The sequence below is a fragment of the Acinetobacter nematophilus genome (assembly GCF_026344175.1).
Lineage (GTDB): Bacteria > Pseudomonadota > Gammaproteobacteria > Pseudomonadales > Moraxellaceae > Acinetobacter > Acinetobacter nematophilus.
The window spans coordinates 1-57,671 of record NZ_JAPKMY010000014.1; the positions used below are offsets into that span (position 1 = coordinate 1).

Here is a 57,671-nt window from a genome sequence, read left to right on the forward strand (position 1 = left end):
ACCTTCTAAAACCTAACTTAATCAATTCAACCAAGTCATTGTTTTATCAGAAGTTTTAATCTTCATCACCGCCGATGGATGTGCATTCTACAGCATTCCCTATCCAACACAACCCCTTTTTTTAATCTTTCTGTTCGGATGGATGTTTTTTCCTCAAATCCACCCTTTTTTTGGCTTCTTTATCTATTTTTTAAGCATTTTCATCTATTTTTTTCATATTAAATCTATTTGGTTGCTGTGTTTTCCATACGAAAGCTAAAAAAACTCGGCTTATTTCTTGTTATCGCACTTTAAAAAGAAAAACCGCATCAAGTTGATGCGGTAAATCCTATACTTTGTGTGTTTTTATATTTGGCCGCCATTTCATCGGCAAGATGTTGCACAATTGCATCCACATTTTCAAAAGGATGAAAACAAGACTGTCGTACAATCACCGCAAAGTCACCGGCACTTAAACGGTCTAGCGCATTTAACTTCGCCTTGATCACGGATTCATTAACAACGAGCTTCAGTTGCGCACAGACACTTTCCAGTAAAGCCAAGCGTTGAGCATAATTTAAGAAATCAAAATGCATCTTAAAATCAAAACGGCGCATGGCTGCTTGATCCAATTGATCAAAGCGATTGGTTGTTGCAACCATAATGCCATTGAAGCTTTCCATCTGTACCAAAAACTCGTTGACTTGTGATACTTCCCAAGAACGTGTTGCTTGACGACGGTCTTGTAGCAAGGCATCGACTTCATCCAACAGCAAAACAGCCTGCATCTCTTCCGCTTCCTGAAAAGTTTTCGCAAGATTTTGTTCTGTTTCACCTACCCAGGCTGAAATTAAATCCGAGCCACGCTTAATCAGCAATGGTCGATTGATGCTTTCGGAAAGCCATCTTGCAAATGCCGTCTTGCCTGTTCCTGATGCACCATATAAGCATAAACGTCCAAAACCATGTTGCTGTATCCCTGTTGTGATTTCAGCAAGATTTGACTTACAGTTGATATAGGTCAAATCATAGAATTTCGGTAATGCATTGCAATCCTGCAACTTAATACGTTGATGTCCTTGCGCTCCCAGTGTATTGGAAATCAGTTTAGCCATACTTTCCTGTACCACTAAATTTTCATTTTCCACCTGTGCAGCTTTTGCAACACGATAACTTCGACGCAAAATTGCAGGCGATAGCTGTTCCACATTGGCGAAAGCTTGTTGATACATCATGTTGAGATCATTACCGCAATGCTGTTGTATAAAGCTACTCCGTTGCTGTTTAGGGGGCACTTTAATTTCTAGTACCATATCAAAACGACGTATAAACGCAGGATCAAGTTGTTCAGAGTTTGAAACCCAAATCGTGGGTGTGCGATTTTGTTCTAATATCCGATTGACCCAAGCCTTACGACTTTGTGCTGTGCTTTTCATGCCGACGCCATTTTCAGTGTCATTGAAAACATCTTCCACTTCATCAAACATCAATAAAGCAGATTGGCTGTCAAAAATGCATTGTGCTGCACGATAAGCACATAAACGCCCTGTCGCTGAAATCGCATCGCCATCTTCATCTTCACAAGAGATTTCAAAAAGTTGCACGCCCATTTCTTGTGCCAAAGTTTTACATAGCTGTGTTTTTCCTGTACCAGAACTCCCATACAGAAAAATATTCACACCCTGTTGTTTACTCAATTTCACTTGCTTTAGATATGCCATCAGCAAGGTCAATTCAGAGGCTAAATGCGGATAGTCCTGAAGCGTTAATTCAGCAACTTGGCTTTTATTAATGGTGCCAACAAAAAGATCCATCACATCATTGGTTTTAACCAATAATTTATCGGCCAATTGGTTAGAGACCAGATTCAATTTTCCACGTAAGTAATTGCGATAGTGCTGCTGCACACTGATCAAGCCACTACGATGTAAACGCCCTTGTACTGACAGCGCTTGACGGATCTCATCATAAGGCAAATCCAAAACGACGGCTAAAGCACGAATCGTTTTAGATGCAGTGAGTTCACCAATCGTATCGGCAATATCATCTAAAAGCTGCTCACTGTTGAGCATTACCACAAAACCTAAAATCGTACTTTCAACATCATTTAAATCCAGTAATTGCTGGATTAATTTCAGGTTATATTGCAGCTCATCACTAAATTGAAAAGCCTTCGATAAGTTTTGCTGCTGAGTGCTTTTATGCAATTGATTGAGTTCTTGATATGCTGCTTGCTCATTAAATTGATCTGCCAGTAATGTCTCTGAAAAACCCAGTTTTTTGGCAATCCATTGATGACTGAAACAATGATCAGAAATAAATTCTTTTGCACCGCCCAACTCTAGCAAAAATCGAAAAGCCCAAAGTTTTACAATCGGGGAAATTTCAGCAAAATCTGCGACCTCAACCTGTTGCTTGGTTTGCGCAAAAGGTTGATTGATATATTCGTTCATATATTCACTTTTTTCTTTTCATGTCCGGGTTTGGCTTTGTGCAATCTGCATTTTTATAAGCAAAGCGAACCCGAAGAACATGTATATTCTTTAAAATAAGGTATTCTTTTCGTTTAATTTAAACGATTAAAATGTATGGGGTCTATTGAAAGCCCAAAATGAGAAATACGTTAAACAGCATGATTGTTCTCCCGAATATTGAATTTAAATGTAGATTCAAATTACATTTCAAACGCATGTTTAAAATGTACTGGGTTTAATCAAGATATTATGGTTATCCTGCAACCAGTCAGTGGTTGGCTACAATCTTGTCAAATGGCAACGTTACAAGATCAAATAAAGTCAGTGAAAGAAAAAATTAATGTCATCATTGTGGTTATTTAAGCCATCATGGCTAAATTTTGGCTCATTTTAATGTTAAGCAGATATTTTTGCAATTATTTATTCACGCTTTTGTTCATCATTTGATTTTGGAGTAATCTATTTTTTACATGAGATGATTTAAAAATTTTCAATATTCATTTTCTATCTCCGCTTTATCAAGATACAACATATAAAAAATCCCGCCTAAGCAGGATTTTTTATTTTCTTTAAACTTACTTGGCTTTATCGATAAATAGCTGAGTACTGTATTCAGTGGTTGCTAATTTATTAATTTTCTTTTGACCCTCTTGACCAGCCAAAGCTTGGGCATATTTGAGGAAAGCTTCTGCATAATCCAAGCCAACATCTAAACGACGTTCCCCAGTAATGGTTTTTAAAGTCGTATAGTAATCTCCGCCATTGGCAAGAAAATCTATGGTGATTACTTTATAAGTTTTGTTCAGATCAAGATTTTCATATTGTCCAGATGCATTTCGCACCTGTATTTGGCTAAGACGTTGGCCTTTGTCTTTTGTAAAATCAACATTCCAACGTAAACCACCTGTATACGGATAACTTCCCGTATTATTCTGAGCAATCACACCATCTATTGCATCTTCCAATGTTGCTTTAACTTCAGCACCCGACAAATCTAAACGCAACAATGTATTTTTAAACGGCAAGACGTTGTAAATTTTACCCACGGTTACATCGCCTAAAGCCACATCTTCACGTACACCGCCGCCATTTTGGAATGAAATATCTGCACCAAAAAACGTTTTGCCTTGTTGTAAAAATGCTTCGGCAATAATTTGTTGAATATCCCCACCATGTTGATCCACATGGGTATTTTTATTACACACGTCTCCTAATGTTGAGCGATTTACATCCCGTTGTGTACCTGGTACACGGCGCGAGCACAAGTTATCTGTTGCCTGTCCTACAATTTTCTGAGCAAAGCTTTTCTTTTGCTCCTGATAAGGTTTTAAAACATCTAGCGTTTTTTGTAATGGTGTGACTACAGTAAACGGTGCATTGTCTGCTTTGAATTGAGCGAGTATTGCTTGTTTTTCAGTTTCAGTGACTGCTTTTGCATCTTTCGCTGTACGGGTAAAGTTATTACCAATTAAAACATGTGGTGTACCATTACAACTTTCCAGATTGCCATTCTTGTCGAACTTAACATTGAGATCCCCAACTATATAACTATATTGCCAAGCTTGAGCGACACAGACCAATTGACCATCTTTATTGCGTAGCTGAGTCGGATAAGCGCCTTCAGGCGTCATTCCATATTTTTTAAGACCGTCTGGACCCAGTAAAGTATGTGAGTCCCCACCAATAATCACATCAACATCTGTCAGTGATTTTGCCAATTGTTGATCGAGGTCATATCCCACATGGGTCTGTAGGATAATATTTTTGATACCTTGCGCCTTATATTGATTAATTTCTTTCTGTGCTGTTTCAATTTCATCAGCAAACAGTGTATCTGCATTCGGTTGAGAAGAGTTTTTGGTTTTCTTGGCCACGGTTAAACCAATGACCGCAAATTTAACACCCTCTTTTTCAAAGACCTGTGATTTCAAAATACGATTGGTCTTATACAAAGGAGACGATGCACCAAAACTCACATTGGCCGTCAGGACTCGGGTCTTTTCTTTACAAGTACCTTGATCAAGAAAACCTATAAATTTCTTTAAGCCATCATCTTTAGAGTCAAATTCATGATTTCCAGGAGTAAATGTATCAAAACAAACGGTATTCATTGCATCCGCATCTGCTTTACCGTCAGTGAGGTTATAGTACAAATCTCCTGTGATCGCATCCCCTGCATGGATTTTAAAAGCGTTTTTCTTTTCTGCTGCCAGTTGATTTATTAAGCTGGCGACACGTGCAAAACCACCGCTTGTAACACTAAATTCTTCTTCTCCAGTCCCCACGTTAGTTTTAAATTTAATGCTTTCTTCATCTAAATGTGAATGGTGATCATTAATATGTAGGATGTTTAACTCTAATGGTTTTGCTTCTACAGGTTGGTCAACATTTGAATGATCATTGTCATCATTACACGCCACCAGTAACGTAGAAAGCATACTCAGCAAAAATATTTGCTTTTTCTTATTAATCAACATGATATTTCCAACAAGCAATAAATTATTCTTGCCTAGTATGTTGATCATTTATTTAATTTTGATGAATAACTAAACATTTTTATTATAAAAAACCTACATTGAAATCTTGAATTTTCAAATGATTTAATAACTTTAATCACAAAATCCTGCATAAATCTCAATGTATCTTCTCAAGTTTTAAAACAGCTTTCTTATATTTATCGGGAAAACACTTATGTAAGCTTTTAAGTTTTATTGATTTTAAATTTACCAAGTTCAAATGCTAAAAAACCAATCAAATTTGATTGGTTTTTTAGAAAAATTGAAAAGATTAATCTGCTTGATAAAAAGGTCGATCACCCATCAATGTTGCCCGATTCATGACACGATGCTGTGGGCGGTAATCATCCACTGCATAGTGGAATGTACAACGGTTATCCCAAAATGCAACATCATTGGCTTGCCAAGACCAACGCACTACAAACTCAGGTTTTTGAATATGTTCAAATAACATTTTCAAAACTGCATCACTTTCTTTAGCTTCTAACTCATTGATTCGTGTGGTAAACCCTTCACTCACAAATAAGGCTTGACGACCTGTAACGGGATGGGTACGAATCACAGGATGACTGATGGGCGGATGCTTTTTCTTGGCAGCTTCCAACTTTTCCAACTCGACTGGATCACCCCCAAAGCGATCAATTGGAAATGAACGTGCTATATCATGTGTTGCGGTTAAACCCGATAGCATGTTTTGCATTGGTCGAGACAAGGCTTCAAAAGCTGCTGTACCACTTGACCAGAGTGTATCGCCACCCCATGCTGGAACTTTCTTCGCACTCAAAATTGCACCCATTGCAGGTTCTTCAAGGAAAGTGACATCGGTATGCCACAGTGCATTGTCACGCAAATCATTTAATTCAGTATCCAAAACCATAATTTCTGGTTGTTCTGGAATATTTGGATAAATGGGATGAATATGCAACTGGCCAAACTGTCGGGCAAAAGCAGCATGTTGCTGAGCCGTCATCGGCTGATTTCTAAAGAAAATAACCTGATGTTTTAACAAAGCTGTTTCAATCAATGTCTTTTCTTCAGGCGTCAAAGGTTGATTAAAATTAATCCCTTCAATCAAAGCACCAATGGTCGGATTCAATGGTGTAATTTTAAAAGTATTTGATACAACAGCGTTCATTTCTTCCTCGATCATCTCACGATGTTTTAAAGGCAATTCATCATTATTAAAACTTAAAAAATGCTATAACTAATTTGAGTGCGACTGCCGTTTTATCAATAGCGTCAAAATTCCCCAAAATTTAAGTCAAAGCATTTATTGCACTTGCTTATCCCACGGAACCAGTTTCTTTTGTAAACGACGCAATCCTATTTCCAAAGCAAAAGCAATCACAGCAATAATCAAAATCCCCACAATCACCACATCTGTTGCCAAAAGTTGTGATGACGATTGCACCATAAAACCTAAACCTTCAGAAGCACCGACCAACTCCGCAGCAACCAAGGTGGACCATCCCACACCCAGTCCGATACGAATACCAGTTAATATGCTGGGTAAAGCGCTCGGTAAAACCACGTGTTTAATTATTTGCAATGGTGTTGCACCCAAAGACTGTGCTGCACGAATTTTTGCTTGATCAACGGAGCGAACCCCTGTCGATGTTGCGATGACAATCGGTGCAAAAATCGCAAGATAAATCAGTAAAACTTTGGACAGTTCGCCAATCCCACACCAAATCACGATCAAAGGCAAATAAGCCAAAGGGGGAATGGGGCGATAAAACTCAATAATTGGATCGACAACACCACGTATCACTTTATTTCGACCGATCGCAATGCCTACAGGAATAGCCGTAATTACTGCCGCAATTAAAGCTGTACCGATACGGCCTAAACTTGCGCCAATATGACTCCATAAACTGATGCTCATGTAGCCGTTGGCAATCAAATCCTGTAAACGGTCCAATACTGCAACTGGTGATGGCAAAAATAAAGCATCAATCCAACCTAAGGCAGTGACTAACCACCAACTTGCAAGCAATGCAACAATTGTGATGCTACTGATCAAGGTAATATTCACTTCACGTGGAACACTACCTTTCTTGGGCTGAGGTTGAGTCGAGGTCATTAATTTAGGGTCTAATTGTGCTGTCATAATTACACCTTTTCCCCTTGAACGGGCGCACGTTGAACTGTACCCCTTGAGTCTTGATGATTTTGAATAAATACCCGGCTCAACACATGTTCTCGCGTTTCAATAAATTTTGGATCAGATTTGATGCTTCGTGCTGACTCACCGCCGGCATATCTTTTTGCAAAATCCAGCGTTAAACGCTCGACTATTCGTCCCGGATTGGGCGCCAAAATAATCAGATCTGTAGCAAGAAAAACAGCTTCTTCAATATCGTGGGTAATTAAGAAAGTTGGCTTTGCGGTACTTTTCCAGACATCCAACAATAGACACTGCATTTGTTCACGTATGAAAGCATCCAAAGCACCGAAGGGTTCATCCATCAATAAAATTTTAGGATCTGAGGCCAAAGCACGTGCTAAGCCTACCCTTTGTCGCTGACCACCTGAAAGCTCCCAAATATGCCGTTGCCCAAATCCTTCTAAATTAACCAGTTTAAGTAATTCTTGTGCACGTTTTTGGCGCGTTCGTTTATCAATACCCGCCAACTCCAAACCGAAAGCAATATTGTCCTCGACATTCTGCCAAGGGAGCAAAACATCATCTTGAAATACCACACCACGATCACGACTCGGTGCAAGGATGGCTTCACCATCAAGCTTGATACTTCCCATCTGTGGACGTGTAAAACCTGCAATCAGGTTCAATAAGGTGGTTTTACCACTTCCTGAGGCACCTAAAGCAACCATAAGCTGCTCTGAGCCCAATTGAAATGACACATCTTGCAGTACCGGTTGCTCAGCACCTGGGTACTGTGCTTGGACATGTTCTACAGTCAATACAGCCATGATGATTACTTCCGATTTCTATTTCGACGCGTTGATAAAACGTGTATTTATAAATTGTTGATAATTTGGTGAAACTTTCTTAACCAAGCCCTGTGCCTTCAAAAAGTTGACTGCATTGGCAATATTTTGTGTGGTTCGCCCACCTAAATACTGTGGGCTTAATTGCGCTTGGCGATCAGGATAGTCTGCGCCTGCTAGAAGCATGGGAACATCTTGTGCATCAACACCCGTGATTTTGGCAATTTTTTGTACTTCAGCTGAGCTTGCAGTCCAATGGCGCTTATTTCGGTTATAGGCATCATAATAATTCAGGGTCACCGAGGAGAATTTACTGAGTACTTCAGGGTGCTTCTGTGCAAAATCCTTGCGTGCCACCCAAACTTCAAAGGTAGGCGAGCCCCATTGTCCAACCTGCCCTGCATTGGTCATCACCTTGCCGGTTTTTTTAATATTGGCAAGTGCTGGAGACCAAACAAAAGCGGCATCAATATCTCCTCGACGCCATGCTGCATTAATTTCAGCAGGCTTTAGGTTCAACAACCGTATTTGATTGGTTTTAATATGCCAGTGTTGCAATGCACCCAACAAACTGTAATGCGAAGTGGAAGCAAATGGTGTCGCCACTTTTTTTCCGATTAAATCTTGCGGGCGATGGATACCTGAACCATTTCTGACCACCAAGGCTTCTGCACTTTTTAAATCTGTTGAAATCAAAAACACATCGATTGGCAAATTATTGGCAACAGCAGCACCTAAAGGGCTAGATCCAATCAATGCAATGTCTACTGAGCCTGAAGCTAATGCAGTTAAAACTTCAGCACCACTGTTAAATAAGCGCCAATCCAGTTTTTCCCCAATTACCTTGTCATATACGCCATCTGCCTGAGCAACTTTGGCAGGCTCTATATTGGTTTGATAGCCAATCACGATTGGACGTGCATTCACCCAACCACTAGAGCTGAACACAGCTAAAGATGAGCAAAGTAAAACAAGTTGCTGAAATTTCATGATCAAAATAGGCAGACAATTCAAGGAAAAAGAAGGAAAGCGAGTTCATGTTACGATTTTTGTATATTATTAAAAAATATGTTTTTTAGATTTGCTTATTCACTTTCTTCATTAAGAAGTTGATCCATTTTTATACTCATTGGTATCTCGATCAAAATTAAGCATATTTTATGAATCTAATTTCAACTATTAAAATACGATAAAAATCTCAATAAAAAAATTAAATGAATATTTAGTCACATTAATTAGCACATTCAAGGGTTTACTCATCGGAAATAGAGTAAAAACTCTATTATCATTCAAATAAAATTACTATATTGATTATAAATAAAGCACTTTTGAGTATAAGGATATAACATGAAAAAGGGATTTATTGCTTTTACAACACTCGCATTACTTGGATTATCAAGTATTTCTCAAGCAAAACAGGATGTTTGTGTATTTGATTTATTAGGAAAAGCGGGTGAATCCTATAAGATGATGGAAGAATGGGCACTCGCTGCAAAAGCATGGAATACCGATATCCAGCTGATTGCTTATCAAAATGAAGAACTGGCTGAACGAGATTTCCAAAGTGGTAAATGTGATGCAGTCTTCTTAACCGCAATGCGAGCGCGTCAATTTAATAAATTTGCGGGTTCTATTGATGCACTTGGTGGGGTCCCGAACAATGCTATTGCTTTAAAAGCGATTAATTTCGTTCTAGATAAAAGAAATACCCAAAGACTGAAATCAACAATCAATGGTGTGGAATATGAAGTGGGTGGTATCGCACAAATAGGACCAGCTTATATCTTTGTGAATGATAGATCGATAAATACCATTGAAAAAGGAAAAGGTAAAAAATTCGCTGTATTATCCTATGATAAAGCCCAGATTGCAGCAGTAAAACGTGTGGGTGCAATTCCTGTCTTGTCTGATATTTCAGATTTTATTCTTAAATTTAATCAAGGCAAAGTGGATATGGTTGGTGCACCTGCTTATGCCTTCAAACCTTTAGAACTTTCAAAAGGTTTGGGTTCAAATGGCGCGATGTTTAACTTTCCAGTACTCAATGTCACAGCCGATTTGATTTTCAATACCAGTAAATTTTCTCCAGGTTTCGGGAATCTATCCAGAGAATGGTTCCTTAAAAAAATGCCAAAACAATTTGAGATGGTCAAAAAACAAGAGGAAACGATTCCAAATAAATATCGTCTCAATTTAAGCAAAGAGGATAAAGAGCGCTATCAAAAACTACTTCGCGATACACGCTTAGAATTGACCAAACAAGGGGTTTATGACCCAACCATGATGTCTGTGCTTAAACGAGCACGTTGTACTGTAGATCGGACCAACTTTGAATGTTCACTCGCAGGTGAATAAATATTGATCCGATCTTGTTAAGTATCAAAATCAGGCGCTGGAGGCATCCAAAAGATCGCCTGATTTTTTTATTTCAGCAGTTATTGAGCTGAAGGTTGTTCACCCAAAGTTGGATCTTGGGTTGCTTGAGCAGGTTGTGATTGCTGAATTGTTGCATCGCCCTCTACGGCAGTGCCCTGTTGAGCAGGATCAACCGTTGACGTTTGTGCAGATTGCTGCTGATCTGCTGACGCCATTGGTGCTGATTGTGTAGTTTCAGGAGTTTGTGTGCTTTCATTTGAAGTACATGCTGTACTCATCACCGCAACACCTGCCAACAACATAAAAATGAGACCTGATTTTTTCATCACTAATTCCTTTATCATCACTCGATTAAAAAACGACAATACAGTCCGCATCGTCGTGCTGACTATGATTGCTATTTTTTCAACAAACTTCGTTGCAGCTTGGTAAGACTTTTAACGTGTTGCCGTATAAGTTCTGCAAAGTTTATTAAATCAATGATTTATTTTGAATCCGATTTATTTTTAAGTTAAGCCTTTCATTTATCTCATTTTTTATATATGAATCCTACTCGTAAGATAAAAAGCTTAAGTCAAGAAAAAATATTTTTACCGTAAAAGTCTCGCACTGGTTACATTGTTAATGCTTTTAAAAAACAAAAAAAAGCTTATCCAAGAAGATTGGATAAGCTATGAAAAACAGATTCAAATAATAAAAAGAAACTACAGCCATAGAATCTAAGGTGCATAATAAAGAAACTGAATAGTTTTCGCAAAGCCTTATTTTCAATAACTTTAATCGGTTTTATATATTAATTTATAATTTTTATCTATTCATTCAATTTTAATTTTTGAATTTAATGGTCATTTTTCACAATTTCAAAATAGAGAAAAAACAAAGGCTCAATTTTTTCTGTGTAAAAAAACTGTGTATTTGCTGAATATTCACACAATAAATTAAGATTTATATGTCGTTCAGTTAAGCTTTTGAGTTTTTTTGCTGAATTTTATTAAATAATATCCAATCTTGCTTGAATTTTATTAGCTCGCCCACATTTCATATTCATTGACGAATTAAACGACCATGGCAGTTCAAAAATGAACACAGTGCAAAACTGCTGCCGATAAGGACTGTACATGTTTAAGAACCCATTTAAACGGAGTAAATCAATGGCAACTGAGCAAAATCAAGAAGCCCAAGATCTTCAAAACGAGCAAGCAGAACAGCAAACTCAGACTGAAAATGAACAGGTTGAAGTTACCGTTGAAGCTTTACAAGCTCAAATCAGCAATTTAGAAGAGAGTTTAAAACTGGAAAAAGCCCGTACGGCAAATGCAGTATATGAAGCACAAAAAAGTGTCGAACGTATTCAGCGCGATGCTGAAAAACATAAAGAGACTGCTTTAGAAAAGTTCGCAAAAGAGTTATTGGACTCTGTCGACAATCTTGAACGTGCCATACAAGCAGGTGGTGATGAAGAAACACCTGTACTTGAAGGTGTAAAACTCACCTTAAAGTCTCTTTTGACCACTTTGGAAAAGTTTGGTGTGGTCGAAGCAGATACTCGCAATGGCTTTAATGCAGATTTACACCAAGCCGTAGGGATCGATCCAAATGCAGCTGCGAACCAAATTGGTACAGTATTGCAAAAAGGTTATACCTTAAATGGACGACTACTTCGCCCTGCAATGGTTATGGTAGGTCAATAAGCTGAATAAAACAGGGCTTTTTGAAAATATTTTCATGAATTTTCTCAAATAATGACTTGAAAATTTTTGAATGGCTCTCATATCGGATAACAAGAAAATCCTTTTAATGCTCCCTTTTCTAAAGGGGAAATAAAAGGGATTCAAAAGAATTTAGAGGAATAGATTTATGGCTAAAATTATTGGTATTGACTTAGGTACAACTAACTCATGCGTTGCTGTACTTGAAGGCGATAAAGTTAAAGTAATTGAAAATGCTGAAGGCGCGCGTACAACACCTTCTATCGTTGCATATAAAGATGGCGAAATTCTTGTGGGTCAATCTGCTAAACGTCAAGCAGTCACCAACCCTAAAAACACATTATTCGCGATCAAACGTTTGATTGGTCGTAAATACGAAGATCAAGCTGTACAAAAAGATATCGGGATTGCACCATTCAAAATCATCAAAGCAGACAATGGCGATGCTTGGGTAGAAGTGAATGATAAAAAACTTGCACCTCAACAAATCTCAGCAGAAATTTTGAAAAAAATGAAAAAAACTGCTGAAGATTATTTAGGTGAAACAGTAACTGAAGCAGTAATTACTGTCCCTGCTTACTTCAATGACGCTCAACGTCAAGCAACTAAAGATGCGGGTCGTATTGCAGGTCTAGAAGTTAAACGTATCATTAACGAACCAACTGCTGCTGCACTTGCGTTCGGTATGGATAAAAAAGAAGGCGACCGTAAAGTTGCAGTATATGACTTAGGTGGTGGTACATTTGACGTATCAATCATTGAAATCGCTGACTTAGATGGCGACCAACAAATTGAAGTATTGTCTACTAATGGTGATACATTCCTTGGTGGTGAAGACTTTGATAATGCATTGATCGACTATTTGGTTGAAGAGTTCAAAAAAGAACAAAATTTCAACTTGAAGCAAGATCCTCTTGCATTGCAACGTTTAAAAGAAGCCGCTGAAAAAGCCAAAATTGAGCTTTCTTCATCAAATTCTACTGAAATTAACTTGCCATACATCACTGCGGATGCAACAGGTCCTAAACACTTAGTGATGAATGTAACACGTGCGAAATTAGAAGGCCTAGTTGCTGACTTAGTTGCTCGTACGATTGAGCCTTGTAAAATTGCGCTTAAAGATGCAGGTCTTTCGACTTCTGATATCTCTGACGTGATTTTGGTTGGTGGTCAATCCCGTATGCCAATGGTTCAACAGAAAGTACAAGAGTTCTTCGGTAAAGAACCTCGTAAAGATGTGAACCCTGATGAAGCTGTTGCAATTGGTGCTGCAATTCAAGGTGCAGTATTGTCGGGTGACAAAACTGACGTACTTTTACTTGACGTAACACCATTAACACTGGGTATCGAAACCATGGGTGGCGTGTTAACTGCAATTATTGAGAAAAACACCACGATTCCTGCGAAGAAATCTCAAGTGTTCTCTACAGCAGCAGACAACCAACCCGCAGTAGACATTTCAGTGTACCAAGGTGAACGTAAAATGGCTCAACAAAACAAATTGTTGGGTAACTTCCAATTAGGCGACATCCCACCTGCTCCACGTGGTGTGCCACAAATTGAAGTATCGTTCGATATCAACGCTGATGGTATCTTAAAAGTATCTGCAAAAGATAAGAGCACTGGTAAAGAGCAATCGATCCAGATTAAAGCAAACTCAGGTTTGTCTGATGCTGAAATCGAAGCAATGATCAAAGATGCTGAAGCAAATGCTGAAGAAGATCGTAAGTTTGAAGAGCTTGCAAAAGCACGTAACGAAGCTGATGCTTTAGTTGCTTCTGCAAACAAAGCGGTTAAAGATCTTGGTGAGCAAGTCACTGCTGATGAAAAAACTGCAGTTGAAACAGCGGTTTCTGAATTAGAAGTCACTGCGAAAGAAAATGATGTTGATGCAATCAAAGCAAAAACTGAAGCTTTGCAAAACATCATTATGCCGATCACTCAGCGTGCTTATGAAGCAGCTCAAGGTCAAGGTGGAGCTCAAGGCTTTGACCCGAACCAGTTCGGTGGTGAAGCTGGTCAACAACAGCAAAAAGCTGATGATGGCGTAGTCGATGCTGAATTTACTGAAGTGAAAGATGACAAAAAATAATTTGTCACTTTAATCTAAAAAACCGCTCAAGGTCTTGAGCGGTTTTTTTATGATCCTACATTTACTTTTAAAGCATTGAGGTCTTTTTGCTAATCTCTGATATTTCAAAAAAAATCGGTTTATCCATCCATACCCTTCGTTACTATGAGCAAATTGGATTACTGAAAAATATTCGCCGTAATTCATCTGGACAACGTGTCTACACATCGCTTGATCTGGAATGGCTTGAATGGATCAAACGATTAAAATCAACAGGTATGCCTCTAGAAAAAATTCAAGATTTTGCCCAATTTCGCCTACAAGGAGAACACACATTAAAACAAAGACGGCAGCTTCTGATTGAGCATTCAGTTCAATTAAAACAAGAAATTCAAAGACTTCAACAAGAGCAAGATATTGTTGACTATAAAATTAAACTTTATGCAAAAAAAATGCTTGAGCTAGAGTGAACTCAAGCAATTAACATTTTTACTCCCCCATTTAAATCGGAGTAAATATATGTTTAGCTCAGGCTTTTACATCACCGCAGAATTAAAAATTATTGATAAAAATAAAATCTCAGAAACCTGTGAAGCTTTACAATCGTTATGCAGAATGACGCTTCAACAAGAATCAGGATGTACCATATTCCAACTGCATCAATGCCAACAAGAGCCAACACGTTTACTGCTCTGGGAACGCTTTGATTCAGAACAAGCGTATCACGCGCATTTTACACAGACTTATACGCAACAATACCTTGCACGAAATCTAACGGAAGTCGTGCAGCATTTCGTTAGCGATTGCGTGTTATAAAACCTCATCCATAGACAGGCTCATTGTGATTTTTTAAGATGATGAATTGCCAATTATCGCTAAATCTTTTATCTTAATAATCACAATAATAATGGATCAAACAATGAAAAACTCCCCTGCTGTTTCACCCACTGTTTATTATAGTTTGATCCTTGCCCAGTTTATTTTGCCCATTATCGCCGCAATCATAGACGTATACAGTACCGAAGCTGAGTTAGTACTGCTGGATAGAACACTGTATCAAGACCCACAGACTTGGGAGCTGGCTGTGTTGTCAATCGCGGGCCTTATTATACTGATCATTACCTTTGGCTTATGTTTGAAAAAAGAATGGGCAAGAAAAGCGTATCTCTACAGTTTTTTTCCAACATTTCTGCTTTATTTCATGCCTTATATGCACTGGATTTACATGACCAGTTATGCCGCGATTTTTAATGATCTTGCCTTTGTTTGTTCGGGGATCTTATTGATGATTCTAGTAACGCCTGCTTTATATCGACCCATTTTTGAACACGATTAGTTATGTATAAAATCCTCGGTATCAGCATTGCTTTATATATTTTTTTAGAAATTCTATGTCATGGTTTTGCACTTTTTGCGCGCAAGATTGTAAGCCATTCAGATACGCAAAAGCTAAACAGCCCTGTGCAACTACAATTTATTCAGCAGAGCTTTTATCGCACCATGCTACTGGTCAGCATTGTACTGATGAGCCATTTTTATACTGATATGACCTTTTTTGAGCAGAACGATTGGATTCGCTTGGCATTGAGTATCTTGATTATTTTAATGATTCTGTTGGTGTTTTGGTGGATAAATGCTTTTATTGTGCGGCAAATTGTTTTAAAACAACAATACACTGTCACCGCCGTGTTTAAACAGAAAATCAGCTATATCATGTTGCATCCCTTACAATTCAAATCCCTGTATATCACTGCTGACTATTTAAGAATTTCTGTTTGGATAAATCGATTTCTCAGTATTTTGGCTTTTATCCTGTTATTTATCGATATTCACCTCTTGTTTAGCCCATAAATAAAAAAGATTAACCCATTGAACCTTCCATAGGCGTGCCTAGACTGAGGGATATGATCGTAAACAGGCCTTTCATCAATAAAAATAATCCTGCAAATATACATAGCAACATGAAGATTCTTTGCTTTTTAGTCAGACTTTCACGTATCTGTATATTGTATAGACTATCAGATTGTTTCTTAATGGATAAATGATCAGTGATAGCCTGAGAAATTTTATCTTCAATTGGATTGAGTGACGAACCATTGAGCACTTCTAAACAGTAGTTTCCAACCTGCAATTCACAATAAAACATCAAATTTGAACCACGTGTAAAACCATTTTTATGTGGCCGCCCGATGCTGGAGGTTAATTTAACCATTTGTTGAGAATCAATATTCATAATTTCTGGATGAATGAATGCCATAGGCGCAAGTTTAAATAACGGCCCTTCTTGCCAAATTGCATAACCGCCATTCTTCACAACTTTAAAATTTTTAGATTGCTGCGTTAATGGCATCTCTATCAATAATCTTGCTTTGAACAGTTTCACCAAGCAATACATAACATTCATCCAGCAACAAATGCCCGCAATTAAAAAAATCCAGCCTAAAATCAACATTCCATTCATCAGTGTTTGCGATTGTGTAATTTTCAGATAGATTATCTATAACAAAAATTATTTTTTAATCAAGCATGCGTTTTTGGATTCTTATCAGCATCATTATATTTACGGCATATTTTGCGATTCAACGCATGATGTATCCGCAACTCAACCATAATTCAGTGATTGATCGTATTACACACCCTTTAGATACTCGTTTACGTTATCGTGTTGGCGAAGTTGATCCTCGCTTTCATCTGAGTAAAGCACAGATAAAAAATTTAGCACAAGAAGCTGCTGATATATGGCACTTGGGTACGATGCAGCGTTTATTTGTTTATGATGATCAGGCAAAGCTGACGATTAATTTGATTTATGATGAGCGCCAAGCTGAGTCCATTGCCAGAACTCAAGCCTTACGTATTTTAGAAAATACTCAACAATATTCTCAAACTGAAAAGCAAAAAATTCAGCAACTCCATCTTGAATTAAATCAAGTCAATCAACAACTAGACTTTCAAAAAAACAGTTATCAGCACAAAGTTGAACAATATAATCAACTGATCAATGCGCTTAATCAATCTCGGCAAAATTTAAATGCTTCTGCAAGGTTTGAATTAGACCAACAAAAAAATCAGCTGATTATTGAACAGCATCAATTGAAGCAACAATTAGACATTTATAATCAAAAAGTTGATAGCTTAAACCGTCAAATTGAACAGCTTAACTCATTGAATCATCAGTATAATCAATCCGTTGATCAATTTAATACACGTTTCCAGCCTCGCCAGTTCGATAAAGGCGTTTTTGATGGTAAAAGCATTAATATTTATGAATTTGAATCAGATGCCGATCTGACAGTAACGATTGCACATGAGCTGGGTCATACTTTAGGACTTGCACATAACAATGATCCTAAAGCACTGATGTATCCGATGATGAAAGAACAAGATTTGAAAAATTTTAGATTAACTCAGACGGATTTAGCCATGCTAAACTCAAGACAACGATAAACAATTTTTAATGATGAACTATCAGCATTTAAATCCATAATTTCCTTATGTATTTAAATTATTTTTTTCAAATTCATGTTATTGTGAAGTTATGACGCAATGAATTGAGGAGATGACTGTGAGCTATTATCATATTATGTTGGAAGTAAATGATCATATCAGCACGATTGAGCAAACTCGTGATATTGAAATTTATGATATTACTGAACTTCAGCCATATCTTCATTCCATTTTATTGCCTTACTTCAATGAGCAAATTATTGAACTGGAAGATGAAAATATTGAGTTTGCAGATATTTTGCATCTTGAAATCAAACAAACCTTACTTCCAATCCAGCATTTGATTGAAGAAGAACAGAAACAATTGCCCAGTGATACAGATGTGACCATAACAGCCCATGAAATCTTTAATGATCGAGATCTCACTCAGGACGTTACTGCGGTCATTTTAGATGTACTGGAAGCTGTGAAAATCGATCAATCTGCGATTGAATAAAACCAATCAATAAAAAGGTCTGCAATCGCAGACCTTTTTATTATATTCACTGTCCTGAATATTCCATATTTTACTGCATCATACTCTTTGCAGCCTCGTTTCTAAACGCTTTTAAGATCTGCTGTCCTGCTCGACCTGATGGGCTCAGGCCCAACTTGACCTGTTCTTGTTGAATGGCCTGGCGAGTTTTATCCCCAATCAAACCATCTGCATCTCCAATCGCATAGCCTTTCTTCAATAAATAGTTTTGAATTTCACGGCGTTCGGCACGAGATGTTCCAGCATCTTCTGTTGGCCAAGCTGTTTGGAAACCGCCTTTACCCTGTAAACGATCGGATAAATGGGCAATTGCAAGTGCATAACTTTCAGCAGCATTATAGGAGTAAATTGCATCAAAGTTCTTAAACACCAAGAATGCGGGCCCATTTGCACCCGCAGGCATCATTAGACCAGCCTGAGCGCCTTCCGATAAATTGCCTTGAATGATTGGAGTACCATCAACACGAGTAAAACCACGATTGACCCAAGAACTGAGTGATTTTTTATTGCGACGACTTTCCCCAGATACCGATACTCCCGCAGGAATTTTTACCTCAAAGCCCCAAGGCATGCCTGTTTGCCATCCACGTTTTTTCAAAAAATTGGCTGTTGAAGCTAAGGCATCAGAAGTACTTGAAACCAGATCACGGCGTCCATCACCATCAAAATCTACAGCCAACTCTTCATAGGTTGAAGGCATGAATTGAGTATGACCGAATGCACCGGCCCATGAACCTTTCAGTTGATCTTCGCGTAAATCTCCACGTTGTAAAATACGCATCGTGGCAAAGAACTCGCCTCTAAAATAGCTTTGTCGACGCCCTTCACAACTCAATGTTCCTAAGGCTTGCAATAATGGATATTTCCCAGAAATATCTCCAAAATTACTTTCTACACCCCAAACAGCTACGACTGTTTCTGCGGGAACGCCATAAGCAGCCGCAACACGATTAAGAACATCTTGATGCTGACTTAGCATTTGACGCCCTTTTTCAACACGTTCTTCATCGACTAAACCTGAAAGATAGTCCCAAATCGGGGTCGAAAACTCAGGTTGATAGTCTAATTTACTGATGACTGAATAATCAGGTGTTAAATTTTGTGTATAGCGATCATAGGTTGAACCACTAACACCAGAGCTCACGGCTTGTGAACGTAAATTTGCAATACAGCTTTGAAAATTAGAATTAGGCGTATAGTCGGTATTCTGAGTTGTTGTCACTGGTGAGCTAGACACCGTCTGACCATTCATAATTAATTCAGCATTGGCATGTGATGCCGCGATTAAAACAGATCCACAAATCAAAGTTAAATGGCGCATAATATCCACAAAAATAGTTTTAAATTTAAATTATCTGAATACCATAACAGCCTGTGAATAAAATGACAGATGTAAAAACGTAAATTTTGAATTCATTTTCCAATTTTAAATTCAAAACTACTGACATCGTGACTTTAAATTTAAATAAACTTATCCACACCAGATTATCACCATGCTTTTTAAATTCAAATAATTCTATTTTTTATCCACAATATATTTCTCAATTCTAGCCAAACAAGTTATCCACATGGTTTATTTTAAATTCAAATCCCCATAAACTTTAAATTTAAAGTTTTAAATTCAAAATTTTTTAACACCGTGTCTTCGACTTTTTCTGTGGATAAGTCCTGAATCATACAATTGCGTATAGAATAATAAATTGCTTTGAATTCAAAAAATATCCTTTTTTATAAGATTAAAAATGCTTTTTTAACTCACTTATTGTTTTATACACAGTTTTTCGATCTGAATTGAAATCAGAATATCCAACAAATAAAGCAATGTCGTCATACAAAACATCGCCAAACAAAAAAGCAGCCAATACTTTGACTGCTTTTTTATATACAGTACGGAACTTAGATGCTCATATCTTCAGTTAAAGACAGCGGGTTTGGTAGAATTTTTGCTAACTGACGGCATAGTGTCGTTAATTCAGCAGAATCATTTGGCATCAACGTGATATGTCCAATTTTACGACCTTCACGCTCAGACTTGTTATAAAGGTGCACATGAGCACCTTTCAGTGCCAAAACCTCTTCCAAGGGTGGATATCGACCTATGATATTGACCATCACCGTTGGACGTACAACTTCTGTTGAGCCTAATGGCAAACCTGCAACAGCTCGAATATGATTTTCAAATTGCGAGCATACTGCACCTTCAATCGACCAATGCCCAGAGTTGTGCACACGTGGTGCCATCTCATTGGCGTACAGGCCTTTTTCAGTGACAAAAAGCTCCAAGGTCAAAACACCCACATAATTCAAATGATTCAAAAGGCGAGTGATATAATCTTGTGCAACAGGTTGTAAATCTGAACTATTTGGCGCAGGGACGATCGAATGTGAAAGAATGCCATTGTGATGATGATTTTCAGCCAATGGCCATGTTTTTACATCTCCATCAATACCGCGTACTGCGATAATTGAAACTTCACGAGAGAAAGTGACAAAGCTTTCAGCAATTAAACAACCCGCTGGGCCAAGTTCCGTCCAAGCTTGGTTGATTTGATCTTCTGCGCGTAATACAAACTGTCCTTTGCCATCATAACCGCCTGTCGCCGTTTTCAAGACGATCGGAAGCCCTAATTCAGCAACTGCAAGTTTGAGGCTATCCAGAGAATCTACCGCTTTATACGGCGCAACGGGAATCTCTAACTCATCAAATAACGCTTTTTCTGAAAGACGATGTTGAGCAATGGCTAAAGCTTGACGTGGTGGATGCAAGTCTTTTTGTTTGGTCAATACATCCACATCGATCAAAGGCGTATTTTCAAACTCAAGACTAAATACCTCAGCACTTGCAATAAAGTCCTGCAAGCCATTTTTAGCTTTTGATGAAAAAACTTGCCCCAATACCGCAGATGGACAATCTGTATTGGCTTCAAGAAAAGTACATTGAATATTTAACGGTAGCGCGGCTTGCGCCATCATACGGCCGAGTTGACCACCACCAAAAATACCGATGGTTTTATTCATAACCTGTGTCCCGTTTTAAGCTTGACCCGGAATGTTTTTGCTAGCCACTTTATCAGTTTGTGCCGCACGAAAATCTGCAACATTTTTTGCAATTTCCGGGCGTGTTAAACCTAGAATCTGCGCTGCCATAATTGCGGCATTGGTTGCGCCAGCAGGACCAATCGCCAGCGTGCCTACGGCAATCCCTGCAGGCATTTGTACAATAGACAGCAATGAATCTACACCGTTTAAAATCGAAGATTTTACGGGCACACCCAATACCGGCAGATCTGTTTTGGCTGCACACATACCTGGTAAATGTGCAGCACCGCCTGCACCCGCAATAATCACTTGAATACCGCGTTCACGTGCTGTTTCAGCATATTCAAATAAGCGGTCTGGCGTACGGTGCGCAGAAACAACTTCGGCTTCAAAAGGAACACCAAGCTGTTTGAGCATATTGGCAGTGTTTTCGAGAGTTGCCCAATCTGATTGAGAACCCATGATAATTCCAACTAGAGGAGCGTCTTGTACAGCGGCCGCATTCATTGCATATATTCCGTAAACGAATGTAAGGAAGTTTAAATACTGGTGACCAGTCTTTAAATGAATATCAAGAAGCTCGCTATTATAGACTGATTTTTCATCTCACGAAAATTTAACAGACGTCGTAGGCAATATTTTTTTAATTTAACCATCCTCACAGCTTGGATTTAAGTGCAATATCGGACTTGACCTCCTAAACAGCGCAAAAATCAAATATGACAGTCCACTTGTCTGATCAAAAATAATGATGAATTCTTTGATCGAATCACCACTATTTTTGATTAGTGTTGGTTTAATTTTACTGACTTCTAAAGACAAAGAATACACATCCCAACAGACATAGTCCTGCCCAGAGATAGTCCAATTTAAAAGGCTGTTTAAATAAAAAAATCATAAATGGAACAAAAACGAGGAGTGTGACGACTTCTTGGGTAATTTTCATTTGTCCCAATGACCAACCATGTTGAGCCAAAAGACGAGTTGCAGGAATCATAAAACTGTATTCAAGTAATGCGATGACCCAGCCCAATAAGATGGCTTGCCATAAAGGTGCTTCATGGAGGAACTTTAAATGACCATACCATGCCAAGGTCATAAAACAATTGGAAATAATCAGCAATAAGAAGGGAAATGATAAAGCCATTTTCAGCTCAAAGTTTGTGTATGCGTCGATAGATTACACTGCATTTTTTAAAAATAAAAAACATCAATTTTTATACTGATGGTGAGTGTACCAGTAAACATTATTCGCATAGTGCCTATACTTTCTTCGAATGGGAGAAAACTTAAGTTCATTTTGAGCAGTTTTTAAAAATTTTAGTAATAATAGACGCTTATCTTCATCAACAATGTTTCTATAACTCGAATCATTGAAGTATATTTTTTTACCATTCGTCAGATAGAAATGAATGGATATTTTTGAATTAAATAATAAAGGTGATTGAGTTGAATAATCATAACTGTAAAAACCCAAAATTTCTTGCTTGTCATATCTGTGAGGCTTTTGTTGATTAAGCTGAACATACATGTACTGACTGTCAAACCAGATCGTGACATCTTTTGAAAACAAACGTAGGATGCCTACAGTGGTAGCAAAATAAAACAGAAATGTTAAGCTTACTGGGCCTAAGTAAAAACCATCACCCAGCACAGAATAATAAGCCACTGCATAAATCAACATCACAGGTAAGGCAATCAATAAACTACTGATCGAAGAATAGGGATAAACCTGATTTAAGATGAATTTTTTTGCTGTTCCTTTTCGAGATTTTGACATGTCTGACAACAATGAATTTTATTTTACGGTCTATATTCAACTGCAAATATGCAGGATTTTATCCTCAAAAGCTATCCTTTAAAATCGTAACAAGAAAAACTATCTTTTCGCTTTAACCCTTGCTATCGTTGCTTTCAAATCAAATGAATCGGCTACACCACAACTACAAAGTGATGGGTCTATAAAAGCACTGGAGTTAAAACGAATGCATCTGCATATTTTGGGTATTTGCGGCACCTTTATGGGCTCATTGGCGTTATTGGCACGTGATTTAGGTCATAAGGTTACGGGTTCAGATGCAAATGTTTATCCGCCGATGTCTACTCAGCTTGAAAATGCAGGAATCACCTTAATGCAAGGCTATGACCGTAGCCATTTACAGCCACACCCCGATCTTGTGATTGTAGGAAATGCCATGAAACGCGGTATTGATGCTGTCGAATATATGCTGAATGAAGGTTTGGCATATATTTCAGGACCACAATTCCTTGCTGACCATGTATTACAGGGTAAACACGTGCTAGGCGTTGCAGGTACACATGGTAAAACCACAACCACAACCATGTTGGCATGGGTACTGGATCAAGCAGGATTAAATCCAGGCTTTTTAATTGGTGGTGTGCCTTTGGGTTTTAGTGAAAGTGCACGTTTAGGTGGTGGAAAATACTTCTGCGTCGAAGCCGATGAATACGATTCCGCGTTCTTCGATAAACGCTCTAAATTCGTACACTACCATCCCAAAACTGCGGTTTTAAATAATCTTGAATTTGACCATGCCGATATTTTCGATGATCTGGCTGCAATTCAAAAACAATTCCATCATTTAGTAAGAACCATTCCAAGTGAAGGACGTATTATTGCACCGATCACTGAAACCAATATTGACGATGTTTTGCAAATGGGTTGCTGGACACCTGTGGTGCGAACATCCTTGGACGCCAACGACAGTGCTGAAGTCTATGCTGAACAACTCTCTGCAGATGGTTCACATTTTAAAGTCCTTCAACATGGCGTGGTCAAAGGCGAAGTTAAATGGAATATGACAGGACAGCATAGTGTTGCCAATGCCTTAGCCACCATAGCGGCTGCGGAGCATGTAGGTGTAGACATTGCAACAGCTTGTGAAGCCCTGTCAAATTTTGGTGGAGTGAAACGACGAATGGAATTGCTCGATACTGTAAACGGTATTGAGGTATACGATGATTTTGCCCATCACCCAACAGCCATTGATACGACCTTAGAAGGTGCACGCAAACGCTTAGGCGAGCGTAAACTATGGGCAGTGATTGAACCACGTTCCAATACCATGCGTATGGGCAGCCATAAAGATGGTTTGGCACATTCTGCACGTTTGGCAGATGAAGTTATTTGGTACCAACCAGAGGGCTTGGATTGGGATTTACAGCCTGTGATTGACGCAGCCACAAATCAAGCGGTTGTGGCGCGTACATTGGATGAGATTATCAATACCATTTGCACTGAAGCAGGTGAGGGTGATGCCGTAGTGATCATGTCAAACGGTGGTTTTGGTGGATTACATCAAAAATTAATTGCTGCGTTAAAAGCAAAATAAGCCTTCTTGAAATGAAAAAACCACACAATGTGGTTTTTTTCAGTTAATCTGTGATTGCTGTTTTCTGTAAAGATTTAAAATCTTTAAGTTTGACCCATCCTTCAACCAAATCATCTTCGATATGTTGATTTGGATCATTAAATACTACATACACCCATTTTTGTTTTGCTTGATCTATGTAGACTGAATATGCTGTGACATGATCATTTTGAATAACAAAAGTATCGTCCATTTTACAGAGCTTTTTAGGCGCTGAATGAAAATAAATACGATGTTTCGATTGAGCCACTAATTGCCAACGTGAGTTGATCTCTTGCTCTTTTTGATAAGCGCGTAAGTTTAATTCAAAACAGCTTGCTGCATACGTGAATATAGGGCTGATCAATAATGATAAAACAATCAGAATTTTTTTTAACATATTGAAATATCTAACTCAATTTTTACAGCCCAATCAAGTCAGGCATTTAATCCATCTATGCTTTCACGTCTGCAAAGCTTTTTTCACGTTTAAACATCACATCAACATAAGAACACGTTGGCACAATTTTTAGTTGTTTTTCTCGCGCAAATTCAACCAAAGTATCTAATAATTGGCGTGCCATACCCTGACCACGTAGGGAATCATCAACCCAAGTGTGGTTGGCAATAATTTGCTGCTCGCCACTCCAAACGTAGCTGATTTCAGCAATACGTTGTCCTTGTGAATTATCTAAGAAAAACTCACCCTTATGTTGATTATCGATATGTTGGAATTGCATCTATTATTTCTCGTTGATGATTTATGACACAATTCCACTTTAACAAAGCCAACTTAAGATTTCAAAACATCATGTATCGATTGATCTTTATCAAATACAGATTTTGAAAAAGGGCACAGAGGGATAATTTTCAAATTTTTTGAACGTGCCATATCCACCACTTGATCCAATAACTTACGTCCCACACTTTGACCACGCAACTCATCTTCTACAAGTGTGTGATCAATAATCAACATATTTTCACCTGCCCATGTATAGGCCATTTCAGCCAAATGGTGACCATCTTCACCAATATAAAACTCGCCTTTTTTTCCATCATCTTTGTGTCTAATTTCTAACATTTTATTGACTCTTTATATACATACAAACTTAAAAGCACATTCAAAATGCCATAAGTTTATGGGGTTTATTGTTAAGTTTTGTCCGACAATCCTAATTTTTATGTATCAAAACTTAAGCTTAACTTTATGCAAAAATCAGCCTAAAATTTAGTGCTAATCTTTGAAAATATGATCATGTCCAGTTCTTCTCCCCAAACGCCTACACCCCAATCTGCCCCCAGTGAAACGCAGCAATGGGTCAGTGTAATCAGTCTTGCCTTTGCTGCTTTCATTTTTAATACCACAGAATTTGTACCTGTAGCTTTACTCAGCGATATTGGTAAAAGTTTTAGTATGCAGGCAACGGATGTCGGCATCATGATTACCCTATATGCATGGGTAGTCGCGCCAATTTCTTTACCTATTATGTTACTCACCAAAAATATCGAAAGACGTTTTTTGCTGATTGGCTTATTTATGGTTTTCGTTGCCAGCCATGCTTTGTCTTATTTTGCATGGAGTTTTGATGTACTGCTTGCCAGCCGAATTGGTATCGCATTTTCGCATGCGCTATTTTGGTCGATCACTGCCTCGCTAGCCGTTCGTGTCGCACCCAAAGGTAAGGAGTTTCAAGCTTTAGGTCTATTGGCAACAGGTACAGCATTGGCGATGGTCTTAGGTATTCCTTTTGGTAGAATGGTGGGGGAATCTTATGGTTGGCGTAATACTTTTGGCTTGATCGCCATTGGCGCAACTGTTGTCTGTTTAATTTTAGCCAAAACATTACCACGCTTACCGAGCGTTAATTCTGGCTCTTTAAGCAGCTTAAAAGTATTTCTAAAACGCCCTAGTTTGATGATGGTCTTTGCACTCACTGTGATTGTGATTACAGCACAGTTTACGGCTTATAGTTATATCGAGCCGTTTGCCTTAAATGTTGCACATTTTAGCTCAACACAAACCACAACCTTATTACTCATCTATGGCGCAGCAGGCTTTTTCGGCTCTTATTTATTTGGAAAATTTGCTAAAAAATATCCCAAATTGCCGATCCCGCTCAGTAGTCTCATACTGGCAATGTCTATGTTGTTACTTACGACATTAAGCATCGATTTTATCAGTTTTAGCGTATTGAGTTTGTTCTGGGGAATGGCAATTATTTGTTTTAGTCTAGCTCAACAGGCCAAAGCATTAAATTTAGCCGCTGATGCAACAGATGTGGCGATGGCGATTTATTCTGGGCTTTACAATGTCGGTATCGGTGGCGGGGCACTACTCGGAGGTCTAGTTACTGCCAGTTATGGACTCAACCATATTGGTGTGGTTGGCGGTATCATTGCTGTATTGGGTACGCTGCTTGCGTTAGTGCTGGTACAACGTAAAGATTTTATTCAAAAAGCGTAAATTTACAAATTTTAAAGTGACATTTCAACTTAATAATTTTAATTTAATCAAAGTTATCTAGTCATTATATGATGATCCATGCAAAAGTTCTTTTTCGTTAGTTTATTCACCACCACACTGCATCGGCAGTGTGGTTTTTTGCATTTAAAATAAACTGTAAAAACCAACCCTGCCAAATGTGCGGGGTTATTTTTTGACTCCGTGATTTGACACATCGTTACGGAGAAACCCATGTCAGCCCCTCAAAACAACCAAGCTTTAATTGTTGTTGATATGCAAAATGGTTTGTTTCATGCTTCACAGCCTCCATTTGAAGCTGGTCAATTATTGCAAAATATCAATCAACTGATTGATTATGCTCATCTAAAGCAGATTCCTGTATTTGCAATTCGTCATGTTGGAAGCGACCACACTGCTTTGGCATCCACTAGCCTCCTGACTCAATTGATTGCAGAATTAAATATCGATCATGATCTTGATCATGTGTTGGAAAAAACTCGCCCAAATTGTTTTTTTCAAACTGATTTAGAACAACAACTGAAGTCATTGAATATACAAGAGGTGATTGTTTGCGGTTTAAAAACTGAATTTTGTATAGACAGCACTTGTCGTGCTGCAAAAGATCTAGGATTAAATGTGCTATTGATTTCAGATGCCCACAGTACTGTGGATTCAGCGGTACTCCCAGCCCAGAAAATAATTCAACACCATGCTCAAACACTCAATCAGGCTTTTGTGCAGTTAAAAACCTGTGCTGAATTTTGTACATAATTTAAGCTACATAAAAACACATTCAAAATTTGCACATTTCAAATAAATATGCGATTCTCTGCGCATATAGGAATTTTTTATTTCTTACACAGTTTATTGAACAAGGGGAGTAGCCTCCTCCAATCAGAATATCGTCATTACGCTTTGACAAGCCGGTATCTGAGCATTTTAGCCCACGTTATAAACGCTAAAATGTAGGCAAGACCTTGATCATGTTGATACAGATGTTTAATCATCTGGCAACAGGTCAAGGTTTTTTTATGCCTGATTGCCAGATTCGGAGGAATTGATGGAATCTATAGGCAACCCATGGCTGTATTTAGCGTTCTTCGCTATTGTCATCGTGATGTTACTGATTGACTTTTTAGGCTTTAAGCAAAAAGAAGGTCAAGAAGTTAAAATTAAAACTGCTGCCTACTGGAGTATGGCGTGGGTCAGTGTCGCTGCTTTATTTGGTGGTGGTCTATGGCTGTATTTACAGCAAACTGCGGGTGTTACTGTTGCCAATACTAAAACCATGGAATACTTTGCAGGTTATCTCTTAGAAAAATCTTTGGCGATCGACAATGTTTTTGTTTGGTTGATGATTTTTGCGGCATTTGCGATTCCGCAAGGCTTACAGCGTAAAATTTTACTCTATGGTGTATTAGGCGCGATTATTTTAAGGACTATATTTATCTTCATTGGCGCTTGGTTCGTTCAAGAGTTTTCTTGGGTACTGTATATCTTTGGTGCTTTCCTGGTTTATACAGGGTTTAAATTCCTGAAAGGTCAAGATGAAGAAGAAACCAATATCGAAGATATGGCGATTCTTAAATGGTTGCGTAAACACATGCGAATTACGCCTAAGCTGGAAGGCGCTAAATTCTTTGTCCGTCAAAATGGTGTACTGTGGGCAACACCGTTATTTCTCGTACTCATCTTAGTTGAAGCATCTGATGTCATCTTTGCTGTGGATTCAATCCCCGCAATTTTTGCGGTCACCAGTGATCCATTTATTGTACTCACAGCGAATTTAATGGCTATTTTAGGCTTGCGTGCCATGTTCTTCCTATTGTCTGGCGCTGCATCTAAGATGCATTATCTACCTTATGGTTTAGGGATTATCTTATTGTTCATTGGCTTTAAAATGTTAATGTTGGATGTATTCCATATGCCAATTTGGATTTCTTTGGGATTCATTGTTATTGTCTTGGCCATTACTGCTTGGCTATCGATTCGCCATAACAAAAAGCATCAGGAAATGAGTTTATAAACGAATAAAGCTAAGCCTTCCTCTCGGGAGGCTTTGTTATTTTATAGCAGCGCATAATGAGCAAGGATTGTATTTTTACTACAGCAGGATCATTGGATTTCATGGACTGAAATACATTCTAGATGGTTCTCTCTTTGATCTTTAAGTGGTTCATCTACAATCACGAGTTTATGCCATCGTTGTAGAAAGCGTTTAGACTGGATTCGTTGTAAAAAGGTGGCATAACTGACTAAACGAGCATTCCATCTTAACTTTAACTCAAACAAATCATTGAGCCCAAAAGGTGCAATCAGTTCTAATTGATCATGTTCTTTGAGACGAACAGCAATGGCTGTTGAAGTTTCAACCCAAACAGACAAAGCATCGAATAATGAAGCATATTGACTGATCACATTCCCATCATCGGTTTTGTACCATAAATGAACATAGGCTTGATTAACCACATCCCAATCATTGCCTGGGAATTTTTGTTTTAATTGTTGGCCTAAATGCTGCTGTAGACTCCCTGAATAATCCTTTACATCGTAAAAAACCACATCAATTTCAGTTTTATCTAGACAATAAACCTGATCGTGTAAATTTGACCATACCATATTGCGAATAACCCCTGCACTCAAATAAGCCTCCGCATGTATTTCTCGCAAATACTGTAATCTCATCATCAGTTGAGGGGAGCTATAAATCATCCGTCCAAGTTGTTTTGCGTAATTCATGATGCTCTCTGTTCAAGGCTATTTCGCAATTACTTGTTGTCTAAATGATTTGAATATCGATTTATTTTCAAACAATTATCCAGATAAAAAACAATTTTATAGATCACAGACTGTACATTCAACATACATCCTCCTATCATACAGCGCATAAAACAATTTCTTTTTATCATGTTATAAAGCAAATAGATAAAAATACTCGATGATCTAAGGCTAATCATGCGTTCAAAAAAAATCAGTCTGGTTGTAGTCCCTCTTTTAATCACGGCATGTAGCAACAACAATAAACCCCTTGTTCAAGATGTTTATAATAGCCAGTATGACTGTTCTTATGATTGGAATACTGACTTGTGTGAAGAAGAAACAACAGGCAGTTCCTCCAGCAGCCATTCTTCAGGTGGGTACTATGGCGGCGCTCGCTATATCGGTCCACAATATTACGAAGGCAATCGCAAAGTAAATTATTTAGGACGTAAAGTTGAACCGTCTACAAATCTAAGTGTTGGACAACCGCAGATTTCTCAAGTCACCAAAAGTAATAGCAAATCTTCGCCTGTACGTGGTGGTTTTGGTCGCAGTGGATTCTCCTTTGGGGGTTAATCTTATGTTCTACGCAACCTGATGATTTAAAATCTTATGAAAAGAAAATGCTTCCAAGCTCGTCCAAATTGGCAACAAGAACACGAAAAAATTGGCTTTGATTACTACAATTTACCTTCTCTTGATGGCTCAATTTACTGGTCTGAGGGCGTCGCTTATGAATTTACTTTAAAGCAAATTGAACAACTTGAAGATGCCGCCAATGAGTTGCACCAAATGTGTATGCAAGTTGCAGGAGAAATGATTCAAAAAGGGAATTACCCAGCTTATTTTCAAATTCCACAGGCAGCCATTCCACTGATTGAACATTCATGGCACCACCACGCACCCATGCTCTATGGTCGCTTTGACTTTGCCTATGATGGTCGTCAAATCAAAATGCTGGAATACAATGCAGATACACCAACAGGTCTACTCGAAGCCTCCGTCGCTCAATGGCATTGGATTGAACAAGTTGAAAATATTCCGCACCGTGATCAATTCAACAGTATCCACGAAGATCTGATTAAACGCTGGAAAACTATTTTTCCACGTGGCTCGCATATTCATTTCGCTGCTTGTCAAGAAGCAGGGCGTGAGGATTGGGGAAATCTCGAATATTTAATGGATACTGCATTTCAAGCAGGGCATCGAGTGTCCGAACTTTCGATGGAAAATATTGGATGGGATGGACAAAACTTTGTGGATTTGAATGATCAACCGATTGATCAGCTATTTAAACTTTATCCTTGGGAATGGGTTTGGGAAGAAAACTTTTCTCAATATTTAAAACCATCAACCCAATGGGTCGAGCCTTGTTGGAAAATGCTACTGTCAAATAAAGCAATTTTGGTCGAGCTTTGGAAAAAGTTTCCACACCATCCTTATTTACTTGAATCACATGCCTTTAATGCCCATGTTTCGTTACAAGGCAAATGGGTGAAAAAGCCAATTCTCGCCAGAGAGGGTGCCAATATCCGTGTGCTAGAAGATAACATTGATCAGGGCGCTGCTTCAGGAAGCTTCTACTTTGATGATTATGATAAATACGGTTATATTGCGCAAAAATGGGTCAACACCCCATTATATGACGGTAAACTTCCGACACTAGGCCTTTGGATGGTTGGACATAGTTGTGCAGGTATGTCGATTCGAGAAGATGAATTTGACATCATTGGGAATGATGCCCATTTTGCAGCACATTATTTTGTAGAATAATTTTAAACTGACCAGTATCCAGTACAACATTGTCATTATTTTGGCAATTAAACACAGAACAATCTCTAAATGTCATATGTGGACTGGGGGATTTGTCCAGACAGACAAATCCCTTTTACAACGGTGCTTATGGTTAAATTGTATGATCAGCAACACGTTTCATATATTGATTTAAACGTATAAAAAACATAATCTGCAAAAAAATCGTAAAGGCAGAAACACACCATTCATACCACATTTCAAAAGCAGTATTTTCCAGATTAAAAAATTGATAAATGCTGAGCAGAATCAAACCAAAAGCAATTCCCGCAACAGTGGTCTGTAGCAGGATAGGGAATGAAAGCGCAGTGACACGATTCATAAAATGTACCCCATGATCACCCCCGTTTGCGGAATAGCAACGTTGAATGCCGACAAACATAATGATCAGCGTCAATACGCCTTCTAAACCAATCACACGAGCATCATAATAAGGTGAAAACATACCATAGTAATAAACCGCACTGACCACTAAAGCGGCGATCAAATAATAATTTTTATAATGGCGTTTTTCTAAAGTATCTTCTGCAAGTTCATGCGCCAAGGCTCTGGTATTCCAAAAATACATAAATATTATTTTCTCTTATTTCGATCATTTGCCGACACTGTACCTATTCTTAGATTAAAGATAAAGCCACAAATTCAAATAATCGTCTGATGCTTTTCATTTTTTTACAATCTCCTGCATGAATTCCATTTTCAGCACACTGGAAAATAGAACTGCTTACAGCAGCTTCAATAAATTTCAGGTACAATCAATCGAAAAAAGGATAAATTGCAGGTTTTACATGTCTTCTGTTGTGCAGAAAACGGCGATTCGCGGACGTTTTTTAGATATTCAAAATAGCGTTTCCCAAGCCACTCAAATCTTAGGACAAACTCGTTATATCGAAGATGGGTTATTGATTACCGAACAAGGTAAAATTATTTGGTTTGGTGATTGGGAAGCAGGGCTGTCGCAACTAACCGATGATATGCGCATTGATCATTATCCTGACCAGTTGATTGTGCCTGGTTTTATCGATACTCATATTCATTTTCCACAAACAGAAATGGTGGGTGCCTATGGTGAACAATTATTAGAATGGCTCAACACCTATACCTTTCCAACAGAAATTCAATTCGCGGATAAAAACTACGCAGATAAAATCGCACAGTTTTTTGTTCATGAATTACTAAAAAATGGCACAACGACAGCACTGGTATTCTGTACAGTACATCCGCAATCTGTGGATGCTTTATTTGAAGCTGCTGAACGCCACCAAATGCGCTTAATTGCGGGTAAAGTGATGATGGATCGGCATGCACCAGAGGCGCTGACCGATACTGCTGAAAGTGCGTATACTGACTCAAAAGCACTGATTGAAAAATGGCACGGTAAAGGTCGTAATCTGTATGCCATTACGCCACGCTTTGCACCGACATCAACACCGGAACAGTTGGCAAAAGCAGGGCAATTAAAAGCAGAATATCCCGATGTATATGTGCATACACATTTAAGCGAAAATAAAAATGAAATTGCTTGGGTCAAAGAATTATTCCCTGAGCAACAGGGATATTTAGATGTCTATCATCATTATGGACTGACAGGGGAGCGTTCTGTTTTCGCCCATTGTGTTCATTTAGAAGAACAAGAATGGGATTGTATGCACGCAACTGATTCTGCAATCGCATTCTGTCCAACCTCCAACTTATTTTTGGGTAGTGGCTTATTTCCATTAAAAAAAGCATGGGAAAAACAAGTCAAAGTCGGTCTTGGAACCGATATAGGCGCAGGTACCGCATTTTGCCACTTACAAACACTCAACGAAGCCTACAAAGTTCAACAACTGCAAGGCGATAAACTTTCAGCCATGGAATCGCTTTATCATGCAACGCTTGGCGGTGCAAAAGCGCTGCATTTAGATGATCGATTGGGCAATTTCAATGTAGGCAAAGAAGCTGACTTTATTGTGCTGAATCTAAAGGCAACAGCATTACAGCAACTGCGCCAAGAGCGAGCAAAGAATATTGAAGATGCGCTATTTGCCTTGTTTACCATGGGAGATGACCGCAATATTCAAGCCACCTATATTTATGGACAAAAAGTCTATGAGCAAGTCTGAAAAAAAGCCTAAATCATCACCATCCAAGAAAAAGCTGATTTTGATAGGCGGTGTTTTTATTGCATGCGCACTGTTATTAAAACGTGATGCGCACTAGGGGCTGTGAACATTTCATAAATGGCTTGCGTGGTAGGTTAAAATTAAGCAGGCAAGGCATGAAATGAAGAGAATAGCGAGACTATTTTTAAGTTTCATAACGTAGCCTGAGATAATTTTAGCCACAACCCTGAGCAAGAACAAAGTACTGCTTTGTTTGCAGCGCAAGGCGTAGCGGGGACTAGCGTGTTTTTTGTCGCTTCTTCGTTACCTTGCGAAACGATGTTTCTCATCATTTAGAATGACTAAATTTCATATTTCGCGCCTAGAATCACCTAAAAAACACACCTAGTCGCAAACATAGACAAATTGTCCACAGACCCTAGATATTGAGCTTCAAATTTAGACATTTACATTTTCAAATCGCAAAAAGGATGCATCTTCACCTGATATGTTTTAAAATTATGCCATCTTTTAGGGTGTTGCTAGTCAACACCTTTTTTAATTTTAGAATTTGGTGTTTAAGTTTTAGGTATTTCCCATGACTGTTGAAATGAAAGTAATGATTTCTGCTGAAGAAATTCATGCAAAAGTTCAAGAACTTGGTAAAAAAATTGATGCACATTATGCCAACAGTGATAAAGAACTGGTTTTGATTGGCCTATTGCGCGGTTCCGTGATTTTTATGGCGGATTTATGTCGTGCCATTACTAAAACTCACGAGCTCGATTTTATGACGGTTTCAAGCTATGGTGGCAATACAACATCCTCTCGAGACGTCAGAATCCTAAAAGATTTAGACGGAGAAATTCGCGGAAAAGATATCTTGGTGGTGGAAGATATTATCGATTCAGGCAATACACTGAGCAAAGTCCTAGAAATATTAAGTACACGTCAACCGAATTCAATTGAACTGTGTACTTTGGTCAGTAAACCTTCTCGCCGTGAAATCGACTTAGACGTGAAATTTCTAGGCTTTGAAGTGGAAGATAAGTTCATTGTGGGTTATGGCTTAGATTATGATCAAAAATATCGTCATATTCCATTTATTGGAGAAATTGGTCTATAAGATCATCTCCGCTCAGTCCATTTTACCTAAACTGATTGAAGCGACTACGGTCGCTTTTTTATGACTTCTCACAAACCATAGAACAAAAATGCAACAACTTGTAGCAAATCCAATCTTTTACTTCCTGTCAAAATATTTGAATATTAATTTAATTCGATGCAGTAACTCACGACAAAATAAAGAAAAAGGAGAAAGATTATGATGTCATTGATTAGTGCCATTGTGATTGGTTTTATTGCAGGTCTGATTGCTCGAGCAATCCATCCTGGTGATGATAAAGCAGGTTTTATTGTGACTACAGCGTTGGGGATTGTGGGTTCTTTGGTTGCTACCTACGGCGGTCAGTTATTGGGACTCTACCCGAAAGGCGCATCTGCAGGTTTTATTGCCTCAGTAGTGGGTGCAATTATCGTGTTGTTTATTTACAACATGATTGCCAAACGAACTTAAAGTTTTTGTTTTGAGATAAGCACCCGGATCCGGGTGCTTTTTTTATTGCCTTTAAACTTATCGTTTTATAATCCAAATTTGTTCCATAACTTCTCAATTTCTTCAGCAGGGTAGGCACCCATTGCTTTATATCCATTGGAGAAAATAATTGCTGGTGTACCGTGTAGCGCTAATTTTTTGCCCAATTCTAAATTACGCTCTATCGGTGTTGAACAATTTGCTGGTGCAGTGGGTTTTACCCCATTTTGAATCAAATTTTTCCATGCATATTCACGATTTGCCGAACACCATACTTGCTTTGCAGGCAAAATAGATTGTGCTTTGATCGGATAGATAAAAGTATAAATTGTCACATCATTGAGTTTAGCTAGATTCCCTTCAAGCGTTTTGCAATATGGGCAATTTGGGTCAGAAAAGATGGCTAGCTGGCGTTTTCCATTCCCCCTGACTGTTTTTACGGCATCATTAAAAGGAAGACTTTTAAAATCAACCATATTTTTTTCAACAACGAGATCTTTGGTTAAATTATGTTGATCTTTTAAGCGAATCATAGAACCAACAAATATATGTTGAGCATCTTCATTGATATACACGATTTGATTATCTAACGTACCACTATACAGACCTTGCATCTCAGTAGTCTGTAAATGCTCAATTTTGACATTGGGATAGTTTTTGCTGAGTTTTGCTTTCACAGTTTCAATACTGGCAAAACTACTCCCACAAAAAGCAAAACTTAAACTCAACGCAATGATGTGCTTTAACATAAATCAAAAATTCACAATATATTGTCAGTTATTAAAACACAGTTGCCTGGTGAGCTTGTTTGAAAACTGTGATTAAACCAACTTGAGTAAAATATGCTCGACTCAAATTCAAAGTTACACTGAGTTGGTAAATTTAAGTCCCAGTGATGAAGTTTCACGTGGAACCGAGCTGAAAATCGCTATTTGATTAATTTCGACAGAAATATGGACCAATTCGTTGTGAATTGATAATGCTTTACGAATTTGATCAGCATTTAAATTTTGGTCAGTTGATTCAAGTGCCAAAATGACTGAAAACTTGGCTTTGCCCACCTTCCAGACATGAAGATCAGTTATTTTGGCGTCTACTTTAAGACCTGTAATGACTTCACGGATTTCATCCACGACAACATGATCCATTTCAGCATCCAGTAAAGTTTTGCCTGTTTCTTTAATAAGACCAAATGACCAACGCCCAACTAAAATTGCGCCAACAATACCCAAAGTCGCATCCAAAAAATCCCAACCAAAATATTTACCTGCATATAGTGCGATAATTGCCAAAACGGAGGTCAATGCATCTGCTACTACATGGAGAAAAGCCGCTTTTTGATTTAAATCATGGCCATGATGGTCAGTATGATCATGTGAATGATGGTGATGGTGATGGTGATGGTGATGGTGATGGTGATGGTGATGGTGATGGTTATCATGCAGCAACCATGCACAGATTAAATTGATCAATAAACCTAAAATAGCAATGAGAATCGCTTCATTATAATGAATCTGAACAGGATGAAATAAACGTTGAATCGATTGAAAAGCCATAAATAAAGCCACAACCATGAGTAAAATTGCACTGCTATAACCTGCTAAAATTTCTATTTTCCATGTACCAAAACTAAAACGAAAATCCTGCGCATAATGGCGCGCAGCTCGATAAGCAGCATAAGCCAAACCGAGCGCCAACATGTGTGAACTCATATGCCAACCATCAGCAAGCAATGCCATCGAATTAAAAATCCAGCCTCCCAGAATTTCGAACAGCATCATTAAACCTGTCAAAATAGTTGCCCATAAAATTTTCCTTTGTGCCAATGGATTACCTTCATCAAACTGATGAGTGTGTTCACGTTGTATAGTTTTAAATTGCATGTGGGCATGATCCTATATACTCCCTATGAGTATATTATTTTATTTTCAAATATACTATAAGGGAGTATATTTTTAACGGATCAGTTTATGAGTCATATTCATCAAGATAAAAAAGTCCTTAATCGTGTCAAACGTTTAAAAGGACAGCTGAATGCCATTGAAGAAGCATTGAATGATCAAAGTACCTCGTGTATTTCGGTTCTCCAACAAGTCGCGGCAGTGAAAGGGGCGGTCAATGGTTTAATGAATGAATTAATTGAGCAACATCTGACTGAGCATGTGATTCAAGATCCTGAAGCTGTTGATGCAAATGAATTACAAGAATTTTTAAAATTACTTAAACGCTATTCATAAACGAATTTATCTATTGAAGATCAGATCAACTGTTGAAGTTTTAATTGACCCTCTGCGGATTAAGTTCTAAGCTTTTCTCAATATATGATTTCTCCACAGCCGAACCTGCTATCTTTTCGGCTTTTATTCGCAAGATTATTTGCACATTAAGTTCTAGATCTATGAATCAGCAATCATGGCGTCCATTTTTAATGGTGAGTCTTGCCTTATGTATTGGCACGATCGGTACTGCACTTGCAAGCCCTTTATACCCAATATATCAAGCACTCTGGCATCTGCTTCCAAGCCAAATTACTTATATCTTTGTGGCATATATGTTTGGTTGTTTAACCACATTGCTGTTTTTAGGACGCATGAGCAATAGCTTTGGGTTTATTCGAACCTTACAAATCGGTTTATTATGTGCGGTTATTGGTCTGACTTTCTCTGTGTTTGCCAGCAATAGCTATTATCTTGGCTTTGGTCGTTTTATAATCGGAATCGCTTCTGGGTTAATCAGTACTTCTGCGATGTTGGGTTTAATCTATACCATTCCCGATTCCCATAAGCAAAATGCAGCACAGTTAAGTTCGATTATTACAGTCATTGGCTTCGGGCTTGGCCCCTTTATTGGTGGTCTGATTGCACAGTTTTCAGCCCGTCCACTGATTACCCCTTACTTACCTGTCATTGTTGCAGCACTGCTGAGTCTGTTCAGTTTATTTCGGATTAAAACTGTTCAATTTGAAAAACAATCTTTTTCAATTGCTCCTCATCTACAATTACCAGACGTACAATTTAAAAGCTTATTTTATATCACCAGTTTTAGTGCATTTTGTGCTTTCGGATCATTCAGTTTATTTGCATCTTTAGCGCCCTCTTTTATACGTGATGTTATTCCCTGGCACGGTCCTTTGGTCAGTGGCGCAACCATTGCCAGTATTTTAATGGTTTCCGCGATCGCTCAATTCACTGCCAAATCAATGAACATGCACAAAGCACTCAATATTGGACTGATTTTATTCATCAGTAGTTATTTGGTTTTGTCAGTCTGTTTACTGATGCATTTGAGTTTTTTATTTTTTATCAGTGTGATACTGGTTGGCATGGGACATGGACTCAGTTTATTGAGCGCTTTTGCATTGGTTCACCAGATGACCCAAATCGAAAATCGTGCTGCCGTAGTTTCCACATATTTGTTTATTGCTTATTTTGGTACGATTGTGCCGATTATTTCCGCAGGGTACCTATCGGATCATTTTGGTTTAATGATCGGCGTTTTAAGCTTCTGTGCAGGAGTCGGTGCATTATGCCTCTATTTGTTGATCCAACATTTAAAAACAATACCCCATAAAGGCTAGACGCTTAACGCCTAGCCTTTAAATCAATTATGGAACGATATCAATTTTCACCACTTCGATATCGGTTGGTTTATAACGATGTGTATCTACTTCACCCACGATTTTTACTTTAGTCCCTGGTTTCAGTTTTTTTAAATCAATCAGATCATCATCTACTTCAATTCCGATTGTTCCCGTACCGTCTTTTAATTCATAATGTTCATGCTTAATTTGACGCACAATCGAACCCGTTAAAGTCACGGCAGTTTCGTCACTGGCGCGTAATGCTTGTTGAATGGTGAGGTTATTTTTCGCTGCTTCTTGAATAATCACATGATCTGCTTTACTCGCCCAGACATTTGAAGTGATGGCTAATACTGCAAGTGAAAGCAATAAAGGAGCTTTTTTCATCATACACCCTTTTAAATATGTTATTGATATTACGGTAAACAATTCAAACCCAGATGTAAAATCAGCTTACAAAAGCACAACTTTTCATTAAAAAAGCTGACACTTGGTCAGCTTTCATGTATGTAATTTTTGGCTTATTTGCCAATACAGAATGACCCGAAGATAACCCCCAGTAGATCATCAGCACTAAAATCCCCTGTGATTTCGCCTAAAGCGTTTTGGGCAAGTCGTAATGATTCTGCCACCAACTCTCCTGCATGATATACCACAAGTTGCTCATGTGCCTCTGCCAGATAGCGCTGAGTGCGCTTCATTGCGTCTAAATGGCGAGTTCGTGCGATAAATGTGTCTTCCTCTGGCTGAAAACCTGCATGCGCTGTAATCGCATCTATGAGCGCTTGAACACCTACATCCTGTTTCGCAGAAACAGTGATGTGACGAAAACCTTGATAATCCTTTAATTCAGCAGATTGATGGGTGAGATCACACTTATTGCCTATCAGCATCAAACGCTGATGATCTAAATGGTTTTCAAAGTAATTTTGTGCAAGTGTTAAAGGATTTTCACCTTGACTCAAATCATAAACCAAGAGCAATAAATCAGCTTGCTCAATTTCTTTAATTGCACGACGAATACCTTCTTTCTCGACGATATCGCCTGTTTCACGCAAACCTGCAGTGTCCGTTAAAGTGATCGGTAAACCATTTAAGCTAATTTTCTCATGCAATACATCACGTGTAGTCCCAGCAATATCCGTCACAATGGCACGATCATTTCCTGCCAAGGCATTCAGCAAGGAAGATTTCCCTGCATTGGGTTTGCCTGCAATCACCACTTGCAGACCTTCACGCAGTAGTTGTCCTTGACGAGCAGATTGCTGTACCGCGGACACTGAAGCTTGAACTTCTTCTAGCAGACTCAGTATTTTCCCATCTGCCAAAAAGTCAATTTCTTCCTCTGGAAAATCAATTGCAGCTTCAACATGCAAGCGTAAATGAATCAGTTTCTCCAGCACAGTATTTACTTTATTGGAAAACACGCCTTGTAGGGAACGTACCGCAGAGCGTGCCGCAGCTTGCGAGGTTGCATCAATCAAGTCAGCAATTGCTTCCGCTTGTACCAAATCCATTTTGCCATTTTCAAAGGCACGCATGGAAAACTCACCGGCTTTGGCTGCAGTTGCACCAAGCTCCAATAAGCGTGTCAGTAGCGCGTTTTGAATCACAGGTCCGCCATGTCCCTGTAACTCCACCACATCTTCACCAGTAAAGGAATTTGGATTGGGAAAACAAATGGCTAAACCTTCATCCAAAATATCGCCTTGTGCATCAAAAAACTGACGAAAACCAGCAAAACGTGCTTTGGGAAGCTCCTTTAGTGTCAAAGCTTGCGCAATACTGTAAGCCTTTGGTCCAGAAAGACGAATCACACCTACACCACCACGTCCTGGTGGAGTCGCAATTGCGGCAATTGTGGTTTGGTTTACAGGGTTAGTCATCTACATTTACTCAAACTTTGACAATAAAAAAATCCGCCTAAGATTACCATCTTAAGCGGACTTTTTCAGCTATTGCTTAATCGTTAAGGATTAAACAACTTCATTTTCAACTTTGGCTTTCGCAACACTTTTATTGATAAACCATTGTTGTAGGATCGTGATCGAGTTGTTCACAATCCAGTATAAAACCAAGCCGGCAGGGAAGAACAGCATAAATACTGTAAACATGATTGGCATGATTTTGAAGACTTTAGCCTGCATAGGATCAGTCGGTTGCGGGTTCAACATTTGTTGAACAAACATCGTCACCCCCATGATCAATGGAAGGATAAACCAAGGATCCATTGCCGATAAGTCTTGAATCCAAAGCATCCAAGGTGCGTGACGAAGCTCTACGGATTCCATCAGTACCCAGTACAATGCTAAGAAGATTGGCATTTGTAAAAGTAAAGGTAAACAACCCGCCAAAGGATTGACTTGCTCGCGTTTGTAAAGCGCCATCATTTCTTGAGAGAAACGCATACGGTCTTCACCAAACTCTTCTTTCATGCGTTGCATTTCTGGTGCAATCACACGCATTTTTGCCATAGAACGGTAGCTCTTAGACGACAATGGCCAAAGAATAAGTTTAACCAATACAGTCAATAAAATGATTGACCAACCCCAGTTACCCACCAGGTTATGGAAGAACTGTAAACCTGCAAATAATAATTTGGCAATTGGCCATAACCAACCATAGTCTACAGTTTGGTTTAAACCTACAGCTAAATCTTTCAATTCAGACTGGATTTTTGGACCAGAGTAGAAAGTTGCATCAATGCTCATGGCTTTACCCGCTGGAACATTAATGGTTGGTGAAGTAAATCCAATGATATTCATACCATCGGCTGATTTACGTGATTCCAATTTTGCCGTGTATTGCTGACCACCGAAGTGACCTGGCATCCAAGCACTTACAAAATAATGCTGAACAATTGCAACCCAACCACCTTTTGCTTCAGTGTTGAGTTTTTCATCCGTAAAATTCGCAAATTTTAGCTTGTTATAATGCTCATCTGGTGTACCCCAAGCGCCGCCCAAATAGGTTCCAAGTGTGAAAATACCTTGAGAGGTTTTTCCTGGATCATCTGAGTTATCACGCTTAATCTGACCAAACATTTGTCCTTGCCAATTTTGCGTACTACGGTTTACAACCTGATAGCTGACATCAATTGGGTATTGACCTTGTTTGAAGCTAAACGTTTTGATGATTTCAACACCATCCGCTGTTTTAAATACCATCGGAACAGTTAAGACTTGAGAAGATTTACCTTCTTTGTCTTGGGTGGCTTTAGCATCAGCAAGGGTATAAGCATTTTTTTCAAACGAATAGCTTGGGCGATCTGGTTTACTGTCTGGACCATTCAATCCAATTAAACCAGATTGCGCAACATAGGTACGCTTTGCATCACTTTCAAGCATAACAAAAGGCTGATCACTGTCTTTGCTCTTGTCATGATTCAGTAATTCAATACGAACGATATCACCACCTTTCGGGCTAATCCAAAGATGATAAAGATCAGTTTGTACTGAAATCAATTGTTGATTTGCTGTGGCTGGTGCAGCTGTATTTTGTTGTGCAGCAGCTATATTTGCTTGTGGAACATCGCTAGAAGCCGAATTTGCTTGACCTTTTGGCAAATCAGCAGACACATCATGCGCAACAACAGCCTGCGGAGTCGCAGCTTTTGTTGCATCATGACCATAGTCTTTTTGCCAAGCCAAAATAAGCAAATATGCGGTGACTAACATGGCCCCAAGGATTGCAAACCTGGCCCATTGTTGCATATCTATTACCCCAAGTGGTTAGAGTGATTTTGGTTCAATAAACGTTCACGCAAGGGTACAGGAACATGAAGCGTTTGAGAATCTATTTGCTGAAACGAAATAAAACGAATTGTTTTTTTTGGCACGGGATCATAACCATACCCGCCCCAAGGATGGCAACGGCACACGCGTTTTGCAGCCAACCAGCTACCTTTCATTGCGCCGTGCGTATGGATTGCTTCTAACGAATATTGAGAACAAGTCGGAATATAACGACAACGGGGTCCAATGAGAGGACTAATCGCAATTTGATAGAAACGAATCAACCAATGCAATAAACGAATCATTGGTTTCCTCTATTTTTGAGGGGAAGATTGAGCTATTTTATGGTGCTTTTTAACGATGCGTTGCAATTTTAGCCAAGCAAATTGTAACTGCTGAAAAAGTTCAGCATTGGGTACTGCTTCTATACCGACTTTAGGCATGACCACAATATCCAACAGATCAATATTTTGCTGATTTAAGCGAAAACTTTCACGCGTTAAACGTTTTATTCGATTTCTTTCGTGCGCACGGCGCACTTTTTTCTTAGCAACAACAATACCCAAACGGCTTTTAGGCTGTTCGGTCACTTTTGCTAAGAATATAAAATGGGGTTGATGCACTTTAAAAAGCGCACCATCAAATACACCTTTGTAATCTGCAGCGCAGTGGATTCTCACCGCTGGACTGAAACTATAAAGAGACATAACACCCAAGTCGTGTATTAACTGTTTAACGAATTAAACAGTTAAGCTGTGACGACCTTTTGCACGACGGCGAGCTAATACTTGACGACCAGCCTTAGTAGCCATACGAGCACGGAAACCATGAACGCGCTTACGCTTTAATTCAGATGGTTGGAATGTACGTTTCATATCGAAACTCCAAAATTGATCTTTCTAAAGGTTCGCGATTGTATTGTGCATTCTTTATGCTGTCAATGAATATACACATATCTCTTCTATATTTGCTCATATTCGTTGCATTTTTACCCACATGAAATTTTAACTGTCTTTCAAGCCATAAAAACAACAAAAAAAGTATTCACAACATAACTCATTATTTTATAGTATAAATAAGAGTTACCAACAGATATATCCTCAAAGTTATCCATAACTCCATCCAGTTTTAAATTTGTTTCCATATTTTTAAATTTAAAAACCTGCTAGTTTTGAATTTAAATTCATAACTTGAAGGTTATCCACAAAAACATGGCTTCTTATAAATAAATTCAAATTTAAAATTTAAATTTATTATTATTAGTGTTGATTATTTCTGTGGAAAACAGGTTTTTTCCAATAAATATTCAATATTTAAGTTGTGGGTATCTGTGTTTTTATTAATTTGATAGATTGTGGATAAGTTTATGTGATAATTTATCCACAGCATGTGGAAAACCTTATCCACAAGTGCTTTGAATTTAAATTTATTTACAGAAGGTTGCTTTTTTGAGCGAATTTGCTTGAATTGTTCATGACAGATGTGGATAACTTGGTTAGAATGGCGACCCCTTTATCTATAGGGTAGGGGGATGTCGTGTTTTTTGAATTTAAAATGGAATAGAGGAGTTTCACATGCTTTGGACGGACTGCTTAACTCGCTTGCGACAAGAGCTCTCTGATAATGTCTTTGCCATGTGGATTCGTCCGTTGGTTGCAGAAGAAGTTGAAGATACTTTAAAACTGTATGCACCTAATCCATACTGGACACGCTACATTCAAGAACATCATCTAGAACTGATTTCAATCTTGGCGGAGCAATTATCTGAAGGCCGTGTACGTAAAGTTGAAATTTTGGTTGATTCACGTCCGGGTGCAATACTCTCTGCTGCCGAACAACCGGCAACAACCACTGCTGCTTTAGAACAACATGCAAGCCCGACTGTTGCATCGCCAAAACTAAAAAAAGACAAAGAGCAAGATGCTGTTTCTGCAAAAAATGTTAAAAAGAGACAGCTTAACCCATTATTTAATTTCGCTTTATTTGTAGAAGGCCGCTCCAACCAAATGGCTGCTGAAACATGTCGTAAAGTTTTGACTCAGTTGGGTGAATCTCAGCATAATCCGCTATTTCTGTATGGTCCAACAGGTCTGGGTAAAACACATTTGATGCAAGCGGTTGGAAATGCTTTATTACAGGCGAAACCCAATGCGCGCGTGATGTATATGACTGCCGAAAGTTTTGTTCAAGACTTTGTCAGTTCTCTGCAGAAAGGTAAGGTTGAGGAATTTAAAAAGAATTGTCGTTCTTTGGACTTATTGTTGGTGGATGATATTCACCTATTGGCGGGTAAAGAAGCCAGTCTGGTTGAATTTTTCTATACATTCAATGCCTTATTAGATGAGTCTAAACAAATTATTTTAACTTCGGACCGTTATCCAAAAGAGTTGACCGAACTTGATCCTCGTTTAGTCTCACGTTTTTCTTGGGGATTGTCTGTTGGTGTAGAACCTCCTGATATCGAAACTCGCATCGAAATTTTGCTGAAAAAAGCTGAAAGTAGCGGTATTGATCTACCCCGAAATTGTGCATTATTTATTGCCCAACAAGTGGTTGCCAACGTTCGTGAGCTTGAAGGCGCCTTGAATAAAGTTGTAGCAATATCCCGATTTAAAGGTGCAGCGATTGATTTGGAAGTGGTTCGTGAATCACTGAAAGACGTTTTAGCCATTCGTGCACGAACCATCAGTACGGAAAATATTCAACGTGTGGTGAGTGAGTATTTCCGTATTCCCCTGAAAGAGCTGGTGGGTCCCAAAAGAACACGCATATACGCTCGACCGCGCCAATTGGCTATGGGCTTGGCTCGTGAATTAACAGGGGATAGCTTCCCGGAAATCGGTATGGCATTTGGTGGCCGTGATCACAGTACAGTCATGCATGCTTGTGAAAAAGTGCAGAGCTTGCGTGATGAAGATCCAATTTTTAATGAGGATTATAAAAACCTCATGCGCCTGTTACAAAGCTAAAATTTGTACAAATTTTACGCTTGCAATGCGGCATAAACTGCCGCATAGTACGTCATTAAAAAAATTTATTATCTGTCTTTTCTGTCAAATTTAGTTAGAGGATTTCCACCGTGCGTTTGAAAATCGCGAAAGAGAGCTTACTCAATGTTTTATCCCATGTGGTTGGAGCTGTTGAACGTCGCCATACTTTGAATATTCTTTCAAACGTGAAAATTCAAGCTACAAATCAAGCGCTTACCATTACTGGTTCAGATTTGGAAGTGGAACTGGTTGCCAGCACAACTTTAGCTGAAGGTGCATGTCTACAAGCGGGTGTAACCACTGTTCCTGCGCGTAAATTGGTGGATATCTGTAAGTCTTTACCCACGGCAGCATTGATTGATTTACAGATTACTGAAGATCAGCGCTGTATTTTAAAATCAGGGAATAGTCGCTTTGTTTTGGGGACTTTGCCTGCTGAAGATTATCCACTATTGACCAATGAACATAGTCAAGGCACACAAGTTCAAGTGACTGAACGTGAATTGAAGCGTTTATTTGAAAAAACCTCTTTTGCAATGGCCGTGCAAGATGTGCGTTTTTATCTGACTGGAACATTATTGGAAATTGATGAAAATCAACTGCGTGCCGTGACGACTGATGGTCACCGTTTAGCGCTGTGTGAAACCTTGGCATCATCAACTGCAACGCAGTTGGTTCAAGCCATTGTTCCACGTAAAGCTGTAGGGGAATTACAACGTCTTCTCAGTATTGAAGATGAACAATTGACCTTATTGATCGGTCGTGAGCTGCTGAATGTAACCATTCAAACACCTAGCCGTGATAAAGAGCAAGGTGATATTACTGTACGTTTCACGACAAAATTAATCGATGGCAAGTTCCCAGACTACCGTCGTGTGATTCCACGTGGTGGCGATAAAGTGGTTCATATCCCGCATGATGTGTTTAAGCAATCATTACAACGGGTTGCGATTTTAAGTAATGAAAAATTACGTGGCGTATTTTTGAACTTTAATGCAGATTCTTTGCAATTGCGTGCAAACAACCCTGAGCAAGACGAGGCGATTGAAGATCTAGCGATTCAATATGCCAATGCACCTTTGGAAATGTCTTTCAATGCACAATATATTTTAGATGTATTGAGTGTGTTAGATGGTGAAGATGTTGCAATGACAATGTCTGAAGCAAATCAGTCTGTATTGGTTCAAGACCCAACACAATCCAATCAGACTTATGTTGTCATGCCAATGCGTGTTTAATTGATTTAATTTTAAATCATTTGTTATGCATATTACGCGTTTAAATATACAGCGTGTTCGAAATCTAAAAACGGTTGCCCTCCTTGAGTTGCAACCGTTTAATGTTTTTTATGGACAAAATGGATCCGGTAAAACCTCAATTTTAGAGGCGATTCATTTGTTGGCAACAGGACGTTCTTTTCGAACCCATATCCCAAAAAATTACATTCAAAATAATCAAGCTGACGCCATTGTATTTGCTCAGTCCCTGACTGAAAAGATTGGTATGCAGAAGCTGCAAAGTGGTGAGCAACTGATTAAGGTCAATGGCGACACTGTGGCAACCCAAGGGCAGCTTGCTAAAATTCTACCTTTGCAGCTGATTGATCCACTCAGTACCGATATTATTGACCATGGGGCCAAGCCACGGCGTCAATTGCTTGACTGGTTGATGTTTCACGTGGAACCGGATTTTTATCATGCATGGCAATATTATTCGCGAGCTTTAAAACAACGCAATACATTGCTCAAATCACAACGCAATCTATCTTTGAAAGATTTGGAACCGTGGAACAAAATGCTTGGCGATTATGGTGAAATGTTGCATTCTCAACGCGTTGAAATTGTTGATCGGTGGAAGGAATATTTACAAGAAGATTTGGCACAGTTACTCCCGGATTTAAGCATTGAAATGGAATATAGTGCAGGGTTCCATGTGGAACATGGTTTAGCCAATGACCTTATTCAATATCATCAAAAAGATGTCGATCGCCGCTATACTGAATATGGTCCGCACCGTGCCGACATCCGACTGAAAACTCCAATGGGAGATGCTGATGTGGTACTGTCCAGAGGGCAAAAAAAGTTACTCATAATGGCGTTAAAACTCTCACAAATTGCCATGTTACATGCCTGTAATAAGGAAACTGTGGTATTATTAGATGATGTAACAGCAGAATTAGATTTAAGTGCACAACAACGTTTAATTGAGCGATTGAGCCAGCTTGGTAGTCAAGTTTTCATTACCACTTTAGACCATGAATCAGTAAAAAAGCATTTGCTTGATTTGTCTATTTCCTACCAGTTATTCAAGGTGGATCAAGGTCAGGTAAGTGTTGTTGCAATATGATTTTAGATTTTAGCCAATTTTGGAAAGACCTATTTTTCACTAGGGAGAAACCATGAGTTCAGAAGATCAAATCGCTTCTCAGACAGAACAAACCAATGAAAAGGCTTATGATTCCTCTAGTATCAAAGTATTACGTGGTCTAGATGCGGTTCGTAAACGTCCTGGTATGTATATTGGTGATACTGATGATGGTTCAGGTTTACACCATATGGTTTTCGAAGTTGTCGATAATGCGATTGATGAAGCCTTAGCAGGTCATTGTGATGAAATTTTGGTAACGATTCACGAAGATGAGTCGGTAAGTGTTGCCGATAATGGACGTGGTATTCCAACAGATATCCATCCAGAGGAAGGTGTGTCTGCAGCAGAAGTGATTCTGACCATTCTTCACGCTGGCGGTAAGTTTGATGATAACAGCTATAAAGTTTCAGGTGGTTTGCATGGTGTTGGTGTTTCGGTTGTAAATGCACTCTCAAGCAAACTTGAATTAACGATTCATCGTGCTGGACATATTCACCAACAAGAATACAAACATGGCGATCCTGTATATCCATTGAAAGTGATCGGTGATATTGAAACGACAGGAACAACCGTGCGTTTCTGGCCAAGCGCAGAAACCTTCAGTCAAACGATTTTTAATGTTGATATTTTGGCGCGTCGTTTACGGGAGTTATCTTTCCTAAACGCTGGAGTCCGTATTGTCCTTCGTGATGAACGTGTTGCTTTAGAACATGTCTTCGATTTTGAAGGGGGCTTATCTGAATTTGTAAAATACATCAATCAAGGTAAAACCCACCTCAATGAAATCTTCCACTTTACCACCCAGGCTGAAAATGGGATTGGTGTTGAAGTTGCTTTACAGTGGAATGATACTTATCAGGAAAATGTTCGTTGCTTTACCAACAATATTCCACAAAAAGATGGTGGAACGCATTTGGCTGGTTTTCGTGCAGCATTGACACGTGGCTTGAACAGCTACATGGAAAATGAAAACTTACTTAAAAAAGAGAAAGTTGCGGTCACGGGGGATGATGCTCGTGAAGGCTTAACAGCTATCGTTTCAGTGAAAGTGCCAGATCCTAAGTTTTCATCACAAACCAAGGAAAAATTGGTATCCAGTGAAGTGAAACCTGCGGTAGAGCAAGCCATGAATAAGGCTTTCTCCGAATATCTGTTGGAAAATCCTCAGGCAGCAAAATCGATTGCCGGTAAGATCATTGATGCAGCACGAGCGCGTGATGCAGCTCGTAAAGCACGTGAAATGACCCGTCGTAAAAGCGCGCTTGATATTGCGGGTTTGCCAGGTAAATTGGCAGATTGCCAGGAAAAAGATCCTGCACTTTCTGAACTCTATTTGGTCGAGGGTGACTCTGCGGGCGGTTCTGCAAAGCAGGGGCGTAATCGTAAGATGCAAGCCATTCTTCCGCTGAAGGGTAAAATTCTCAATGTCGAACGTGCTCGATTCGATAAGATGATTTCATCTCAGGAAGTCGGGACATTGATTACTGCATTAGGATGCGGTATTGGTCGTGAAGAATATAATCCTGACAAGTTACGTTATCATAAAATCATTATCATGACCGATGCGGACGTGGATGGTTCACATATTCGTACTTTATTGCTCACTTTCTTCTTCCGTCAAATGCCTGAGCTGGTAGAACGTGGTTATATCTACATTGCACAGCCTCCTTTGTATAAATTGAAGAAAGGCAAACAAGAACAATACATCAAAGACGATGAAGCGCTTGAAACTTATCTGATTTCAAATGCAATTGATGAATTGGAATTGCATGTAAGTGCTGATGCACCTGCTATTCGTGGTGTAGCACTGGAAAAAGTGATCTCAGATTATCAAACTTCACAAAAAAGCTTGAATCGTTTAACGCTACGTTATCCTGCGACTTTGCTTGATGGTTTGTTGAGTCTGGATGCATTCAAACTTGATCAACATCATGAGCAAGATTATGTGCAGCAATGGGCTGAAAAACTTCAATCTACTATTGCAGCAATGCAGCCTAGTCTGCGTCCAGAATTGAGCTTGGAAGCATTTGATAAAGAAAATGCAGATGGAAGTAAAACGACAATTTATTTCCCACGCATCACCGTTTATGTACATAATTTGCCACACAGTTATTTATTAGATGCAGGTTTACTCGCATCGAGTGAATACAAACGTTTATTGCAAAATTCGAAGAGCTGGTTCAGTCTGTTAGAAGATGGCGCTTATTTGCAAAAAGGTGAGCGTAAAATTAACGTTTCAAACTTCCATCAGGTTTGGCAGCACATCTTAAGCGATTCACGTCGCGGCATGATGATTCAACGTTATAAAGGTTTGGGCGAGATGAATGCGGAACAACTTTGGGAAACCACAATGGATCCTGAAAACCGTAATATGCTCCAAGTAACCATTGATGATGCAATAGAGGCAGATCGTATGTTTGCATGTTTGATGGGAGATGATGTAGAACCACGTCGTGCTTTCATTGAAGAAAATGCACTCAATGCTGATATTGATGCTTAATTGATGATATGCATTGTAAAAAGGGAATAAACTTTGGTTTGTTCCCTTTTTTTATTGTACCGATATTTATTTAAATAAATGTTTTTTTAAATTTAAATCAAAAATTAGGCATAAAAAAACCAGTTCATAAAAACTGGTTTTTTAGTTCAAACAAGTCGCTACTTAAATGTATTATTCACCGCCAAGTGTACATTCAAAGTTTGCTTTATCTACCGAACAACGTGCTTTCTTCAATACAGACATCATACCTGCATCATAAATACCTTGTTTAGTTAGCTCTAAGCGACCATCACGCATTAACTTTTGATATTTTAGTTTATCTTCAGCAGTTAAGTTCATTTTGTATTTTGCTGGAATGGTTGCTTCCAAGCGGTTGATCATTGCAAAACTTTTTGGCAAGTTTTTCACAAAATAATCACGAGATTTTTGACCAAAGCCAGCTGGGAATTTCTCTGGGCGAATCACAAAGTCAGCGGTTACTTGTAGTACAGGGAAGTTAAACATCGCTCCATTTGCACCTAAACCTTTTTGAATTTCAAGTGGTTTATAAGCATATGCAGGTGCACCAACCATATCAACCTGACCATTGTTGAATTTAGCAACAAAGTTGGTGATATCTGATGGTACGGCTTGCGCGCCTACACGCTGTACCAGTATTTTTTGAGCATTATCATAACTCAATACCGCAAATTTCTTACCTGCAGCTTTTTCAATTGAGTTGATGTTTTTATCACGAACGAAAATAAATGCTGAACCTAATGGGGCAATCCCTGCAACTTCGTATTTTTTACCACCTAAGGTTGTGGTCATTTTTGCTGCATTACGTGCATCTAAAGCAAAAGTAATGGCTTTTTGTGCAATCGCATTACTTGGTACACCGCCAATTGAATCGATTGAACCTACAAATTTATTATACTGACGTGCTCGCATCGCGGTCATGAACACGCCATCACATTTACCTGCTTTAAAGTCATTATCAGCAACAGCTTCGTCTTGTTTAGGGATAAGATTAATATCTGCACCCCAACTTTTTGCTGTCAATGCCCATTCTTGAGCCATCTGAAATGATTCACCAGATTTACCCAATAAGTCGAATACACAAACATTAATAGCAGCTTGAGATGCTGAGCTCACTCCAAGCAAAGAAGTAGCGGCAATAGCGTATGCAATTTTTTTCATATTTTCGTCCTGATCTATTTGTTCATCTTGAGGAACTTTCCTTAAGCGCAATATTAATCAGCTTTGTTTGAAAAAAATAGAGTATTTACTCCATTTATTTTAATTTTTTTGATAATTATTGTGAACTAGTTGGTTCATTTTATTACATATCATTCATTTTCATAATTAAATCAATTTTTTAAGCAAGCGATAGTGGTTTTATTACAAATTGTTTGTATGTAACAAAATTGTGTAATTTTCACTATTTTTGATCAACTTAATTTGCTTTTTTTAATTAGAGGGACACTAAAAAAGCGACGAATGGATAAATTTTATACTTGAATTGTGATTGATTCTTGATCAAAATACTGTTGATAAGTCTGTGGGTAATTCTTGGTTTAAAACGAATCTTGACTGTAGAATGTACAATTTTTAATTTTAAAATACGATAAAAAATCTTAAAAAATGCAGGATGAATATTGGAAAAAATAGGAATTAAATCTGAGTTATCCACAATTATCTGATCAGAAGAGTTTAAATTTGAACAAAATTTAGTAGAAAATACTGTCACGAGTGATTATTTAGTTATTTTAATATGTTCCACGATAGATTTTTTAATTATAAATAAAAGTTATGTGTTTTTTAGGGATTTTAGAAGGCTTGAGTCAAAAAATTATTCAATAAAACAGACTGGATATTTTCCGTATCAAAAAAGATCAACTAGGAAGAAATGCTTTACTGATGTTGAATCTGCATCAAGAACGCATTAAAAAGGGTTTTGTACGTTGAAAATCCAAATAGAATAGTGAAGGGAAATAAAAATTGGTGATCGTTGGTGTCGGTTGAGTAAATCATGAGAGATTTTGTCAAATGCTTATCACACTGTTAAAATATTTTTTATTTTAAGTTTTTGATTTATTTATTTTTTTATGAATAAAGCTAGAGCTGAGTCATCGCATCTCTAGCTGATTCAAAAAAGGCTATTCGAAAGAGCTTTCCAATGTTTCAAGCTCCATCATGAGCTCTAACATTTGTTCTTCAGCTTGTTCTAGCTTTGTTTTGAGTTCGGTTTGTTCATTCATTAACTTAAGCAAATCATCCTTACGATTTGCTTCATAAAGTGCTGAATCTGCCAAAGCTTCCTCAATTTCAACAAGTCTAGGCTGAATTTTTCCGATTTGGCTTTCAATTTTTTCTATATTTTTACGAATCGGGCGGCTCAGTTCACGTTGGCGTGCTGCTTCTTTACGTTGAGCTTCTTTATCAAGTTTGGAGATGCTGGTTTTTACAACAACTTGAGATTGAATAGGCGCACTTGGTTTTTGCCCATTTTTCATCATGTCGATACGTGCTTGACGTAACCATGCTGCATAATCTTGTAAATCACCATCAAATTCTTTACTTTGACCGGCATGAACTAAAATGAGTTCATCACATACAGAAGCGATCAATTGACGTTCATGTGAAACCAGTACCACAGCACCTTCAAAATCTTGTAGCGCCATAGTTAAAGCATGACGCATATCTAAATCTAAATGGTTGGTTGGTTCATCAAGGATAAGCACATTGGGACGTAACCAAACAATAAGTGCTAAAGCCAGACGGGCACGTTCACCTCCTGAAAAACTTTCACTTGGGGTGTCCATGCGTTCCCCGCTGAATCCAAAGCTACCTAAAAATGAACGTAGCGTCGCTTCGCTTATTTTTGGGTCTGCGATTCGTGCAAGTTGTAACATTGGACTTGCGTTACCGTCTAAAGCATCCATTTGATGCTGTGCAAAATATCCAATATTCAATAATTCAGAGTCTTTACGAACCCCTTGAAGGAGCGCTAAATCTCCGACTAGAGATTTAATCAAAGTCGATTTGCCGGCACCATTCATACCCAGTAAACCGATACGGCTGGTTGGCGTGATCTGTAAATTTACATTGGTTACAATCAATTTATCGCCATAACCAATATCTGCATGTTCCAATGTAAGTAAAGGTGAACTCATTTTGCTTGGTTCACGGAAACTAAACGTAAATGGATTGTCGACATGGGCAGGGGCAAGTTCCTGCATTCGTTCCAATTGTTTAATACGACTTTGTGCTTGTCGTGCTTTGGTCGCTTTAGCTTTAAAGCGGTCAATAAATTTTTGCAGATGTGCTTTGGCTTCTTGTTGTTTTTCAAAAGCCTGTTGCTGCTGTGCTAATCGTTCAGCACGCGTGGTTTCAAAGGTAGAATAATTACCTGTATATAATGTCAGGATCTGATTTTCAATATGTAGAATATGATCCGTAATGGCATCTAAGAAATCTCGGTCATGCGAAATTAAAACCAGTGTACCTTCATATGCTTTTAACCAATCTTCCAACCAAAGAATTGCATCTAAATCTAGATGGTTGGTCGGTTCATCGAGTAACAGTAAATCTGAACGACTCATCAATGTACGCGCCAGATTTAAGCGCATACGCCACCCACCTGAAAAGCTAGACACTAAAAGTTCGGATTGATGTTCAAAAAATCCTAATCCAGCCATGAGTTGTGATGCTTTAGAGGGAGCCGTATAGCCATGAATTTCGTCGAATCGGCTGTATAGATGTGCCAGCTCATCATTACTTAGATTTTCTGGATGATTTAATTGATCTTGAATTTGCCAATATTCTTCATCGCCAGACAACACAAAATCAATCGCTTTCATATCTAAGGCTTTGATTTCTTGTGCCATATGAGCAACAGTCCAAATATTTGGTCGAGTCAAACTACCACTGTCGGATTCAATACCACCGAGTAATGCAGAGAATAGGGTGGACTTACCTGCACCATTGACACCTGTTAAACCAATTTTCCAACCAGGATGGAGTTGCATAGACGCTTTTTGAAATAAAATGCGTCCACCGCGACGAATTGAAAGTTGATCTAACTGAATCATAAGAAACTGACTGTTGCATATTGGATGCGATATATTAAAGGATAAATCGCAGAGTTCAAAAAATGTATTGAACAAAACCGATAACAAATTTGTTTTAAGGTTACAAATAGCAAAAAAAGTGGAGTGAATCTGAGGCATAAATCTTTGCGATGCTTTATTTGCAACAGTGAAATTTTTATTTTTTAGTAAATTTTAATAATTTTAAACATTATATATTTGATATTGATAATTGAATTTTAAATGATTTTATTTTGAAAACAACACTAACCGCGACTTTCCGATCAAAAAATGATAAAAATGATGAGTTTTTGTGTAGTATGTATCACATTATTATTTATTAAGTGTGTATTGAAGCAATTTATTATGGATTGAATTGCTTACATAAATTTCAATTTGTCTGTAAATGAATATGGAAGTTTAGATGATGAATAAGGCTAAATATTTACTTCTTATTGTTTCTATTTTTCTGTCAACTTGGACACAAGCCAAGCAAAATGTTTGTGTCTTTGATTTACTGGGGAAGGCGGGTGAGTCTTATAAATTGATGGAAGAATGGGCTTTGGCATCAAAAGCATGGGGGGCAGACGTCAATTTAACGGTATATCAGTCAGAAGAAATGGTAGATAAAAATTTTAAGACCAATAAATGTGATGCTGCTGCAATGACCACAATGCGCTCGCGTGAGTATAATAAATTTGGGGGTTCAATTGACGCTTTAGGTGGTGTACCAAATAATGCGATTGCACAAAAAGCCATCACTTTCGCCTTGGATAAGCGAAATGCAAAAAGATTGATCTCTGAAAAAAATGGCGTTAAATATGAACTGGCTGCTATTACACCTATTGGAATAGCCTATATTTTTGTCAGGGATCGTTCTATGAATACCTTGGAAAAAGGCAAAGGCAAAAAGTTTGCTTATCTGCATTATGACGTTGCACAAAAAATAGCAGTTGAACGTGTAGGATCAATTGGTGTGCCCTCAGATATTTTTAATTTTGTTAAAAAATTTAATGATGGTGAGGTAGACGCAATTGCTTCACCTGCCTATGCTTATAAACCTTTAGAAATTTATAAAGGTTTAGGTACAAATGGAGCGATGTTTACGTACCCTGTAGTCAATGTCACGGCGGATTTAATTATCAAGCCAGATCAGTTTCCAGATGGGTTCGGTATCAAGTCACGAGAATGGTCTGTTAAACAATTGACCAGTTCCTTTAAAAAAATAGAAAAGATGGAAGCTGAAATTCCTGCAAAATATAAATTAAATGTAACCAAGGATGATGCACTGCGTTATCAAAAATTGTTGAGAGATGGGCGTATTGAACTCACCAAGAGGGGAATCTATGATCCAATAATGATGTCTGTCCTGAAAAGGGCACGTTGTACCGTTGACCGTACCAATTTTGAATGTTCTCTTGCCGGAGAATAGTATTTGATGATTGTGACAAAAAAGCCATCAATATTGATGGCTTTTCTTTTATAGCAATTTTAACAGTGATTACTCAGTCAGTGAAAGTCACTTTGGCAATGGCTTTCTTGCTGGCTTGAATCACGAGCGTAACATTTTCTTTTACCGTAAAGCTGGCATCGACAACTTGCCAATCAACCTTAACGGCTCCACGTGAAACAGCATCTTTAGATTGTGCCGAGTTTTTAGTTAAACCAGCAGCACGCAAGATAGAAACAATCGAAATTTCTCCATTGTATTCTCCACGTGAAATTGTCACTTCAGGCGTACCTTCTGGCAATTCACCTTCAGTGATTAAGTTGCCCGCACCTTTGTGTGCGTGTTCAGCAGCTTCAGCACCGTGGAATCTTTCAACCAGCTCAAGTGCAAGAATTTTCTTGATCTCCTGAGGGTTACGTCCTTCAGCCATTTCTTTGAGAAGAACTTCAATGTCATCCATAGACTTAAAGCTAAGCAATTCAAAATAGCGTTCAATCAAGCTGTCAGGCATAGAGAGCACTTTTTGGTACATTGCGCCAGGAGCATCAAATACGCCAATATAATTGCCTAATGATTTAGACATCTTATTGACACCATCTAAACCTTCAAGAATAGGAACAGTGATACATACTTGAGCTTCTTGATCATAGCGCCCTTGCAGTGTACGCCCCATCAGCAGGTTAAATGTTTGGTCTGTTCCACCAAGTTCTACATCGGCTTCAAGCGCGATTGAATCATAACCTTGAACCAATGGATACAAGAACTCATGAATCGCGATAGGTTGATGACTGTTATAACGTTTTGTAAAATCATCACGTTCTAACATACGTGCCACAGTCTGTTGCGAAGCCAATTGAATGAGATCAGCAGCAGTTTTTGTTGCAAACCATTCAGAGTTAAAACGAACTTTGGTTTTATTTGGATCAAGAATCTTAAATACTTGTTCTTGATACGTTTTTGCATTTTCAAGAACTTGGTCACGTGAAAGTGGAGGACGAGTTGCACTTTTACCTGTTGGATCACCAATCATGGCGGTATAGTCGCCAATCAAGAATGTGACATCATGTCCAAGATCTTGAAATACTTTTAATTTATTAATTAAAACCGTATGACCCAAATGTAAATCTGGTGCAGTTGGATCAAATCCTGCTTTAATTTTTAAAGGACGATTTTCTTTCAGTTTCTTCAGAAGATCTTCTTCAGAAATAATTTCGTGAGTGCCTCGGCGAATGAGGGCAAGTTGTTCTTCAGCCGGCAGGAAATTTGACATTACAAAAACCCAAATACTTCAGTTAGACTATTTGTGCGATATACTAACATTTTTTCAGCATAATGCAGGCGAAGAATATCTCATGACAACAATCTATATTGGCGTAATGACTGGAACCAGCATGGACGGCGTCGATTTTGTTGCAGCTTCATTTGATCCTTTACATGTTCATGCCACACTAACTGTCTCTTTTGATCCTGATTTAAGAGATGAATTGATGGCATTGACCTTACCCAACGATAATGAAATCGACCGAATGGGTAAGGCAGATGTGGCGCTTGCAACTATGATTGGAAATGGTATTAACCAGCTGATACAAGAAAATAACCTTGATCGAAGCCAAATCAAAGCAATTGGCTCACATGGGCAGACGATTCGACATCGTCCAGAGCATGGCTTTACCTTACAAATTGGTGATCCCAATATCATCACTGAAATTACTCAAATACCTGTAATTTCAGATTTTAGACGTCGAGATATGGCAGCAGGTGGGCAAGGTGCACCATTGGTTCCTGCATTTCATCAGG

55 protein-coding genes (1 of these 55 running past the window's edge) are annotated in these 57,671 nt (G+C 38.5%); 26 read left to right on the forward strand and 29 right to left on the reverse strand.

Features of this window, described 5'->3' with window-relative positions; all coding sequences use genetic code 11:
* Window positions 1-308: 308 nt before the first annotated feature.
* From OSH00_RS18655 to tauA, 6 genes are all read right to left on the reverse strand, one after another.
* A complete protein-coding gene (locus OSH00_RS18655) occupies window positions 309-2,432 on the reverse strand; it encodes an AAA family ATPase (RefSeq protein WP_266131669.1) in 2,124 nt (707 codons plus the stop codon).
* 596 nt (window positions 2,433-3,028) lie between these two features.
* The gene (locus tag OSH00_RS18660; RefSeq protein ID WP_266131670.1) at window positions 3,029-4,930 is read right to left on the reverse strand and encodes a 5'-nucleotidase C-terminal domain-containing protein; all 1,902 of its coding nucleotides are present in this window, start codon (window positions 4,928-4,930) and stop codon (window positions 3,029-3,031) included.
* Window positions 4,931-5,240: 310 nt separating this feature from the next.
* Window positions 5,241-6,104, reverse strand: a complete 864-nt coding sequence (gene tauD / locus OSH00_RS18665) for a taurine dioxygenase (protein WP_266131671.1) — start codon at window positions 6,102-6,104, stop codon at window positions 5,241-5,243.
* Window positions 6,105-6,239: 135 nt separating this feature from the next.
* Window positions 6,240-7,079, reverse strand: coding sequence for a taurine ABC transporter permease TauC (gene tauC, locus OSH00_RS18670; RefSeq protein ID WP_420909553.1), 840 nt, complete (start codon window positions 7,077-7,079; stop codon window positions 6,240-6,242).
* A gap of 2 nt (window positions 7,080-7,081) precedes the next feature.
* Window positions 7,082-7,903 (reverse strand): taurine ABC transporter ATP-binding subunit, encoded by an 822-nt coding sequence (tauB, locus tag OSH00_RS18675; RefSeq protein ID WP_266131672.1) that lies wholly within the window; start codon window positions 7,901-7,903, stop codon window positions 7,082-7,084.
* Between the two features lie 18 nt (window positions 7,904-7,921).
* Window positions 7,922-8,911, reverse strand: a complete 990-nt coding sequence (gene tauA, locus OSH00_RS18680) for a taurine ABC transporter substrate-binding protein (protein WP_266131673.1) — start codon at window positions 8,909-8,911, stop codon at window positions 7,922-7,924.
* A gap of 357 nt (window positions 8,912-9,268) precedes the next feature.
* Here tauA and OSH00_RS18685 point away from each other — a divergent pair, with 357 nt between their 5' ends.
* Entirely contained in the window at window positions 9,269-10,276 is a 1,008-nt protein-coding gene (locus OSH00_RS18685; RefSeq protein ID WP_266131674.1) for a putative solute-binding protein, read from the forward strand.
* Window positions 10,277-10,356: 80 nt separating this feature from the next.
* Here the strand turns inward: OSH00_RS18685 and OSH00_RS18690 are convergent, their stop codons facing one another.
* Window positions 10,357-10,623, reverse strand: a complete 267-nt coding sequence (locus OSH00_RS18690; RefSeq protein ID WP_266131675.1) for a hypothetical protein — start codon at window positions 10,621-10,623, stop codon at window positions 10,357-10,359.
* A gap of 825 nt (window positions 10,624-11,448) precedes the next feature.
* On the opposite strand from OSH00_RS18690, the gene grpE reads away from it, so the two are divergent.
* The 6 genes from grpE (at window position 11,449) to OSH00_RS18720 (ending at window position 15,928) form a co-directional block, all read left to right on the forward strand.
* On the forward strand, window positions 11,449-11,988 hold the full coding sequence (gene grpE / locus OSH00_RS18695; protein WP_266131716.1) for a nucleotide exchange factor GrpE: 540 nt from the start codon (window positions 11,449-11,451) through the stop codon (window positions 11,986-11,988).
* 166 nt (window positions 11,989-12,154) lie between these two features.
* On the forward strand, window positions 12,155-14,098 hold the full coding sequence (dnaK, locus tag OSH00_RS18700; protein WP_266131676.1) for a molecular chaperone DnaK: 1,944 nt from the start codon (window positions 12,155-12,157) through the stop codon (window positions 14,096-14,098).
* Between the two features lie 86 nt (window positions 14,099-14,184).
* Window positions 14,185-14,547 carry a MerR family transcriptional regulator gene (locus OSH00_RS18705; protein ID WP_266131677.1) on the forward strand — a complete coding sequence of 121 codons (363 nt, stop codon included), beginning with the start codon at window positions 14,185-14,187 and terminating at the stop codon, window positions 14,545-14,547.
* Between the two features lie 49 nt (window positions 14,548-14,596).
* A complete protein-coding gene (locus OSH00_RS18710; RefSeq protein ID WP_266131678.1) occupies window positions 14,597-14,893 on the forward strand; it encodes a putative quinol monooxygenase in 297 nt (98 codons plus the stop codon).
* Between the two features lie 103 nt (window positions 14,894-14,996).
* A complete protein-coding gene (locus OSH00_RS18715; protein WP_266131679.1) occupies window positions 14,997-15,413 on the forward strand; it encodes a hypothetical protein in 417 nt (138 codons plus the stop codon).
* 2 nt (window positions 15,414-15,415) lie between these two features.
* A complete protein-coding gene (locus OSH00_RS18720) occupies window positions 15,416-15,928 on the forward strand; it encodes a hypothetical protein (RefSeq protein ID WP_266131680.1) in 513 nt (170 codons plus the stop codon).
* 10 nt (window positions 15,929-15,938) lie between these two features.
* Here the strand turns inward: OSH00_RS18720 and OSH00_RS18725 are convergent, their stop codons facing one another.
* The gene (locus OSH00_RS18725; RefSeq protein WP_266131681.1) at window positions 15,939-16,427 is read right to left on the reverse strand and encodes a hypothetical protein; all 489 of its coding nucleotides are present in this window, start codon (window positions 16,425-16,427) and stop codon (window positions 15,939-15,941) included.
* 176 nt (window positions 16,428-16,603) lie between these two features.
* On the opposite strand from OSH00_RS18725, the gene OSH00_RS18730 reads away from it, so the two are divergent.
* Together OSH00_RS18730 and OSH00_RS18735 are read left to right on the forward strand one after the other, a co-directional pair.
* Window positions 16,604-17,524 carry a matrixin family metalloprotease gene (locus OSH00_RS18730; RefSeq protein WP_266131682.1) on the forward strand — a complete coding sequence of 307 codons (921 nt, stop codon included), beginning with the start codon at window positions 16,604-16,606 and terminating at the stop codon, window positions 17,522-17,524.
* A 112-nt stretch (window positions 17,525-17,636) separates the two neighbouring features.
* Entirely contained in the window at window positions 17,637-18,020 is a 384-nt protein-coding gene (locus OSH00_RS18735) for a hypothetical protein (protein WP_266131683.1), read from the forward strand.
* A 70-nt stretch (window positions 18,021-18,090) separates the two neighbouring features.
* On the opposite strand, the gene OSH00_RS18740 is transcribed toward OSH00_RS18735, so the two are convergent.
* From OSH00_RS18740 to OSH00_RS18760, 5 genes are all read right to left on the reverse strand, one after another.
* On the reverse strand, window positions 18,091-19,380 hold the full coding sequence (locus OSH00_RS18740; RefSeq protein ID WP_266131684.1) for a lytic murein transglycosylase: 1,290 nt from the start codon (window positions 19,378-19,380) through the stop codon (window positions 18,091-18,093).
* A 575-nt stretch (window positions 19,381-19,955) separates the two neighbouring features.
* Window positions 19,956-21,077, reverse strand: coding sequence for a 5-(carboxyamino)imidazole ribonucleotide synthase (locus OSH00_RS18745; RefSeq protein WP_266131685.1), 1,122 nt, complete (start codon window positions 21,075-21,077; stop codon window positions 19,956-19,958).
* Between the two features lie 15 nt (window positions 21,078-21,092).
* Entirely contained in the window at window positions 21,093-21,605 is a 513-nt protein-coding gene (gene purE, locus OSH00_RS18750; protein WP_004718991.1) for a 5-(carboxyamino)imidazole ribonucleotide mutase, read from the reverse strand.
* 295 nt (window positions 21,606-21,900) lie between these two features.
* Window positions 21,901-22,245, reverse strand: a complete 345-nt coding sequence (locus OSH00_RS18755) for a DMT family protein (RefSeq protein ID WP_266131686.1) — start codon at window positions 22,243-22,245, stop codon at window positions 21,901-21,903.
* A 63-nt stretch (window positions 22,246-22,308) separates the two neighbouring features.
* Window positions 22,309-22,878 (reverse strand): hypothetical protein, encoded by a 570-nt coding sequence (locus OSH00_RS18760; RefSeq protein WP_266131687.1) that lies wholly within the window; start codon window positions 22,876-22,878, stop codon window positions 22,309-22,311.
* 205 nt (window positions 22,879-23,083) lie between these two features.
* On the opposite strand from OSH00_RS18760, the gene mpl reads away from it, so the two are divergent.
* The gene (gene mpl / locus OSH00_RS18765; RefSeq protein WP_266131688.1) at window positions 23,084-24,451 is read left to right on the forward strand and encodes a UDP-N-acetylmuramate:L-alanyl-gamma-D-glutamyl-meso-diaminopimelate ligase; all 1,368 of its coding nucleotides are present in this window, start codon (window positions 23,084-23,086) and stop codon (window positions 24,449-24,451) included.
* Window positions 24,452-24,494: 43 nt separating this feature from the next.
* On the opposite strand, the gene OSH00_RS18770 is transcribed toward mpl, so the two are convergent.
* Genes OSH00_RS18770 through OSH00_RS18780 form a run of 3 tightly spaced genes read right to left on the reverse strand, consistent with a single transcriptional unit; the run spans window position 24,495 to window position 25,550 of the window.
* Complete coding sequence (locus OSH00_RS18770) at window positions 24,495-24,869, reverse strand: hypothetical protein (protein WP_266131689.1); 375 nt, start codon at window positions 24,867-24,869, stop codon at window positions 24,495-24,497.
* Between the two features lie 55 nt (window positions 24,870-24,924).
* Complete coding sequence (locus tag OSH00_RS18775; protein WP_266131690.1) at window positions 24,925-25,209, reverse strand: GNAT family N-acetyltransferase; 285 nt, start codon at window positions 25,207-25,209, stop codon at window positions 24,925-24,927.
* A 53-nt stretch (window positions 25,210-25,262) separates the two neighbouring features.
* On the reverse strand, window positions 25,263-25,550 hold the full coding sequence (locus OSH00_RS18780) for a GNAT family N-acetyltransferase (protein ID WP_266131691.1): 288 nt from the start codon (window positions 25,548-25,550) through the stop codon (window positions 25,263-25,265).
* A gap of 174 nt (window positions 25,551-25,724) precedes the next feature.
* On the opposite strand from OSH00_RS18780, the gene OSH00_RS18785 reads away from it, so the two are divergent.
* The 3 genes from OSH00_RS18785 to OSH00_RS18795 all read left to right on the forward strand — a co-directional run bounded on the left by OSH00_RS18785 (window position 25,725) and on the right by OSH00_RS18795 (window position 28,959).
* Window positions 25,725-26,933 carry a sugar transporter gene (locus OSH00_RS18785; protein WP_266131692.1) on the forward strand — a complete coding sequence of 403 codons (1,209 nt, stop codon included), beginning with the start codon at window positions 25,725-25,727 and terminating at the stop codon, window positions 26,931-26,933.
* Window positions 26,934-27,164: 231 nt separating this feature from the next.
* On the forward strand, window positions 27,165-27,704 hold the full coding sequence (locus tag OSH00_RS18790) for a cysteine hydrolase family protein (RefSeq protein WP_266131693.1): 540 nt from the start codon (window positions 27,165-27,167) through the stop codon (window positions 27,702-27,704).
* Between the two features lie 289 nt (window positions 27,705-27,993).
* Entirely contained in the window at window positions 27,994-28,959 is a 966-nt protein-coding gene (locus OSH00_RS18795) for a TerC family protein (RefSeq protein ID WP_266131694.1), read from the forward strand.
* 89 nt (window positions 28,960-29,048) lie between these two features.
* Here the strand turns inward: OSH00_RS18795 and OSH00_RS18800 are convergent, their stop codons facing one another.
* Complete coding sequence (locus OSH00_RS18800; RefSeq protein ID WP_266131695.1) at window positions 29,049-29,672, reverse strand: nucleotidyltransferase family protein; 624 nt, start codon at window positions 29,670-29,672, stop codon at window positions 29,049-29,051.
* A 216-nt stretch (window positions 29,673-29,888) separates the two neighbouring features.
* Here OSH00_RS18800 and OSH00_RS18805 point away from each other — a divergent pair, with 216 nt between their 5' ends.
* Window positions 29,889-30,269, forward strand: a complete 381-nt coding sequence (locus tag OSH00_RS18805) for a hypothetical protein (protein ID WP_266131696.1) — start codon at window positions 29,889-29,891, stop codon at window positions 30,267-30,269.
* 36 nt (window positions 30,270-30,305) lie between these two features.
* The gene (locus tag OSH00_RS18810) at window positions 30,306-31,466 is read left to right on the forward strand and encodes a glutathionylspermidine synthase family protein (RefSeq protein ID WP_266131697.1); all 1,161 of its coding nucleotides are present in this window, start codon (window positions 30,306-30,308) and stop codon (window positions 31,464-31,466) included.
* 133 nt (window positions 31,467-31,599) lie between these two features.
* On the opposite strand, the gene OSH00_RS18815 is transcribed toward OSH00_RS18810, so the two are convergent.
* Window positions 31,600-32,073 (reverse strand): hypothetical protein, encoded by a 474-nt coding sequence (locus tag OSH00_RS18815; RefSeq protein WP_266131698.1) that lies wholly within the window; start codon window positions 32,071-32,073, stop codon window positions 31,600-31,602.
* Window positions 32,074-32,293: 220 nt separating this feature from the next.
* Here OSH00_RS18815 and guaD point away from each other — a divergent pair, with 220 nt between their 5' ends.
* The 3 genes from guaD to OSH00_RS18830 all read left to right on the forward strand — a co-directional run bounded on the left by guaD (window position 32,294) and on the right by OSH00_RS18830 (window position 35,165).
* On the forward strand, window positions 32,294-33,610 hold the full coding sequence (gene guaD / locus OSH00_RS18820; RefSeq protein ID WP_266131699.1) for a guanine deaminase: 1,317 nt from the start codon (window positions 32,294-32,296) through the stop codon (window positions 33,608-33,610).
* A 577-nt stretch (window positions 33,611-34,187) separates the two neighbouring features.
* Window positions 34,188-34,715 (forward strand): hypoxanthine phosphoribosyltransferase, encoded by a 528-nt coding sequence (gene hpt / locus OSH00_RS18825; protein WP_196075912.1) that lies wholly within the window; start codon window positions 34,188-34,190, stop codon window positions 34,713-34,715.
* 198 nt (window positions 34,716-34,913) lie between these two features.
* Complete coding sequence (locus OSH00_RS18830; protein ID WP_196075911.1) at window positions 34,914-35,165, forward strand: GlsB/YeaQ/YmgE family stress response membrane protein; 252 nt, start codon at window positions 34,914-34,916, stop codon at window positions 35,163-35,165.
* A gap of 65 nt (window positions 35,166-35,230) precedes the next feature.
* On the opposite strand, the gene OSH00_RS18835 is transcribed toward OSH00_RS18830, so the two are convergent.
* Window positions 35,231-35,932 (reverse strand): DsbC family protein, encoded by a 702-nt coding sequence (locus OSH00_RS18835; RefSeq protein ID WP_266131700.1) that lies wholly within the window; start codon window positions 35,930-35,932, stop codon window positions 35,231-35,233.
* A 114-nt stretch (window positions 35,933-36,046) separates the two neighbouring features.
* The gene (gene dmeF, locus OSH00_RS18840) at window positions 36,047-37,066 is read right to left on the reverse strand and encodes a CDF family Co(II)/Ni(II) efflux transporter DmeF (protein ID WP_266131701.1); all 1,020 of its coding nucleotides are present in this window, start codon (window positions 37,064-37,066) and stop codon (window positions 36,047-36,049) included.
* A gap of 87 nt (window positions 37,067-37,153) precedes the next feature.
* Here dmeF and OSH00_RS18845 point away from each other — a divergent pair, with 87 nt between their 5' ends.
* Window positions 37,154-37,420: a metal/formaldehyde-sensitive transcriptional repressor gene (locus tag OSH00_RS18845; RefSeq protein ID WP_266131702.1), complete on the forward strand. Its 267-nt coding sequence runs from the start codon at window positions 37,154-37,156 to the stop codon at window positions 37,418-37,420.
* Between the two features lie 161 nt (window positions 37,421-37,581).
* Entirely contained in the window at window positions 37,582-38,760 is a 1,179-nt protein-coding gene (locus tag OSH00_RS18850; protein WP_266131703.1) for an MFS transporter, read from the forward strand.
* A gap of 27 nt (window positions 38,761-38,787) precedes the next feature.
* Here the strand turns inward: OSH00_RS18850 and OSH00_RS18855 are convergent, their stop codons facing one another.
* The 6 genes from OSH00_RS18855 to rpmH all read right to left on the reverse strand — a co-directional run bounded on the left by OSH00_RS18855 (window position 38,788) and on the right by rpmH (window position 43,372).
* The gene (locus tag OSH00_RS18855) at window positions 38,788-39,150 is read right to left on the reverse strand and encodes a NirD/YgiW/YdeI family stress tolerance protein (protein WP_266131704.1); all 363 of its coding nucleotides are present in this window, start codon (window positions 39,148-39,150) and stop codon (window positions 38,788-38,790) included.
* A 134-nt stretch (window positions 39,151-39,284) separates the two neighbouring features.
* Window positions 39,285-40,649, reverse strand: coding sequence for a tRNA uridine-5-carboxymethylaminomethyl(34) synthesis GTPase MnmE (mnmE, locus tag OSH00_RS18860; RefSeq protein ID WP_266131705.1), 1,365 nt, complete (start codon window positions 40,647-40,649; stop codon window positions 39,285-39,287).
* 90 nt (window positions 40,650-40,739) lie between these two features.
* Window positions 40,740-42,476: a membrane protein insertase YidC gene (yidC, locus tag OSH00_RS18865; RefSeq protein WP_196075904.1), complete on the reverse strand. Its 1,737-nt coding sequence runs from the start codon at window positions 42,474-42,476 to the stop codon at window positions 40,740-40,742.
* A gap of 5 nt (window positions 42,477-42,481) precedes the next feature.
* Window positions 42,482-42,802, reverse strand: a complete 321-nt coding sequence (gene yidD / locus OSH00_RS18870) for a membrane protein insertion efficiency factor YidD (RefSeq protein ID WP_005034824.1) — start codon at window positions 42,800-42,802, stop codon at window positions 42,482-42,484.
* 9 nt (window positions 42,803-42,811) lie between these two features.
* On the reverse strand, window positions 42,812-43,204 hold the full coding sequence (gene rnpA / locus OSH00_RS18875) for a ribonuclease P protein component (protein ID WP_004823984.1): 393 nt from the start codon (window positions 43,202-43,204) through the stop codon (window positions 42,812-42,814).
* Window positions 43,205-43,237: 33 nt separating this feature from the next.
* A complete protein-coding gene (rpmH, locus tag OSH00_RS18880; RefSeq protein ID WP_000831329.1) occupies window positions 43,238-43,372 on the reverse strand; it encodes a 50S ribosomal protein L34 in 135 nt (44 codons plus the stop codon).
* Between the two features lie 699 nt (window positions 43,373-44,071).
* On the opposite strand from rpmH, the gene dnaA reads away from it, so the two are divergent.
* The 4 genes from dnaA to gyrB all read left to right on the forward strand — a co-directional run bounded on the left by dnaA (window position 44,072) and on the right by gyrB (window position 50,354).
* Complete coding sequence (gene dnaA, locus OSH00_RS18885) at window positions 44,072-45,466, forward strand: chromosomal replication initiator protein DnaA (RefSeq protein WP_266131706.1); 1,395 nt, start codon at window positions 44,072-44,074, stop codon at window positions 45,464-45,466.
* A 110-nt stretch (window positions 45,467-45,576) separates the two neighbouring features.
* Complete coding sequence (dnaN, locus tag OSH00_RS18890) at window positions 45,577-46,725, forward strand: DNA polymerase III subunit beta (protein ID WP_196075963.1); 1,149 nt, start codon at window positions 45,577-45,579, stop codon at window positions 46,723-46,725.
* Window positions 46,726-46,750: 25 nt separating this feature from the next.
* Window positions 46,751-47,833: a DNA replication/repair protein RecF gene (gene recF, locus OSH00_RS18895; protein ID WP_266131707.1), complete on the forward strand. Its 1,083-nt coding sequence runs from the start codon at window positions 46,751-46,753 to the stop codon at window positions 47,831-47,833.
* A 52-nt stretch (window positions 47,834-47,885) separates the two neighbouring features.
* On the forward strand, window positions 47,886-50,354 hold the full coding sequence (gene gyrB / locus OSH00_RS18900; protein WP_266131708.1) for a DNA topoisomerase (ATP-hydrolyzing) subunit B: 2,469 nt from the start codon (window positions 47,886-47,888) through the stop codon (window positions 50,352-50,354).
* A 171-nt stretch (window positions 50,355-50,525) separates the two neighbouring features.
* Here gyrB and OSH00_RS18905 read toward each other — a convergent pair whose 3' ends face one another.
* Entirely contained in the window at window positions 50,526-51,533 is a 1,008-nt protein-coding gene (locus tag OSH00_RS18905) for a putative solute-binding protein (protein ID WP_266131709.1), read from the reverse strand.
* Between the two features lie 959 nt (window positions 51,534-52,492).
* A complete protein-coding gene (locus OSH00_RS18910; RefSeq protein WP_196075967.1) occupies window positions 52,493-54,427 on the reverse strand; it encodes an ATP-binding cassette domain-containing protein in 1,935 nt (644 codons plus the stop codon).
* A gap of 424 nt (window positions 54,428-54,851) precedes the next feature.
* Here OSH00_RS18910 and OSH00_RS18915 point away from each other — a divergent pair, with 424 nt between their 5' ends.
* Window positions 54,852-55,856 (forward strand): putative solute-binding protein, encoded by a 1,005-nt coding sequence (locus OSH00_RS18915; RefSeq protein ID WP_420909554.1) that lies wholly within the window; start codon window positions 54,852-54,854, stop codon window positions 55,854-55,856.
* 73 nt (window positions 55,857-55,929) lie between these two features.
* On the opposite strand, the gene tyrS is transcribed toward OSH00_RS18915, so the two are convergent.
* Window positions 55,930-57,144: a tyrosine--tRNA ligase gene (gene tyrS / locus OSH00_RS18920; protein ID WP_266131711.1), complete on the reverse strand. Its 1,215-nt coding sequence runs from the start codon at window positions 57,142-57,144 to the stop codon at window positions 55,930-55,932.
* A gap of 82 nt (window positions 57,145-57,226) precedes the next feature.
* On the opposite strand from tyrS, the gene OSH00_RS18925 reads away from it, so the two are divergent.
* A protein-coding gene (locus OSH00_RS18925; protein WP_196075970.1) for an anhydro-N-acetylmuramic acid kinase crosses the window boundary here: on the forward strand, window positions 57,227-57,671 show its 5' end (the start). It continues 683 nt past the right edge of the window; the window shows 445 of its 1,128 coding nt (coding positions 1-445); the start codon lies at window positions 57,227-57,229; its stop codon lies beyond the right edge, outside the window.

What these genes read in the sequence shown, in the direction of transcription:
- dnaA (WP_266131706.1), top strand. Translation starts at nt 44,072, where the DNA reads ATGCTTTGGACGGACTGCTTAACTCGCTTGCGACAAGAGCTCTCTGAT.
- OSH00_RS18760 (WP_266131687.1), bottom strand. Translation starts at nt 22,878, where the DNA reads ATGTCAAAATCTCGAAAAGGAACAGCAAAAAAATTCATCTTAAATCAG.
- OSH00_RS18795 (WP_266131694.1), top strand. Translation starts at nt 27,994, where the DNA reads ATGGAATCTATAGGCAACCCATGGCTGTATTTAGCGTTCTTCGCTATT.
- OSH00_RS18780 (WP_266131691.1), bottom strand. Translation starts at nt 25,550, where the DNA reads ATGTTAGAAATTAGACACAAAGATGATGGAAAAAAAGGCGAGTTTTAT.
- OSH00_RS18785 (WP_266131692.1), top strand. Translation starts at nt 25,725, where the DNA reads ATGTCCAGTTCTTCTCCCCAAACGCCTACACCCCAATCTGCCCCCAGT.
- tauA (WP_266131673.1), bottom strand. Translation starts at nt 8,911, where the DNA reads ATGAAATTTCAGCAACTTGTTTTACTTTGCTCATCTTTAGCTGTGTTC.
- yidC (WP_196075904.1), bottom strand. Translation starts at nt 42,476, where the DNA reads ATGCAACAATGGGCCAGGTTTGCAATCCTTGGGGCCATGTTAGTCACC.
- OSH00_RS18775 (WP_266131690.1), bottom strand. Translation starts at nt 25,209, where the DNA reads ATGCAATTCCAACATATCGATAATCAACATAAGGGTGAGTTTTTCTTA.
- OSH00_RS18810 (WP_266131697.1), top strand. Translation starts at nt 30,306, where the DNA reads ATGAAAAGAAAATGCTTCCAAGCTCGTCCAAATTGGCAACAAGAACAC.
- OSH00_RS18790 (WP_266131693.1), top strand. Translation starts at nt 27,165, where the DNA reads ATGTCAGCCCCTCAAAACAACCAAGCTTTAATTGTTGTTGATATGCAA.
- purE (WP_004718991.1), bottom strand. Translation starts at nt 21,605, where the DNA reads ATGAATGCGGCCGCTGTACAAGACGCTCCTCTAGTTGGAATTATCATG.
- yidD (WP_005034824.1), bottom strand. Translation starts at nt 42,802, where the DNA reads ATGATTCGTTTATTGCATTGGTTGATTCGTTTCTATCAAATTGCGATT.
- OSH00_RS18915 (WP_420909554.1), top strand. Translation starts at nt 54,852, where the DNA reads ATGAATAAGGCTAAATATTTACTTCTTATTGTTTCTATTTTTCTGTCA.
- hpt (WP_196075912.1), top strand. Translation starts at nt 34,188, where the DNA reads ATGACTGTTGAAATGAAAGTAATGATTTCTGCTGAAGAAATTCATGCA.
- OSH00_RS18715 (WP_266131679.1), top strand. Translation starts at nt 14,997, where the DNA reads ATGAAAAACTCCCCTGCTGTTTCACCCACTGTTTATTATAGTTTGATC.
- OSH00_RS18685 (WP_266131674.1), top strand. Translation starts at nt 9,269, where the DNA reads ATGAAAAAGGGATTTATTGCTTTTACAACACTCGCATTACTTGGATTA.
- dmeF (WP_266131701.1), bottom strand. Translation starts at nt 37,066, where the DNA reads ATGCAATTTAAAACTATACAACGTGAACACACTCATCAGTTTGATGAA.
- tauC (WP_420909553.1), bottom strand. Translation starts at nt 7,079, where the DNA reads ATGACAGCACAATTAGACCCTAAATTAATGACCTCGACTCAACCTCAG.
- grpE (WP_266131716.1), top strand. Translation starts at nt 11,449, where the DNA reads ATGGCAACTGAGCAAAATCAAGAAGCCCAAGATCTTCAAAACGAGCAA.
- OSH00_RS18910 (WP_196075967.1), bottom strand. Translation starts at nt 54,427, where the DNA reads ATGATTCAGTTAGATCAACTTTCAATTCGTCGCGGTGGACGCATTTTA.
- OSH00_RS18815 (WP_266131698.1), bottom strand. Translation starts at nt 32,073, where the DNA reads ATGTATTTTTGGAATACCAGAGCCTTGGCGCATGAACTTGCAGAAGAT.
- OSH00_RS18905 (WP_266131709.1), bottom strand. Translation starts at nt 51,533, where the DNA reads ATGAAAAAAATTGCATACGCTATTGCCGCTACTTCTTTGCTTGGAGTG.
- tyrS (WP_266131711.1), bottom strand. Translation starts at nt 57,144, where the DNA reads ATGTCAAATTTCCTGCCGGCTGAAGAACAACTTGCCCTCATTCGCCGA.
- rnpA (WP_004823984.1), bottom strand. Translation starts at nt 43,204, where the DNA reads ATGTCTCTTTATAGTTTCAGTCCAGCGGTGAGAATCCACTGCGCTGCA.
- OSH00_RS18850 (WP_266131703.1), top strand. Translation starts at nt 37,582, where the DNA reads ATGAATCAGCAATCATGGCGTCCATTTTTAATGGTGAGTCTTGCCTTA.
- OSH00_RS18730 (WP_266131682.1), top strand. Translation starts at nt 16,604, where the DNA reads ATGCGTTTTTGGATTCTTATCAGCATCATTATATTTACGGCATATTTT.
- OSH00_RS18660 (WP_266131670.1), bottom strand. Translation starts at nt 4,930, where the DNA reads ATGTTGATTAATAAGAAAAAGCAAATATTTTTGCTGAGTATGCTTTCT.
- OSH00_RS18710 (WP_266131678.1), top strand. Translation starts at nt 14,597, where the DNA reads ATGTTTAGCTCAGGCTTTTACATCACCGCAGAATTAAAAATTATTGAT.
- dnaK (WP_266131676.1), top strand. Translation starts at nt 12,155, where the DNA reads ATGGCTAAAATTATTGGTATTGACTTAGGTACAACTAACTCATGCGTT.
- OSH00_RS18745 (WP_266131685.1), bottom strand. Translation starts at nt 21,077, where the DNA reads ATGAATAAAACCATCGGTATTTTTGGTGGTGGTCAACTCGGCCGTATG.
- gyrB (WP_266131708.1), top strand. Translation starts at nt 47,886, where the DNA reads ATGAGTTCAGAAGATCAAATCGCTTCTCAGACAGAACAAACCAATGAA.
- rpmH (WP_000831329.1), bottom strand. Translation starts at nt 43,372, where the DNA reads ATGAAACGTACATTCCAACCATCTGAATTAAAGCGTAAGCGCGTTCAT.
- OSH00_RS18735 (WP_266131683.1), top strand. Translation starts at nt 17,637, where the DNA reads ATGACTGTGAGCTATTATCATATTATGTTGGAAGTAAATGATCATATC.
- OSH00_RS18655 (WP_266131669.1), bottom strand. Translation starts at nt 2,432, where the DNA reads ATGAACGAATATATCAATCAACCTTTTGCGCAAACCAAGCAACAGGTT.
- guaD (WP_266131699.1), top strand. Translation starts at nt 32,294, where the DNA reads ATGTCTTCTGTTGTGCAGAAAACGGCGATTCGCGGACGTTTTTTAGAT.
- OSH00_RS18720 (WP_266131680.1), top strand. Translation starts at nt 15,416, where the DNA reads ATGTATAAAATCCTCGGTATCAGCATTGCTTTATATATTTTTTTAGAA.
- OSH00_RS18800 (WP_266131695.1), bottom strand. Translation starts at nt 29,672, where the DNA reads ATGAATTACGCAAAACAACTTGGACGGATGATTTATAGCTCCCCTCAA.
- OSH00_RS18740 (WP_266131684.1), bottom strand. Translation starts at nt 19,380, where the DNA reads ATGCGCCATTTAACTTTGATTTGTGGATCTGTTTTAATCGCGGCATCA.
- mpl (WP_266131688.1), top strand. Translation starts at nt 23,084, where the DNA reads ATGCATCTGCATATTTTGGGTATTTGCGGCACCTTTATGGGCTCATTG.
- OSH00_RS18845 (WP_266131702.1), top strand. Translation starts at nt 37,154, where the DNA reads ATGAGTCATATTCATCAAGATAAAAAAGTCCTTAATCGTGTCAAACGT.
- tauB (WP_266131672.1), bottom strand. Translation starts at nt 7,903, where the DNA reads ATGGCTGTATTGACTGTAGAACATGTCCAAGCACAGTACCCAGGTGCT.
- OSH00_RS18770 (WP_266131689.1), bottom strand. Translation starts at nt 24,869, where the DNA reads ATGTTAAAAAAAATTCTGATTGTTTTATCATTATTGATCAGCCCTATA.
- OSH00_RS18855 (WP_266131704.1), bottom strand. Translation starts at nt 39,150, where the DNA reads ATGAAAAAAGCTCCTTTATTGCTTTCACTTGCAGTATTAGCCATCACT.
- tauD (WP_266131671.1), bottom strand. Translation starts at nt 6,104, where the DNA reads ATGAACGCTGTTGTATCAAATACTTTTAAAATTACACCATTGAATCCG.
- OSH00_RS18805 (WP_266131696.1), top strand. Translation starts at nt 29,889, where the DNA reads ATGCGTTCAAAAAAAATCAGTCTGGTTGTAGTCCCTCTTTTAATCACG.
- OSH00_RS18725 (WP_266131681.1), bottom strand. Translation starts at nt 16,427, where the DNA reads ATGCCATTAACGCAGCAATCTAAAAATTTTAAAGTTGTGAAGAATGGC.
- OSH00_RS18835 (WP_266131700.1), bottom strand. Translation starts at nt 35,932, where the DNA reads ATGTTAAAGCACATCATTGCGTTGAGTTTAAGTTTTGCTTTTTGTGGG.
- OSH00_RS18755 (WP_266131686.1), bottom strand. Translation starts at nt 22,245, where the DNA reads ATGGCTTTATCATTTCCCTTCTTATTGCTGATTATTTCCAATTGTTTT.
- OSH00_RS18690 (WP_266131675.1), bottom strand. Translation starts at nt 10,623, where the DNA reads ATGAAAAAATCAGGTCTCATTTTTATGTTGTTGGCAGGTGTTGCGGTG.
- recF (WP_266131707.1), top strand. Translation starts at nt 46,751, where the DNA reads ATGCATATTACGCGTTTAAATATACAGCGTGTTCGAAATCTAAAAACG.
- OSH00_RS18830 (WP_196075911.1), top strand. Translation starts at nt 34,914, where the DNA reads ATGATGTCATTGATTAGTGCCATTGTGATTGGTTTTATTGCAGGTCTG.
- mnmE (WP_266131705.1), bottom strand. Translation starts at nt 40,649, where the DNA reads ATGACTAACCCTGTAAACCAAACCACAATTGCCGCAATTGCGACTCCA.